At 54.8% G+C, this 51149-nt stretch carries 40 protein-coding genes, 4 tRNA genes and 1 rRNA gene; 14 read left to right on the forward strand and 31 right to left on the reverse strand.

The genetic code is table 11. The features are described 5' to 3' along the window. Positions 1-3: 3 nt before the first annotated feature. The 16 genes from HOY33_RS17345 to trxA all read right to left on the reverse strand — a co-directional run bounded on the left by HOY33_RS17345 (position 4) and on the right by trxA (position 16503). Positions 4-79 (reverse strand) — tRNA-His (locus tag HOY33_RS17345). Positions 80-172: 93 nt separating this feature from the next. Continuing rightward, positions 173-249, reverse strand: a tRNA-Arg gene (locus HOY33_RS17350). A 139-nt stretch (positions 250-388) separates the two neighbouring features. Beyond that, positions 389-1780, reverse strand: a complete 1392-nt coding sequence (locus tag HOY33_RS17355; protein ID WP_172291394.1) for an amino acid permease — start codon at positions 1778-1780, stop codon at positions 389-391. A gap of 278 nt (positions 1781-2058) precedes the next feature. Continuing rightward, positions 2059-2799: a lipopolysaccharide N-acetylmannosaminouronosyltransferase gene (wecG, locus tag HOY33_RS17360; RefSeq protein ID WP_172291395.1), complete on the reverse strand. Its 741-nt coding sequence runs from the start codon at positions 2797-2799 to the stop codon at positions 2059-2061. A gap of 10 nt (positions 2800-2809) precedes the next feature. Continuing rightward, on the reverse strand, positions 2810-4195 hold the full coding sequence (gene wzyE / locus HOY33_RS17365; RefSeq protein WP_172291396.1) for an ECA oligosaccharide polymerase: 1386 nt from the start codon (positions 4193-4195) through the stop codon (positions 2810-2812). After that, on the reverse strand, positions 4192-5277 hold the full coding sequence (locus HOY33_RS17370; protein ID WP_172291397.1) for a TDP-N-acetylfucosamine:lipid II N-acetylfucosaminyltransferase: 1086 nt from the start codon (positions 5275-5277) through the stop codon (positions 4192-4194). Before HOY33_RS17370 ends, wzyE begins: the two co-directional genes overlap by 4 nt. After that, on the reverse strand, positions 5274-6524 hold the full coding sequence (wzxE, locus tag HOY33_RS17375; protein ID WP_172291398.1) for a lipid III flippase WzxE: 1251 nt from the start codon (positions 6522-6524) through the stop codon (positions 5274-5276). The genes HOY33_RS17370 and wzxE overlap by 4 nt, the downstream gene beginning before the upstream one ends. A 1-nt stretch (position 6525) precedes the next feature. Continuing rightward, positions 6526-7656 (reverse strand): dTDP-4-amino-4,6-dideoxygalactose transaminase, encoded by a 1131-nt coding sequence (gene rffA / locus HOY33_RS17380; RefSeq protein WP_172291399.1) that lies wholly within the window; start codon positions 7654-7656, stop codon positions 6526-6528. A 4-nt stretch (positions 7657-7660) separates the two neighbouring features. Continuing rightward, on the reverse strand, positions 7661-8419 hold the full coding sequence (rffC, locus tag HOY33_RS17385; protein ID WP_172291400.1) for a dTDP-4-amino-4,6-dideoxy-D-galactose acyltransferase: 759 nt from the start codon (positions 8417-8419) through the stop codon (positions 7661-7663). A gap of 33 nt (positions 8420-8452) precedes the next feature. Beyond that, the gene (gene rffG / locus HOY33_RS17390) at positions 8453-9526 is read right to left on the reverse strand and encodes a dTDP-glucose 4,6-dehydratase (RefSeq protein ID WP_172291401.1); all 1074 of its coding nucleotides are present in this window, start codon (positions 9524-9526) and stop codon (positions 8453-8455) included. Then, positions 9517-10779: a UDP-N-acetyl-D-mannosamine dehydrogenase gene (wecC, locus tag HOY33_RS17395; RefSeq protein ID WP_172291402.1), complete on the reverse strand. Its 1263-nt coding sequence runs from the start codon at positions 10777-10779 to the stop codon at positions 9517-9519. The genes rffG and wecC overlap by 10 nt, the downstream gene beginning before the upstream one ends. A gap of 58 nt (positions 10780-10837) precedes the next feature. Beyond that, on the reverse strand, positions 10838-11971 hold the full coding sequence (gene wecB / locus HOY33_RS17400) for a non-hydrolyzing UDP-N-acetylglucosamine 2-epimerase (RefSeq protein WP_172291403.1): 1134 nt from the start codon (positions 11969-11971) through the stop codon (positions 10838-10840). A gap of 67 nt (positions 11972-12038) precedes the next feature. Beyond that, entirely contained in the window at positions 12039-13085 is a 1047-nt protein-coding gene (gene wzzE / locus HOY33_RS17405) for an ECA polysaccharide chain length modulation protein (RefSeq protein ID WP_172291404.1), read from the reverse strand. 21 nt (positions 13086-13106) lie between these two features. Continuing rightward, positions 13107-14204 (reverse strand): UDP-N-acetylglucosamine--undecaprenyl-phosphate N-acetylglucosaminephosphotransferase, encoded by a 1098-nt coding sequence (gene wecA, locus HOY33_RS17410; RefSeq protein ID WP_172291405.1) that lies wholly within the window; start codon positions 14202-14204, stop codon positions 13107-13109. 301 nt (positions 14205-14505) lie between these two features. Continuing rightward, positions 14506-15765, reverse strand: a complete 1260-nt coding sequence (gene rho / locus HOY33_RS17415) for a transcription termination factor Rho (RefSeq protein ID WP_172291406.1) — start codon at positions 15763-15765, stop codon at positions 14506-14508. Between the two features lie 411 nt (positions 15766-16176). Next, entirely contained in the window at positions 16177-16503 is a 327-nt protein-coding gene (trxA, locus tag HOY33_RS17420) for a thioredoxin TrxA (protein WP_172291407.1), read from the reverse strand. Between the two features lie 119 nt (positions 16504-16622). Here trxA and rhlB point away from each other — a divergent pair, with 119 nt between their 5' ends. The 3 genes from rhlB to HOY33_RS17435 all read left to right on the forward strand — a co-directional run bounded on the left by rhlB (position 16623) and on the right by HOY33_RS17435 (position 21436). Further along, the gene (rhlB, locus tag HOY33_RS17425) at positions 16623-17912 is read left to right on the forward strand and encodes an ATP-dependent RNA helicase RhlB (RefSeq protein WP_172291408.1); all 1290 of its coding nucleotides are present in this window, start codon (positions 16623-16625) and stop codon (positions 17910-17912) included. Positions 17913-17918: 6 nt separating this feature from the next. Then, a complete protein-coding gene (gene ppx, locus HOY33_RS17430; RefSeq protein ID WP_172291409.1) occupies positions 17919-19415 on the forward strand; it encodes an exopolyphosphatase in 1497 nt (498 codons plus the stop codon). Between the two features lie 206 nt (positions 19416-19621). Then, entirely contained in the window at positions 19622-21436 is a 1815-nt protein-coding gene (locus tag HOY33_RS17435; protein ID WP_172291410.1) for a glycoside hydrolase family 28 protein, read from the forward strand. Between the two features lie 31 nt (positions 21437-21467). Here HOY33_RS17435 and rep read toward each other — a convergent pair whose 3' ends face one another. Further along, entirely contained in the window at positions 21468-23495 is a 2028-nt protein-coding gene (gene rep / locus HOY33_RS17440; protein ID WP_172291411.1) for a DNA helicase Rep, read from the reverse strand. Between the two features lie 148 nt (positions 23496-23643). Between rep and ppiC the strand changes: the two genes are divergently transcribed. After that, on the forward strand, positions 23644-23925 hold the full coding sequence (gene ppiC / locus HOY33_RS17445) for a peptidylprolyl isomerase PpiC (protein ID WP_172291412.1): 282 nt from the start codon (positions 23644-23646) through the stop codon (positions 23923-23925). A 52-nt stretch (positions 23926-23977) separates the two neighbouring features. On the opposite strand, the gene putA is transcribed toward ppiC, so the two are convergent. Further along, positions 23978-27949 (reverse strand): trifunctional transcriptional regulator/proline dehydrogenase/L-glutamate gamma-semialdehyde dehydrogenase, encoded by a 3972-nt coding sequence (gene putA, locus HOY33_RS17450; RefSeq protein WP_172291413.1) that lies wholly within the window; start codon positions 27947-27949, stop codon positions 23978-23980. 468 nt (positions 27950-28417) lie between these two features. On the opposite strand from putA, the gene putP reads away from it, so the two are divergent. After that, positions 28418-29908: a sodium/proline symporter PutP gene (gene putP / locus HOY33_RS17455; RefSeq protein WP_172291414.1), complete on the forward strand. Its 1491-nt coding sequence runs from the start codon at positions 28418-28420 to the stop codon at positions 29906-29908. Positions 29909-30174: 266 nt separating this feature from the next. Here putP and ilvC read toward each other — a convergent pair whose 3' ends face one another. Beyond that, positions 30175-31653, reverse strand: coding sequence for a ketol-acid reductoisomerase (ilvC, locus tag HOY33_RS17460; protein WP_172291415.1), 1479 nt, complete (start codon positions 31651-31653; stop codon positions 30175-30177). Positions 31654-31820: 167 nt separating this feature from the next. On the opposite strand from ilvC, the gene ilvY reads away from it, so the two are divergent. Next, positions 31821-32711, forward strand: a complete 891-nt coding sequence (ilvY, locus tag HOY33_RS17465) for an HTH-type transcriptional activator IlvY (RefSeq protein WP_172291416.1) — start codon at positions 31821-31823, stop codon at positions 32709-32711. Positions 32712-32766: 55 nt separating this feature from the next. Here the strand turns inward: ilvY and rpiB are convergent, their stop codons facing one another. Further along, entirely contained in the window at positions 32767-33228 is a 462-nt protein-coding gene (gene rpiB, locus HOY33_RS17470; protein ID WP_172291417.1) for a bifunctional allose-6-phosphate isomerase/ribose-5-phosphate isomerase RpiB, read from the reverse strand. Positions 33229-33601: 373 nt separating this feature from the next. Here rpiB and alsR point away from each other — a divergent pair, with 373 nt between their 5' ends. From alsR to alsK, 6 genes are all read left to right on the forward strand, one after another. Then, positions 33602-34486: a D-allose utilization transcriptional regulator AlsR gene (alsR, locus tag HOY33_RS17475; RefSeq protein ID WP_172291418.1), complete on the forward strand. Its 885-nt coding sequence runs from the start codon at positions 33602-33604 to the stop codon at positions 34484-34486. 36 nt (positions 34487-34522) lie between these two features. Continuing rightward, entirely contained in the window at positions 34523-35458 is a 936-nt protein-coding gene (gene alsB / locus HOY33_RS17480) for a D-allose transporter substrate-binding protein (protein WP_172291419.1), read from the forward strand. Positions 35459-35694: 236 nt separating this feature from the next. Next, positions 35695-37227: a D-allose ABC transporter ATP-binding protein AlsA gene (gene alsA / locus HOY33_RS17485; protein WP_172291420.1), complete on the forward strand. Its 1533-nt coding sequence runs from the start codon at positions 35695-35697 to the stop codon at positions 37225-37227. Beyond that, positions 37206-38186: a D-allose ABC transporter permease gene (gene alsC, locus HOY33_RS17490; protein WP_172291421.1), complete on the forward strand. Its 981-nt coding sequence runs from the start codon at positions 37206-37208 to the stop codon at positions 38184-38186. Before alsA ends, alsC begins: the two co-directional genes overlap by 22 nt. A gap of 10 nt (positions 38187-38196) precedes the next feature. Further along, on the forward strand, positions 38197-38883 hold the full coding sequence (gene alsE, locus HOY33_RS17495) for a D-allulose 6-phosphate 3-epimerase (protein WP_172291422.1): 687 nt from the start codon (positions 38197-38199) through the stop codon (positions 38881-38883). Continuing rightward, positions 38876-39784, forward strand: coding sequence for an allose kinase (alsK, locus tag HOY33_RS17500; RefSeq protein WP_172291423.1), 909 nt, complete (start codon positions 38876-38878; stop codon positions 39782-39784). The genes alsE and alsK overlap by 8 nt, the downstream gene beginning before the upstream one ends. A 15-nt stretch (positions 39785-39799) precedes the next feature. Here alsK and HOY33_RS17505 read toward each other — a convergent pair whose 3' ends face one another. The 7 genes from HOY33_RS17505 to ilvL form a co-directional block, all read right to left on the reverse strand. Next, positions 39800-40528, reverse strand: coding sequence for a DUF2461 domain-containing protein (locus HOY33_RS17505; protein ID WP_172291424.1), 729 nt, complete (start codon positions 40526-40528; stop codon positions 39800-39802). Between the two features lie 102 nt (positions 40529-40630). Beyond that, the gene (ilvA, locus tag HOY33_RS17510; protein WP_172291425.1) at positions 40631-42175 is read right to left on the reverse strand and encodes a threonine ammonia-lyase, biosynthetic; all 1545 of its coding nucleotides are present in this window, start codon (positions 42173-42175) and stop codon (positions 40631-40633) included. Between the two features lie 5 nt (positions 42176-42180). Then, positions 42181-44031, reverse strand: a complete 1851-nt coding sequence (gene ilvD, locus HOY33_RS17515; RefSeq protein ID WP_172291426.1) for a dihydroxy-acid dehydratase — start codon at positions 44029-44031, stop codon at positions 42181-42183. Positions 44032-44111: 80 nt separating this feature from the next. Next, the gene (locus HOY33_RS17520; RefSeq protein WP_172291427.1) at positions 44112-45038 is read right to left on the reverse strand and encodes a branched-chain amino acid transaminase; all 927 of its coding nucleotides are present in this window, start codon (positions 45036-45038) and stop codon (positions 44112-44114) included. A gap of 24 nt (positions 45039-45062) precedes the next feature. Continuing rightward, positions 45063-45326 carry an acetolactate synthase 2 small subunit gene (gene ilvM / locus HOY33_RS17525; protein ID WP_172291428.1) on the reverse strand — a complete coding sequence of 88 codons (264 nt, stop codon included), beginning with the start codon at positions 45324-45326 and terminating at the stop codon, positions 45063-45065. 18 nt (positions 45327-45344) lie between these two features. Beyond that, on the reverse strand, positions 45345-46991 hold the full coding sequence (gene ilvG, locus HOY33_RS17530; RefSeq protein WP_172291429.1) for an acetolactate synthase 2 catalytic subunit: 1647 nt from the start codon (positions 46989-46991) through the stop codon (positions 45345-45347). Positions 46992-47139: 148 nt separating this feature from the next. Continuing rightward, the gene (ilvL, locus tag HOY33_RS17535; protein ID WP_071778504.1) at positions 47140-47238 is read right to left on the reverse strand and encodes an ilv operon leader peptide; all 99 of its coding nucleotides are present in this window, start codon (positions 47236-47238) and stop codon (positions 47140-47142) included. 493 nt (positions 47239-47731) lie between these two features. Between ilvL and HOY33_RS17540 the strand changes: the two genes are divergently transcribed. Then, positions 47732-49258 (forward strand): YifB family Mg chelatase-like AAA ATPase, encoded by a 1527-nt coding sequence (locus HOY33_RS17540; RefSeq protein WP_172291430.1) that lies wholly within the window; start codon positions 47732-47734, stop codon positions 49256-49258. Positions 49259-49298: 40 nt separating this feature from the next. Here the strand turns inward: HOY33_RS17540 and HOY33_RS17545 are convergent, their stop codons facing one another. Further along, positions 49299-49637, reverse strand: coding sequence for a DUF413 domain-containing protein (locus HOY33_RS17545; protein ID WP_172291431.1), 339 nt, complete (start codon positions 49635-49637; stop codon positions 49299-49301). Between the two features lie 119 nt (positions 49638-49756). Between HOY33_RS17545 and hdfR the strand changes: the two genes are divergently transcribed. Further along, complete coding sequence (hdfR, locus tag HOY33_RS17550) at positions 49757-50584, forward strand: HTH-type transcriptional regulator HdfR (RefSeq protein WP_172291432.1); 828 nt, start codon at positions 49757-49759, stop codon at positions 50582-50584. A 166-nt stretch (positions 50585-50750) separates the two neighbouring features. Here hdfR and HOY33_RS17555 read toward each other — a convergent pair. The 3 genes from HOY33_RS17555 to rrf all read right to left on the reverse strand — a co-directional run bounded on the left by HOY33_RS17555 (position 50751) and on the right by rrf (position 51146). Further along, positions 50751-50826 (reverse strand) — tRNA-Trp (locus tag HOY33_RS17555). An 8-nt stretch (positions 50827-50834) separates the two neighbouring features. Further along, positions 50835-50911, reverse strand: a tRNA-Asp gene (locus HOY33_RS17560). Between the two features lie 119 nt (positions 50912-51030). After that, positions 51031-51146, reverse strand: a 5S ribosomal RNA gene (gene rrf / locus HOY33_RS17565). Positions 51147-51149 lie beyond the last annotated feature (3 nt).

Below are 51149 nucleotides of genomic sequence, written 5' to 3' on the forward strand. Positions count from 1 at the left end.
ATCTGGGGTGGCTAATGGGACTCGAACCCACGACAACTGGAATCACAATCCAGGGCTCTACCAACTGAGCTATAGCCACCATACACCACGCTTTACTGCTTTCTACTATTTGACGCGGTACTTCCTTTACGGGGTAGTAAATGTACCACCGCAGCTCTTGCACACAACTTAGTGGTGCGCCCGACAGGATTCGAACCTGAGACCTCTGCCTCCGGAGGGCAGCGCTCTATCCAGCTGAGCTACGGGCGCATAGCGCCGTTGCGGGAGGGGATACTACGGATTTAACGGGTGCCTGTCTAGTGCTTTTTTATTGAAATGGCGCGTTTGCTTATGCTTTGCTCATTTCACGTTAAATAACGTACAAATCCGCTCTCCCCTCCCTTAAGAGCTACGATTTAGCCCTTATCATCGGCTGTTTTTTACCCAATCCCAGCACAAAATAGCAAAGACTGACAAAAGCTAAAAACACCATACCGACGATAAGCGACATCCGCGTATCGACATTGATGTACATGCCCACCAAAACACACAGTAAAAACGCCATTGTCAGATAATTCACCCACGGGAACAGCACCGATTTGAACGGATGCGCGGCCAGAGCGGCGCGATGATGTTCACGGAAACGCAGTTGGCTTATCAGCACCACAAACCACGGGATCATACCGGGCAATACGCTGGCGCTGTAGACATACACAAATACCTGCTCCGGATTGGGGATAATGTAGTTCAGCAGCGAACCCGCCATCAGGCAGAGAATCGAAATCGTGACGCCTGCCGCCGGAACGCCGCCGGCGGTCACTTTTCCCAGCCAGGCGGGAAGCTGACGGTTGTTCGCCAGTGAATAGAGCATACGCCCGCAGCTGTACATTCCGCTGTTGCAGCCGGATAGCGCCGCCGTCAGCACAACAAAGTTAATAATCCCCGCGGCGGCGGTAATGCCGATTTTCGCGAAGGTCAGCACAAACGGGCTGCCGGAGGTGCCGATTTCATTCCACGGAAAAATCGTCACGATAACGAATATCGCCCCCACGTAAAAAATCAGAATACGCCACAAAATATTATTGATGGCGCGCTTCAGCGTTACCTGCGGGTTTTTCGCTTCTCCCGCGGTGATCCCGACCAACTCAACGCCCTGATAAGACGCCACCACCAGACAGAGCGCGAACAGCAATCCTTTCCAGCCCCCGGCGAAAAAGCCGCCGTGCGCGGTCAGATTGGTAAAACCGGTGGCTTGACCGTGGTTGCCGAAGCCAAAGAAAATCACCCCCAGCCCGACCACGATCATCACAATAATGGTGGTGATTTTTATCATTGCGAACCAGAACTCGATTTCACCGTACAGCCGCACCGCCGCCAGATTTGCCCCCGCGACGAGCGCCACCGCCGCGATGGCCGGGATCCATTGCGGCAAGTCGGGAAACCAGAACTGGACATAGACGCCGATCGCCGTAATTTCTGAAATCCCGACCGCCATCCACATAAACCAATACCCCCACGCGGTGAGGTAGCCAAAAAAGGGATTCATGTATTTATGGGCATACACGGCAAAAGAACCGGCGACAGGCTCTAGAAACAGCATTTCTCCCATTGAACGCATAATAAAGAAAACGAATATTCCCGCGGTAATGTAGGCCAGCAGGACCGACGGGCCGGCCCACTTCAACGCGCTGGCCGCGCCCATAAACAACCCGACGCCAATGGTGCCGCCGAGCGCAATCAGCTCGATATGCCGGGCTTCTAAACCCCGGTGTAGCTTCTCCTGTTTTACATCTTCTGCCATAAATCCTCTGTCTTCATCTGTTGTGTTTATCCGGGCGGCAACCGGTTATTGTTGTTATCAACCACCCACAGCATCCCTACTCGTAGTAGGCCTTTTAGTAAATTAGCGGTCGTGAAGATACCGCAATGCGCATTGGAATGCACACCGTTCGCTCTGACAAGGGGGGAATAAGGTTCAGCATTGATTAACAATTTGCGAATGGGTAATGAAATAACCCGCGAATCTGATTGGCTTGGAAAGGAAACAAGAGCGCGCGACAGGCGCTCCCGTGAAGAAAACTACAGACGTCCGCTGTAATGATAAGCAACATACTTCAATAATTTTAGCTGGCGGAAAATACGACTCGGCTGCGACAGCAAACGATAGAGCCATTCCAGCCCCAGATTTTGCCAGGCCAGCGGCGCGCGCTTGACGTGTCCGGTAAAGACATCATAGGTTCCCCCCACGCCCATATATAAAGCATCAGGGTGGTGACTGCGGCAATCACGCATCAGAATTTCCTGCCGTGGCGATCCCATCGCCACGGTGACAATCTGCGCGCCGCTGGCGCGAATACGCTCAAACAGCGCATCGCGCTCCGCCGGCGCGAAATAGCCATCCTGGCTGCCGACGATATTGACGTTCCACTGCGCCCGTAGCTTGGCGGCCGTTTGTGCCAACACCTCCGGCTTACCGCCGATCAAAAAAACCGGCGTTCCCTCCTGACCGGCACGCAGCATCAGCGCTTCCCACAGGTCGGCGCCGGCGATACGGCTCACCTCGGCCTGCGGATATTTGCGGCGAATCGAGCGAACAATACTGATCCCGTCCGCATATTTGTATTCGGCCTTATCCAGCAATGTGCGCAATGCCACATCTTTCTCCGCCGTTAATACTTTCTCGGCGTTAATTGCCACCAACGTTCCGGTGACGACCCGCGGTCCGGCGAAAAGATAATCGACAAACTGCGCCATGTGGCGAAAGCCGTGGATAGATAGACCACGAATCGAATATTGCGGGATAACTGCTTTTTCTTCCATTTTCAATCCTTTACAGCACGCTTCGCGTGGTCGGCGCCGGCGGCGCGATTGACGGCGCCGACGATGGCCGGGAACGCAGCAGACGCTGCCTGATCAATCCGGCGCTTTCCAGCAGCCAATACATCAATTTGGCGGCCAGCAAGCACAGACCAAACACCAGGCAGAAAAACACCACGCGGGAAACAAACGCATCAACGCCTTCACGCGCCAGTACAATGATGTTGAACACCGCCCCAAAACAGAATGCCTGCAAAACCGCCGCCTTGTATCGATTACCGTCGTTTTTGCCCAATTCATACACCCAGTCGAACCATTTGATAATCAATCCAACGGCGATCGCCCCCAGCGGAATGAACAGCACCCCGCCCATCACCACCAGCGAACCTAATAACGTCGGAGAGATTGCCAGCCCGGAATGGTTATTCAACACTTCCCAGGTAAAATAGTTGGCGCTGTTCAACACCAGATTCGGGCGGTCAGGCCACAGCCAGGAAGGAATAAAGACGTAGAAATCGCGCGCGATGGGCGCCAGCCCCTGAAAGTCGATTTTATCGTAGTTCTGCCACAGCAGCGCCAGATTCTCCCACGGCGAGAACGTGTCGCGGGTCAGATACAGAAAAGTATAGAACGCCTCATCGCCGCTGACATCCATGCCGTATCGCTTAAGCGCCAGCCAGAACATGCCCACCACGCCGAACACCCCGGCAGCCGCCAGCATCCACAGCGTTATCCAGCCGCGCACAATGCCGATAAACAGAAACAGCGCGAAAGCGATGATCACATTCGCCCGCGTCCCGCCGACGATCACATAAGTCAGCATGCCAAACGCCACCGTCCCGATAAGAAACAGCAGCCAGGCTCGCTGCGTCTGACGCAGGAAATACACCACCAGCATGGCCGGAATAAAGAAATAGAAAAAGCGCTTCAACGCCACGCCGGAGACTTCACTGGAAAAGATCTGGCTGTAAGAGCGTAATTTGAAGAGCAGAAAACCGTTGTTGAGGAAAAACATGCCAACCGTCGCTATCGCAATCAGCGCCAGCAATATCCATGTCAGATGGGCTTCGACCCGGCTCATGGTGAAAACCGGCGGACGGGCCGCGGCGGTCTTCCCGCGCAGGCGGGTTTTATAGCTAACATAGTAAATGGCGTAAAACGCCGTGGCGGAAAGCAGCGCCTGTAGCAAATACGGCACCGGCACCACTTCAACGCCAAAACGGAAGGCCAAAACGCAGGTAAACGGAAAACCGAAATAGAAGGTCAGTAGATAAAGCAGCGAAAACAGCACATTGAAGTTAAAACGAACACGACGGAACTCCTGCCAGGTTAGTGTCAGGATAAAAATGACCGAAATAAGGTAAACCACAAACAGCCCACCAAATTGCCCCAGCGTCATGTTGGTTCTCCCGCTGCCAGCGCCAGAGCCTGCCGCCAGCCGTGCAGATAATTAGGGTTAAAGAACGCGATCTGATGCTTATCCACGGATGCCAACTGGCGCTGGGCTTCACGCACCAGCGCCTCATCCAGATTATCGCCATAGAACAACACCGGAAGATGCTGTTCGGTAAGATCCTGCCAGAAAGGATTCTGTCGGCTGATAACAAAGGGAACGCCAAACTGAATCAATAGGCACAGCGTGCCGATGCCCTGCTGACGATCGAAAATAAAATAACCTAAATCACAGCTGCGCAACATATTCAGATAATCATCAAACGCCAGTTGCTCTTTCAGCAACTGAAAATTTTTAATTCCAAACAGCGCCAGCCCTTCTTTCTCTACCTGCTCGATATAATGCCGGTTATTGGCCGGGTAACCCATCGGCACAATCACCCGCACATTGGCGCCGAACCGTTTATGGATGGCGCGCAACGCTTCCTGATGACGATTGGTGCGGTCGCCGGAGTTGCCGACCAGAATAGTCAACGGCCCCGCCAGCGGCTTATCCGCTTTAACGTCGGTTAACGCCGGATCCATCCGCGTCGGGAAGTAAAGCAACGACGTCGGCACCCGGGGATGCCGCGCTTGATACCAACTCAAATCGCCCCGCGTGGCGAACACATGCCCGACCCGATTTTGGGCGAGACGCCGTAACAGATAAAACAGACGATACTTCAGGCTGCTTGATTCTTCGTACAGATCCGCCCCCCAGATATGCCAGTAAACCTGCGCAGGCTTGATCTTACCGCTCAGCAATGCCAGCCATAACAGGGGATTAAACTGCCCGTGCAGAAAGAAGCGCGTACTGCGATCGGCGCAGGCCCGCGCAATCACCGCCTGCGCCAGCGTCTTTTTATCCGCATAGGTTTCAATGTGCAGCGCCGGAAAATCAGCCTGCGGCAACGGATCGCGCGCGGCCACCATAAAATGCCCGACCTGCCGCGCCGGCAATTCGGCCGCCAGCACATTATTAAAGAAACGCAAAACCGTCTGGTTATGGTGCGGGATATCAGATCCCAGGACATGGATCAGTGTCGTCATGCTCGCCTACGGTAAATAATGAATACGCTACAACAAAGCAAAAAATAGACCAGATAGGTCGCCATATACGCCTGCGCCGCGCCTAATGCGCCATTAACCGGGATCAGCCAGTGCGCAAACCCGGTGAGAAGCAGAAACTGGCTGACTTCGGTGAGCAGATAAAAGCGCAGCGCGGCTTTGGCGATCACCAGATAACCAAATACGTAAGCGCCCACTTTCATCACATCGCCCACCAGTTGCCAGGCGAACAGGTCTCTCATTGCGGTAAACTGGCTGGAGAACAGCAGCCAGATAGCAAAATCGCGCAACAGCCAGACGCAAAAGCTGACGCCCGCCACCACCGGGAGGACAAACGTTAATGACTGGACGATTTCCCGGGCCAGTGCGGTTTTATCCGTCAGGCGCGAGAGCGTCGGCAACAGATAAACCGTGAACGAGGCGGTAATGAATTGCAAATAGGCATCGGAAATCGTGCTGACGCCCTGCCAGATACCGACCTCGTCCCAGCTATAGTGCTCCGCCAACAGGTTACGCATCATGATATAGGCCACCGGCAGCGTGACGGCGGTCATCAGCGCCATCAGGGTGAACTTGCCGAGCTGTCCGGCGATAGCCCGATCCCAGGCGGGCTTTAACGCGCCCCACGATAACGGCGTTCTGCGCAACATAAGCCACCCGGCAGGCAGCGCCGCCAGCGCAGGCACCAGCGCCAGCCCGGCCAGCGCGCCGCGGTATCCGCCCAGAGTGAAGCACAGCCAATAGGCGGCCAGCCCAATCAGGCTGCCGCTAATAACCGCCAGCGCATTTCCGACGGCATCACGATAGCCTTTCAGTATCGCCAGAAACAGATTGGCGTAGGCGATGCCCATCTGGATAAAAGCCAGCGCCCGCACGACATCCCGATACTCATCGTGCCCAAACAGCGCATTGGCGATGGGCGTCGCGGCGAACAGAAAGACCGCCGCCAGCAGCGTGGAAAATCCCAGCACCAGTGCGACGGCGGTGCCAAGCAAGGGCGTTAATCGCTCCGGCCGCTGCTGATATTCCGCAACATACTTGGTGACGCCATTGAAAATACCGGCGCCCGACAACACGCCCAGCACGGTAATAAGCTGGCGGAAATTACCCGCCTGCCCAACCCCGCTCGGCCCGAACGCCACCGCCAGCAGCTTGATGACAACCAGCCCCGCGCCGATTTTTATCAGCGTGGAGCCAGCGGTCCAGATTGACGCTTTCGCCAACGACATATCAGGAGAAGAAGCTCAGAATGGTGTTGATTACCGTACGCTGATTGACGTCAGGCAGGTTATAGAACAGCGGCAAACGCACCAGACGCTCACTTTCCCGCGTGGTGTAGTTATCCTCGCCGGAAAAATGACCGAAGTTGATCCCGGCAGGGCAACCATGCAGCGGAATGTAATGAAAGACCGTCATGATCTCGGCTTCTTTCATATAGTTGATAAACCGCGTGCGCTCTTGCTCATCGCTTAATTTGATATAAAACATATGCGCATTGTGCACGCAGTGGGCCGGCACAACCGGCAGGGCGATGCGTCCTGCGTCAGCCAGCGGTTTGAACGCGGCGTAATAGTTCTGCCACAGGTGTAAACGGCGTTGGTTAATCTGCGCGGCGGCTTCCAATTGCGCCCACAGGTAGGCGGCCTGAATATCCGCCATCAGGTAGCTGGAGCCGATATCGCGCCAGGTGTACTTATCCACCTGTCCGCGGAAAAACTGGCTGCGGTTGGTGCCTTTTTCACGCACGATTTCCGCCCGGTCGATAAGCCTGGGGTCGTTAATCAGCGTCGCGCCGCCCTCGCCGCCGGAGGTATAGTTTTTGGTTTCATGAAAGCTGAAACAACCGATATGGCCGATGGATCCCAACGCCCGGCCCTTGTAGCTGGACATCATGCCCTGCGCGGCGTCTTCCACCACAAACAGGTCATATTTCTTCGCCAGCGCCATGATCACGTCCATCTCACAAGCTACGCCCGCGTAGTGAACCGGCACAATGATCCGCGTTTTATCGGTAATCGCCGCTTCGATTTTCGTCTCATCGATATTCAGGGTATCCGGACGGATATCGACAAACACAATCCTTGCGCCGCGCAATACAAAGGCGTTGGCGGTGGAAACAAAGGTATAACTCGGCATGATGACTTCATCGCCGGGTTTGATATCCAGCAAGATGGCCGCCATTTCCAGTGAAGCGGTGCAGGACGGCGTCAATAACACCTTTTTACTGCCGGAATAGTGCTCTAGCCACTGCTGACAGCGGCGGGTAAAACCACCGTCGCCGCACAGTTTGCCGCTGCTCATGGCGGCCTGCATATAATCGAGTTCGGTACCCACAATCGGGGGCGCATTAAACGGAATCATGTGATCACCTGTATAGCCAATATGCCGTGCTCTCAACTCGGGCACCGCGACGAAGATAAAGACGAAGCGCCGCCACATTACTGACCTGTGTTGCGACCCATAAACGTTGTATCCCTTGTTGCCGACACCACCTTTCTGCGACAGCCATCAGCTGCGTTCCCACTCCCTGGGCGGCGATTCCCGGAAAAACGCCGAGTAACCCGAGGCGCGCTTCCCCGCCGCCAAGTTGACGGATCGTCACCCAGCCCTGCGGCTGTCCGGCCTGGTTTTCAACCAACAGACACAGGTTATCAAAAGTGCCAAGCACCGCGTTTTCTATCCATTGGGCATAAAAACGGCCGCTGTCCGCCGGCTGATACCAGGGGGAACGAAAACGGCTGAGAGCGAAAACCTGTGAGGCCGCCTGCCGCAACAGCGGGATATCGGCGCGGCCGGCCTCGCGCGGATGAAGCGACTCAGCCGTCGCCGCGGCATCATCCAGCGACAGGCAGAGATCGACTTCGCCCTCCACCAGACGAAAACCGAACGCCGCCAACGCATCCGCCAGCGCCAGATTGTCCGCCGGTATTTTAGCCTGCGTCAGCGCATAGCGATCCAACGCGGCCGACGTCAACACCGGCGCGGAGGAGGAGAAATTCAGTTTGCCGCTGGTCAGAGTGAAAAACTCGCTTTCCCAACTCAGCGGCTCAATCGTGGCACGGATCGCCGACGCATCGGCGGGCGTTTGCCTCTCTTTGGTCGGAATAAGGCCAGAACTTTTCATCTCCGCTCCTTATCTTGCATGCGACGGCGCCGCTCAGCCGTTCAGCCCCAGGCGCTCGCCGGTGTAAGAGCCGTCCTGCACGCTGCGCCACCATTTTTCGTTGGTCAGATACCAGCTAACGGTTTTCCGCATACCGCTCTCAAACGTTTCCTGCGGACGCCAGCCCAGTTCACGTTCAATTTTACCGGCGTCAATGGCGTAGCGCATATCATGGCCGGGGCGATCTTTCACATAGGTGATTAAATCGCGGTAGTGCCGCACGCTGGCAGGTTTATGCGGCGCCAGCTCTTCCAGCAGGTCACAGATGGTCTGAACGACGTCAAGGTTCTTACGCTCGTTGTGACCGCCGATGTTATAAGTTTCGCCGACGATGCCTTCCGTCACCACTTTATAGAGCGCGCGGGCGTGATCTTCGACGAACAGCCAGTCGCGAACCTGGGCGCCGTCGCCATAAACCGGCAGCGGTTTCCCGGCCACCGCATTCAGGATCACCAGCGGGATCAGTTTTTCAGGAAAATGGTAAGGGCCGTAGTTATTGGAACAGTTGGTGATAATGGTCGGCAGGCCGTAGGTACGCAGCCAGGCGCGCACCAGATGGTCGCTTGACGCTTTGGAAGCCGAATAAGGGCTGCTCGGCGCATACGGCGTCGTTTCCGTAAACAGGTCGTCCGTGCCGTGCAAATCGCCAAACACTTCATCGGTGGAGATGTGGTGAAAACGGAACGCCGTTTTCGCGGCGGCTTCCAGGCTTTGCCAATAGTGGCGAGCCGCTTCCAGCAGGTTGTAAGTGCCCACTATGTTGGTTTCAATGAACGCCGCCGGGCCATCAATCGAGCGATCGACATGACTTTCCGCCGCCAGATGCATCACCACGGCGGGCTGATAATCGGCGAATACCCGATCCAACGCCGCCCGATCGCAAATATCCGTCTGCTCGAAAGCAAAACGGTTGCTGTCCGCCACCGGCGCCAGAGAGGACAGGTTGCCGGCGTAGGTAAGTTTATCCACCACCACCACGCTGTCCGGTGTCTCGGTCAGAATATGTCTTACCAAAGCCGAACCAATAAATCCGGCGCCGCCGGTGATTAAAATACGCTTCAACGCCATACTCCTTTTGTATCAATAACCCAATTTTGTGCAACGTCCCCGGGATTAACCGCCTTGAACTGGCGGTGATCAACCAGCATGACCAGCACATCGGCATCGCGTAACGCCGCGGCGGTATCGACCAACTGGACGTGCCCGGCCAGCGCGGCGGGCAATTGTTTTACGTTTGGCTCGACCGCCAGCGTCGTTCCCGCATGCCACTGCGCGATCATGTCGGTAATCTCTACCGCCGGGCTTTCGCGCAGGTCATCGATATCCGGCTTAAACGCCAGGCCAAAACAGGCCACCGTGACTTCGCTGGCGCGTTTGTCGCTTTGGGCCAGATAATCGGCCACCGCCGCTTTCACCCGATCGACGACCCACAGCGGTTTGCCGTCATTCACCAGCCTGGCCGTGTGGATCAGTCTCGCCTGCTGCGGGTTCTGCGCCACGATAAACCACGGGTCTACCGCAATACAGTGCCCGCCCACGCCGGGGCCGGGTTGCAGAATATTGACGCGGGGATGGCGGTTTGCCAATCGGATAAGCTCCCATACGTTAATATTTTGTTCAGCGCAGATCAGCGACAGCTCATTGGCGAAGGCGATGTTGACATCACGGAAGCTATTTTCCGTCAGCTTGCACATCTCGGCGGTGCGGGAGTTAGTAACCACACACTCACCTTCAAGGAAGATTTTGTACAGTTCACTGGCGCGGGCGGAACACGCGGGCGTCATCCCGCCGATCACCCGATCGTTTTTAATCAATTCGACCACCACCTGCCCCGGCAACACGCGCTCCGGGCAGTAGGCGATATTAATGTCGGCGGCGTTGCCCGCCTGCTGCGGGAAAGTCAGATCGGAACGCGCCTGCGCCAGCCACTCGGCCATCTGCTCAGTTGCGCCGACGGGCGAGGTGGATTCCAGAATCACCAAATCGCCTTTTTTCAACACCGGCGCAATCGACTCGGCCGCCGCCCGCACATAGGCCATGTCCGGTTCATGATCGCCTTTGAACGGGGTAGGAACCGCAATCAGAAAGGCATCCGCCGCCACCGGTTTGTTGGCGGCGCGCAGGTAGCCGTTTTCAACCGCCGCTTTTACCAGCGTATCCAGATCCGGCTCGACGATGTGGATTTCTCCCCGGTTAATGGTCTCCACCGCGTGTTTATTTACATCAATACCCACCACATTCTTTTTGCGCGATGCGAAAGCCGCCGCGGTCGGTAAACCGATATAACCCAGTCCGATAACGGAAATTGTGTCAAAACTCATAGTGTCACCTGATATTTTTATCGCGAACTCATCCGTTCGCCCCCTGCGGGACGCTTAATTATGCCTTGGCGATGCGTGAGCTTTTTAACGCTTCAATAATGCGCTGACAGGCCTGGCCATTCCCATAAGGGTTATGCGCCCGGCTCATTGTCTGGTATTCGTTTTCATCGGTCAGCAGCAGCGAAACCGCATCGACGATTTTCGCCACGTCGGTGCCGACCAGCCTCACCGTTCCGGCTTCCACCGCCTCGGGGCGCTCGGTGGTTTCACGCATCACCAGCACCGGCTTGCCTAACGACGGCGCCTCTTCCTGAATGCCGCCGGAATCCGTCAGGATCATATAAGAACGATTCATCAGATAAACAAAAGGCAGATAATCCTGCGGCGCGATAAGCATTACGTTGTTGATGCCGCTCAGGATGCGGTTTACCGGCTCGCTGACGTTAGGATTCAAATGGACGGGATAAACAATCTGCGCTTCCGGATGCCGCCGGGCGATATCCGCCAACGCGCTGCATATGCGTTCGAAACCGCCGCCAAAACTTTCACGCCGATGCCCGGTAACCAGAATCAATTTTTTCGTCGCATCCAGAAACGCATACTTTTCATCCAGGCTGCGGCGCAGCGCCACATCGTTAATGATGCGATCCCTCACCCAGAACAGGGCGTCTATCACCGTGTTCCCGGTGACGAAAATATGCCGGTCCGACAAGCGCTCCCGCAGCAGGTTTTGGCGCGAATTCTCGGTAGGCGCGAAATGATACATCGCCAGATGTCCGGTCAGTTGACGATTGGCTTCTTCCGGCCAGGGCGAATACAGATTGCCGGTACGCAACCCGGCCTCGACGTGCCCGACCGGAATACGTTGATAGAAAGCCGCCAGACTGGCCGTCAGGGTGGTGGTGGTATCACCATGCACCAGCACCATATCGGGTTTGAATTCCGCCATCACCGGCTCCAACCCTGCCAGAATGCGGCAAGATATTTCACTGAGGCTCTGGCCCGGTTGCATAATGTTCAGATCGTAATCTGGCGTAATATCGAACAGACGCAGCACCTGATCCAGCATCTCCCGATGCTGGGCTGTCACGCAAATTCTCGATTCAAAGGCTCCATCCTGAGCCAGGGCATGAACCAACGGGGCCATTTTGATGGCCTCCGGCCGGGTGCCGAAAACAGTCAACACTTTCACAGTGAATCTCTTTAATCAGGTTAGACGCAGACTTTTACTGCGAATCGGACGCTCATCAACGGACTGATCAGCGTGTACGGCGAACCAAAGCAACCCCCGCGCCCACCAAGGCGCCGATCGCGCCCCACATCACCATCAGGAAAGCACGGCGCGGGCTGTCGCGTTTAACAGGCTCTTCCGGCGTACGCAAATATCGGTAGGTCTGGAAATTGGCGTCAAGCGTCGGTCCTACATCCAACGTCGTCAGCATGGCGCGATTTTGATCGTAATCGAGATCATAATGCGGCCCGCTGGTCTGTAGCGACTCCAGACGCGCTTGCAGCATCGGCCTGCCCAGTAAAAACATTTCCGACGCCGGCAGTTCATCCGCCGGCGTATCGGTCTGGCTACGGCTGATGCCTTGCTGCTGGGCGATTTTCAGCGCCAGTTCGACGCTGCGAACCTCACGTTCATAAATCGCCTTCGCCACGGCTTCCTGACGCTTAATCTGCGATTTCATAAAGATGGTTCTGGCCGCCCATGCACCGTTAATCTCTTCGTTGAGATGGGTCGCCGCATGCTGGCTGGCGAACGTAACATACTGACGCAGCAATGTATTGGCATCGGCGGCCGTTTCCGCCGTCAGCTTCACGCTGTCGTTGGTCTTTTTGGCGTCGTCATGCGGGATAAACTGAATATTATTCACCAGCTCGTCAAGCAAAGCGGCATCGGCTTTGGCATCCCCTTCCTGACGTTGTTTATAGTAGTCGGTCTGCAACCAGAAATCGCGGCGGGTATCGTAAGCCGCTAATTGCATGATGAATTCGTCATACGCGCTCGAAGAGATGGAGGGTTGCTCAGGCTGTGGCGCGGAGAAAGATTTAGCATCCAGGTTACGCAGGAACTGCTGCTGCGAATAGTATCCTCCCAACATGTTTACCGTCGGCTTATCGGTAATCGCCGTCGCGCTCCATTCCTGTTTGACCAGATAGGAATAGAACAACGCGGTAATGCTAAACAGCAACGCAATCACGATGATCCAAGGTTTTCCACGCCACAACGTGTGAACTAAGCCGCGAATGTCCAGTTCGTTATCAACCAACGCATTCCCGGTAGACAGGTTCTCTGATTTCATTACTTCCCCAACGTTATTTAGTCAAGACGACTGCTTTTGCTCATCAACATGCCGCATACGGCGTTTGATGCGCTTAATGAAACGCGCTACTCGCCATGCGCGTTTAACGCAGTAGCCATACAACAAGAATGTGAGCAAGAATAATGCCAACATAACCCATTCTGGAACAAAAAAGAGAGATTCTCCGAGTACTCCGATCGCCGCCAACAACGCCGCCGCCAGCGTGATCAGGACAAAAGCCTGCCGGGAAGTGAACCCCGCGCGCATCATGAGATGGTGGATATGCTGACGATCGGGTGAAAACGGGCTCATCCCTTTACGCAAACGGCGATACATGATCGCAATCATATCAATCAGCGGAATGGCGATAATCCATAACGCCGTGACGGGGTTGATCGGATGATGAACGCCCTGCGTGGTTTGGATCAGGAGCCAGATCGCGGTAAAACCGATCATGGTGCTCCCGGCATCCCCCATGAAAACCTTATACCGTTTGCCGAAAACGCCAAGGTTAAGCAGGATGTAAGGCAGGGTGGCGGCGATCATGGCGAAACACCAAAGCGCCAGATTTACATGACCGCTCAGATACAGCAGTATGCCCATCGCGCCAAATGAGACGCTGGACAATCCGCCCAGCAGCCCGTCAATGCCGTCAACCATATTAAAGGCATTGATCGCCGCCCAAACGGAGAACAGCGTCACCAGATAGCCAAACGGCCCCAGCCCCATTTGCCACGGGCCGAAAATATGCCCGAGATTATGTAAAGAGAGACCGGCGAATGCCATCATGACGACCGCGACGCAGGCCTGCACGATGGCGCGGATTTTCACGCTGATGTCAAAGCGGTCGTCCAGCGCGCCAACAAACACCAGCACACCGGCGCAAGCCAGATAAAGCCGGAAATTGGGGATGTATTGATCGGTGATCAGGAAGGTAAAACAGATCCCGGCGTATACGGAGATACCGCCTACAAGCGGAACCAGTCCACGATGCCGTTTGCGGTAGTTGGGGCGATCGACAAGCCCTATCTTTCTCGCCACCTTACGGGCAAGAAACAGGAAGCCCAGAGAAAACAGAAAAATGGTTAATAATTCGGTACTCATAATGAGTAAGTTCACCGTTCACAGCTCCGCTGTGGCTGCTCAATATATGCTCGGTTTACGCCTTGAATGCTATTGTCCGTCTGTCTTGATTGGCGCAGGTTCGCGACGTAACCGACACGAGCTGTCCGTCAGGCGGGCATAGTATAAAAGAAACGCGATTTAAGATTAACGTCTGGGACAAGCATTTTATACCCGTCATCTTTCAGGTTGCAGGTGTGTCGCCGCCTGCCTGCATCTTGATATCAACGGACTATATTAAGCACAGATATAAAAAACGCCACGACCCAGCGTGGCGTTCCCCGAGTTCATCCGTGATTTATGAACGCTTCATCATATCGAAGAATTCGTCGTTGGTCTTGGTCATCGCCAACTTATTAATCAGGAATTCCATCGCGTCAATCTCACCCATTGGGTGGATAATCTTACGTAAAATCCACATTTTTTGCAGTTCTTCAGACGTGGTAAGCAATTCTTCTTTACGCGTACCCGAACGATTATAGTCGATCGCCGGGAAAACACGTTTTTCAGCAATTTTACGCGCGAGGTGCAGCTCCATGTTACCGGTGCCTTTAAACTCTTCGTAAATCACTTCATCCATCTTGGAGCCGGTATCCACCAACGCAGTGGCGATGATCGTCAGACTACCGCCTTCTTCAACGTTACGCGCCGCGCCGAAGAAACGTTTGGGACGATGCAGGGCGTTGGCGTCCACACCGCCGGTCAACACTTTACCCGAGGAGGGAACAACGGTGTTGTAGGCACGGGCCAGACGGGTAATGGAGTCCAGCAGAATGATCACGTCTTTCTTATGTTCAACCAGGCGCTTGGCCTTTTCGATCACCATCTCGGCGACCTGAACGTGACGGGAAGCCGGTTCATCAAAGGTGGAAGCGATCACTTCGCCTTTAACCAGACGCTGCATTTCGGTCACTTCTTCAGGACGTTCGTCAATCAGCAGCACCATCAGCACGCAGTCGGGATGATTGTAAGCAATGCTTTGCGCGATGTTCTGCAACAGCATGGTTTTACCCGCTTTCGGCGGCGCTACAATCAGACCGCGCTGACCGCGGCCGATCGGCGAGGCCAGATCCAGTACGCGGGCGGTTAAATCCTCAGTCGAACCATTACCACGCTCCATACGCAAACGGGAGTTGGCATGCAGCGGCGTCAGGTTTTCAAACAGGATTTTGCTGCGGGCGTTTTCGGGTTTGTCGTAATTGACTTCATTAACTTTCAGCAGCGCAAAATAACGTTCACCTTCTTTTGGCGGCCGGATCTTGCCGGAAATGGTGTCGCCGGTACGAAGGTTAAAACGGCGGATTTGGCTGGGGGAAACATAGATATCATCAGGGCCGGCGAGGTAGGAGCTGTCTGCGGAACGGAGGAAGCCAAAACCATCCTGCAATATTTCCAGCACGCCATCGCCGAAAATGTCTTCGCCACTTTTAGCATGCTGCTTCAGAATCGCGAAGATAATATCCTGTTTGCGCATGCGGGCCAGATTTTCCAGCCCCATATTTTCGCCAAGAGTAATTAACTCGGAAACTGGCGTATTCTTTAATTCGGTAAGATTCATAATGGTGGGTTCTTTTAAACTCGGGGTAAATCTCGAACTATTAACGTGAATGGTATGGCAGGGTCATCCATGCCTCTATAACGGCCTTCAACCATCAGGTATCTGTTTTGTTTCACACTTAAGGCGCGCAGAATCTGCACAAAACGACGGCAAGAGATCGAAGACACATAAAACCAATTATTTTAAAACTATTAGATTGCCCAAACCAGAGAACGAACATTTTTGTAAATCAATGACTTTCCGATTTCGACACAGAGTAATGCTTTAGATTCAAACTTTCAGGCTTAAGCTCAAACGCTTAAACATAGGTAAGTACGATATGCAGTAGGGAAGAATCTAGCACGCTTCCTGACGGGCGGCAAGCGGTCAATATGAGAATTGTGCATTGTCCGATTTGCCGCCCGCGGAGATTTACAGATTAGACGTCAGGAACTCTTTTAATTGCCCTTTGGACAGGGCGCCCACTTTGGTTGCCACGACTTCGCCATTCTTGAACAATAACAGCGTAGGAATACCGCGAATGCCGTATTTCGGCGCGGTCGCCGGGTTTTCATCGATGTTCAGCTTGGCGACGGTCAATTTACCGTCAAATTCTTCAGCGATTTCATTCAGAATAGGAGCGATCATTTTACAGGGACCGCACCACTCAGCCCAGAAATCAACCAGGGTAACGCCCTCAGCCTGCAATACGTCCGTATCGAAACTGTCGTCAGTCAGGTGAATAATTTTATCGCTCATGTTTTACTCCACAGGATTATGTCTGTCTTGCTGGTGTAGCATTAATCAACAACAAGGTTGACTTTATTTCACCGGATACGCTTTCGTAAAGCAATAGTTAGCTGATATTCTACCACACTATGAGCAAAACACACTTAACCGAACAGAAGTTTTCCGACTTCGCCCTGCACCCGCAGGTTATTGAAGCCCTTGAAAGTAAAGGGTTTCATAACTGTACGCCGATCCAGGCGTTAGCATTGCCACTGGCTTTGTCAGGGCGTGATGTAGCAGGTCAGGCGCAAACCGGTACCGGCAAGACGCTGGCTTTTCTCGCGTCTACTTTCCATTATTTACTTTCACACCCTGCGAATGCAGAGCGTCAGATCAATCAGCCGCGCGCCTTAATCATGGCGCCGACCCGTGAATTAGCCGTGCAAATTCACTCTGATGCAGAAGCGCTTTCCCGCCTGACCGGCTTAAAACTCGGCCTTGCCTATGGCGGCGATGGTTATGACAAACAACTCAAGGTGCTGGAAAGCGGCGTCGATATTCTGGTCGGCACCACCGGCCGCCTGATCGACTACGTCAAACAGAACCACATTAATCTAGGCGCGATCCAGGTAGTTATTCTGGATGAAGCCGACCGCATGTACGACCTCGGTTTTATCAAAGATATCCGCTGGCTGTTCCGCCGCATGCCGCCGGTGACGCAGCGCCTGAATATGCTCTTTTCCGCAACGCTTTCCTACCGCGTGCGCGAGCTTGCCTTTGAGCAAATGAATAATGCGGAATACGTGGAAGTCGAACCGGAACAAAAAACCGGCCACCGTATTAAAGAAGAGCTGTTCTATCCCTCTAATGAAGAAAAAATGCGTCTGTTGCAGACACTTCTTGAGGAAGAGTGGCCGGATCGCTGCATTATTTTCGCCAATACCAAGCACCGCTGTGAAGATATCTGGGGCCATTTAGCCGCCGACGGTCATCGCGTCGGTCTGTTGACCGGCGACGTGGCGCAGAAGAAACGGCTGCGCATTCTCGACGATTTCACCAACGGCAATCTGGACATTCTGGTTGCGACGGATGTCGCGGCGCGCGGCCTGCATATCCCGTTGGTCACTCACGTATTCAACTACGATCTGCCGGATGACTGCGAAGATTACGTTCACCGTATCGGCCGTACCGGCCGCGCGGGCGAAAGCGGTTTCTCCATCAGCCTTGCCTGCGAAGAGTATGCGCTGAACCTGCCGGCCATTGAAACCTATATTGGTCATGGTATTCCGGTCAGCAAATACAATAGCGACGCGCTGCTGAACGATTTACCGGCGCCGAAACGTATAACGCGTCCACCGCGTTCCAACAGCGGCCCGCGCCGGCATAACGCGCCGCGCCGCAGTGGAGCGCCGCGTAATAATCGTAAACGGCCGGGTTGATCGCCAATGCTGAGCTCTTCTTCACTGTATGCCGCCATCGATCTTGGCTCCAACAGTTTTCATATGTTGGTGGTACGGGAAAGCGCAGGCAGCATTCAGACGCTGGCAAAAATAAAGCGTAAAGTCCGCCTGGCGGCGGGGCTGGATAAGCAAAATCGGTTATCGCCGGAAGCGATGCAGCGAGGCTGGCACTGCCTGCAACTTTTTTCCGAACGGTTGCAGGATATCCCCCGGGAACAGGTGCGCGTGGTTGCCACGGCCACTCTGCGGCTGGCCGTCAACGCCGACGAATTTCTGCAACAAGCCCGGCAGATACTGGGCTTACCGGTTCAGGTTATCAGCGGCGAAGAAGAAGCCCGGCTTATCTACCAGGGGGTTGCCCATACGACGGGCGGCCCGGAAAAGCGTCTGGTGGTCGATATTGGCGGGGGCAGCACCGAGCTGGCGACCGGTATCGGCGCACAGGCCACCCGGTTGATCAGCCTGCCCATGGGCTGCGTAACCTGGCTGGAGCGCTATTTTAGCGATCGCAATCTGGAAACCGGCAATTTTGAGCGCGCCGAACAGGCGGCCCGCGAAATGGTGCGTCCGGTTGCGGCCTCCCTGCGCGAACAGGGCTGGCAAATCTGCGTCGGCGCATCCGGTACGGTACAGGCCTTGCAGGAGATCATGGTCGCGCAGGGGATGGACGAATACATCACGCTGACCAAACTCCGGCAGCTAAAACAGCATGCGATCCAGTGCGATAAGCTGGAAGAGTTGGAAATCGAAGGCCTGACGCTGGAACGGGCGCTGGTGTTCCCCAGCGGGTTGGCCATTCTGCTGGCGATTTTTCAGGAACTCGACATTAAAACCATGACGCTGGCCGGCGGCGCGCTACGCGAAGGGTTAGTGTACGGCATGCTGCACTTGCCGATTGAACAGGATATTCGTCAACGTACGCTGCACAACCTGCAACGCCGTTATTTGCTGGATGTGGAACAAGCCAGGCGGGTCAGCTCGCTGGCCGATAATTTCCTGCAACAGGTCGCCCGGGACTGGCAGTTGGACAACCGATGTCGTGAACTTCTGCAATATGCCTGTCTGGTTCATGAAATTGGTCTGAGCATCGATTTTCGCCAATCCCCGCAACATGCAGCCTATCTGATCCGCCATAGCGATCTTCCCGGCTTTACCCCGGCACAAAAGAAACTGCTGGCTACGTTATTGCAAAATCAAAGCAATCCCGTCGACCTGATGCCGCTCAGTCAGCAAAACGCGCTGCCGGTGATACAGGCCCAGCGTCTGTGCCGCCTGCTGCGTCTGGCGGTTATTTTCGCCAGCCGCCGCCGTGACGACACCCTCCCCGCCGTGCGTCTGCGCGCCGAGGGCGACAGTCTGAACGTTATTCTGCCCGCGGGCTGGATGACGCAGCATCCGTTACGGGCGGAAGCATTGGAACAGGAAAGCCGCTGGCAAAGCTACGTTCATTGGCCGCTGATGCTGGAAGAAAATATCACTTAGCGCCTATTCCTGTAGGCGCCCTCTCCCGTACGTATTATCCCGTCGTTTTCAAGACCGTCTTTTGTTCTGTGATCGCCTTCCATTTAAAAAAGAAACGATGGATGTATTTTTATAAAACATCGTTTCCATTATAACCAAAAAGGCTTTGATAGCCGCTTGCCCTGTAACGTTAAGTTAACCCGACACTCTGAGGACTAAGGATAACCATGCGACCTTCTCTTCGTTACCGTACCCGTCTGTTTGCCGTAATGCTAAGCCTGACGGCCGCCGCCCCTCTTTTCGCCGCCGATGCGCCGTCCGCGCCACAGAATTTGCAGGTTCCCACGCTGGCCTATGACGATCACAGTATCGTTCTGGTATGGGAATCTCCGGAAGACACCGGCAATATCATCGATTATCAGGTTTATCAGGACGGGAAATCCCTGGGGCTGGCCAGTCAAAACAACGATAAATACTCTCCGGCCAAAGCGTATATCAATGCGTTTTATGCCGGCGATAAAGCCGGTTTTCATCATAAAATCGTGATACACAATTTTAAGGTTGAGGGGCTGCAACCCGACGCGCAGCACCATTTCACCGTCAAAGCGGTCTATGCCGACGGCTCGCTTTCCGGCGACAGCAACCGCGTGAGCGCCAAAACCGCGGCATTCACCCAGATTCTTGATATTAATGCGTTTGGCGCCAAGGCCGATGGTAAAACGCTTAACACCGCCGCCATTCAGCGGGCCATTGACGCCTGTAAACCCGGTTGCCGCCTCGACATTCCGGCAGGAACCTATAAAACCGGCGCGATTTGGTTAAAAAGCGATATGACGTTGAACCTGACGGAAGGCGCAGTGCTGCTGGGATCGGACGATCCCGCCGACTATCCGGCGGGTTATCATCTTTACGCTTACTCCACCAGCGAGCGTCCGGCATCGTTGATTAATGCGATTGACGCCAACAGCTCGCACCCCGGCACGTTTCGCAATATCCGTATCGTCGGTAAAGGCATGATTGACGGCAACGGCTGGCTGCGCACCCAGCAAGGCGAAATCAAAGACGAATTAGGCAATGTGTTGCCGCAGTATATCGCCAGTAAAAATAGCAAGGTGCATGAAGACGGCATTCTGGCTAAAAATCAGGTCGCGCAGGCCGTCGCCGGCGGAATGGATCTCAAAACCGCCTACGGACAACGGCGCTCCAGCCTGATCACTTTACGCGGGGTGGAAAATGTCTATCTGGCCGACTTCACCGTGCGTAACCCGGCGTTTCACGGCATCATGAATCTGGAAAATCACAACGTGGTGGCAAACGGTTTGATCCATCAGACCTATGACGCCAACAACGGTGACGGCATAGAATTCGGCAACAGCAAGAACGTTATGGTATTCAATAACTTTTTTGATACCGGCGATGACAGCATCAACTTCGCCGCCGGGACGGGGGAAAAAGCCCGCCAGCAAGAACCGATGAGCGGCGCCTGGCTTTTCAATAACTACTTTCGTATGGGGCATGGCGCGATCGTGACAGGCAGCCATACCGGCGCCTGGATTGAAAATATCGTCGCGGAAAACAACGTTATGTACCTGACCGATGTAGGTTTGCGGGCTAAAAGCACCACCGATATCGGCGGCGGCGCCCGCAACATCCTGTTTCGTAACAACGCCATGAAGGATATCGCCAAACAGGCGGTGGTGATTACGCTGAGCTACTCCGATGCCAATGCGAAAATCGATTATCCAGCGGCAAAAACCCCTGCTCAGTTTCATGACTTCCTGGTAAAAAATGTCACGGTGCAGGGGACGACCGGTAAATCGCCGTCTATTGAAATCAAAGGAGATAGCGCGAAAGACGCCTGGCACAGCAAAATCCGCTTCGACAACGTCAAGCTGGATAACGTTGCGCCCGCGGCTATCAGCGACCTGCGCGACAGCCAGTTCAATCACATCCTGTTTAGCCGATTACGCGACGGCGAAACACCGTGGAATTTCACCGCAACGGAAAATGTGAGCGTCGACGGAAAAATCATCACGCCGTAACTGGGAACAGGGCGGGTTTCCCGCCCTGAGGTTACTTGCCGTTTTCCTTGGCCTTGGCCAACTGCGCCCGAATACTCGCCAGGTGATTCTGCCCTTTCTGCATCCGTTCCTGCGCGTTGACCACTTTACGCTCGGTTTCCCAGTTCAGATCGTCCTGCGGCAGCTCAAGCAGGAAACGGCTGGGTTCCGGGCGCACCAGCTCGCCATACTGCCGCCGCTCTTTGCACAGGGTAAATATCAGCTCGCGCTGGGCGCGGGTGATGCCGACATAGGCCAGACGACGCTCCTCGTCGACGTTGTCTTCATCAATGCTGCTTTGATGCGGCAGCAGCCCTTCTTCCATGCCGACCAGAAACACATAGGGGAATTCCAGACCTTTCGAGGCGTGCAGCGTCATTAACTGCACCTGATCCAGCTCTTCCTCACTTTCCCCGCGCTCCATCATATCCCGCAGGGTGAAGCGCGTGACCACCTGGGTCAGCGTCATCGGCTCATCCAGATCCGATCCTTCCAGCATTTCCGTCATCCAGCTAAACAGCTGATTGACGTTTTTCATGCGCATTTCCGCCGCTTTCGGGCTGGGAGAGGTTTCGTATAGCCAGCTTTCATAATCCAGCCCGTGGATCAGATCGCGCACCGCCGCCACCGGCTCACGCTCCGCCAGACGGGCCACTTCGGCCATCCATTGGGTAAACCGTTGTAAAAACTCCAGCCCGCGACCGGTCAAAGACTGGCTTAATCCCAAATCAAAGCTGGCGCTGAACAGACTTTTATTGCGCTGATTGGCCCATTCGCCCAGCTTCTTCAGCGTCGCCGGGCCGATCTCGCGTCTTGGCGTGTTGACGATACGCAAAAAGGCGCTGTCATCATCCGGATTGGTCAATACGCGCAGATAGGCCAGCAGATCCTTGATTTCGGGACGTGAGAAAAACGAGGTGCCGCCGGAAATCCGATAAGGAATGCGGTTCTGCATCAACATTTTTTCAAACAGCCGGGACTGATGATTACCGCGATACAGGATGGCATAGTCGCCATACTGGGTTTTTTTAATAAAGTGATGGGCAATCAGCTCGCCCACCACCCGTTCGGCTTCGTGATCTTCGTTGTTGGCGGTAATCACCTTCAATTCATCGCCATAGCCCAGCTCCGAGAACAGGCGTTTTTCAAACACATGCGGATTATTGGCGATCAGGATGTTCGCCGCTTTCAGAATCCGGCCGGAAGAGCGGTAGTTTTGCTCCAGCTTGATGACTTCCAGCCTGGGGAAATCCTGCTGCAACAGCACCAGATTCTGCGGCCGCGCGCCGCGCCAGGAATAAATCGACTGATCGTCATCCCCCACCACCGTGAAGCGGGCGCGGCTGCCCACCAGCAATTTAACCAGCTCATACTGGCTGGTGTTGGTGTCCTGATATTCATCCACCAACAGATAGCGCAAGCGGTTCTGCCAGCGCTCGCGCACCTCGTCATTGCGTTTGAGCAACAGCGTCGGCAGCAGAATAAGATCGTCGAAATCCAGTACGTTACAGGCCCGAAGATGGTCGTGGTACAGCGCATAGCAATGCACAAACAGCTTGTCCCGTTCAGAACGCGCCGTGGCGGCGGCCCCGGCGGGATCGATAAGATCGTTTTTCCAGTTTGAGATCGCCGCGGTTAACTGTTGCAACAGCGTTTTGTCATTTTCCAGCCACTGCTCGGTTAATTCCTTTAGCAGAGCCATCTGATCCTGATCGTCAAACAGAGAGAAATTGGCTTTCATCCCTAGCGCCGCGTACTCCCGCTTAATGATCTCCAGCCCCAGCGTATGGAAGGTGGCGATGGTCAACCCACGGGTTTCCTTGCGCCCCAGCGTTTGCGCGACACGTTCTTTCATCTCCCGCGCGGCCTTGTTGGTAAAGGTCACCGCGGCGATATGCCGGGCCTGGTACTCGCACTGGCGGATCAGATGAGCAATTTTATTGGTGATGACGCGCGTCTTTCCCGAACCGGCTCCCGCCAGCACCAGACAAGGGCCGGTAACAAATTCGACAGCATGTTGTTGGCTGGGATTTAGACGCATAACGTAAGTGCTCAGTCATAAAACGGGAGGAGATTGTAGCAGAAAGGCGAACCGATCCCGATCGGGGATTTCTCATCGCCGCAGTCCACATCCTGCGTGGCAAATGCTACATTGCGTAGGTCAATCCCTATCATCAAAAGGTAATAAAATGGCAAATACCGCGGCAGCATTGCACATTCTGGTGGATACCGAACAGCAGGCCAATGATATTCTGACCCAGTTGCAACAGGGCGCGGACTTTCAAAAACTGGCGCGGCAATATTCAACCTGCCCGTCAAAACGTAACGGCGGCGATTTAGGCGAGTTCCGTAAAGGCGACATGGTGCCCGCCTTTGACAAGGCGGTGTTCTCCTGCGAACTGCTAACGCCCTTTGGCCCGGTAAAAACCCAGTTCGGTTATCACCTGATTAAAGTGCTATACCGTAACTAATCCCATCCCCCGACTCATAACGAAGAGACGGGGGATGAGTCTGATGATCCGGTTAGCCGATGGTCATCAGGCTGGCGTTCCCCCCCGCGGCGGCGGTATTGATGCTCAGCGAACGCTCATTCAGCAAACGCTCCAGCAACAGGTTGGTTTCACCGCGGGAAAAACCCTGTACCGAAATAATCGGCCCCTGAAGCTTGGCAACCTGCTCGCTCAGCAAGCGTAGCTGATCCGCATCGCCATGATAGATAACGGCATCAAAAGTCTGGCTATCCTGCCGCCAGTCCGCGCTGAAGCGGATGCGGGCCTGAACGCCGTCAGGCAGACGCCGATACAGATCGCGCAGCAGGTCCGTTTCTTGCCACAGCACGCCGCCGCCCACCGCCAACACCGCAGCCACCTGCGTTAAGGCATCATCTTCGTTATCCGCGCAGCACAGCACGCGTTCGCGGGGCAGCAGCGTATAGGTATTACGCTCGCCGGTCGGCCCCGGCAGCAGGCGCGTGGTTCCGCCTAATCCCAGTTCGCCGTAGCGCTGACAGAGCACCGCAAGGCCGTGGTGATGTTCCGTCGTCGCCCATTTTTCCAGCGCCTGCAAAGCAGGCAGCAGGGTGGCGCGAATCGAAGCATCCACCGTCTCGCCATCCTGTCGCGTCAATCCCTGTAACGGCGCATCATCCGGGCGATAGGTCAGTAAACGGTACAGATAGAGCGGCCCGCCCGCTTTCGGGCCGGTGCCGGACAATCCCTCGCCGCCAAAGGGTTGCACCCCGACCACCGCGCCGACCATATTGCGGTTAACGTACTGATTGCCCACGTTGGCATTGCGGGTGACGCGCGCGATGGTCTCATCAATACGGGAATGAATACCCAACGTCAGGCCATACCCCGCCGCATTAATCCGATCGATAAGCGCATTCAGGTTTTGGCTTTGATAGCGCACCACGTGCAAGACCGGGCCGAACACCTCTTTTTGCAGTTCATCAACGCTGTCCAGTTCGATCAGGGTCGGCATCACGAAATTGCCGCGCGCCCACGCCTGTTCATCCTGCACGTGATGTTGAGCGGCCTGGAAGATGTTGCGTCCTTTCGCCCGCATCGCCTGAATATGGCGCTCAATGGTATTTTTCGCCTCCGCGTCAATCAGCGGGCCGATATCGGTAGCCAGACGCTCCGGGTTCCCCATCCGGCATTCCGCCATCGCGCCGCGCAGCATTTGCAGCGTGTGATCCGCCACATCCTCCTGAACGCACAGGATCCGCAGCGCCGAACAACGCTGTCCGGCGCTGTCGAACGCCGAGGCAATCACATCGGTCACCACCTGTTCGGTCAGCGCGGAAGAGTCGACAATCATCGCATTCAGCCCGCCCGTTTCGGCAATCAGCGGGATAAGACGCCCCTGCGCATCAAGCCGCCCGGCGATGCTGCGTTGCAACAGGCTGGCGACCTCGGTTGATCCGGTAAACATCACGCCACGGATCCGGCGGTCATTGACCAGCGCGGCGCCGACGCTTTCCCCCCGCCCCGGCAACAGTTGCAATACGCCCGCGGGAACGCCGGCTTCCAACAGGATACGCACTGCCTGCGCGGCAATCAGCGGCGTTTGTTCGGCGGGTTTGGCCAGCACGCTGTTACCCGCCGCCAGCGCAGCCGCAATCTGTCCGGTAAAAATAGCCAGCGGGAAATTCCACGGGCTGATGCACACCACCGGCCCTAATGGACGATGTGAATCATTGGCAAACGCGTCACGCACCTGACAGGCGTAATAGCGCAAAAAGTCGACCGCCTCGCGAACTTCGGCAATGCCGTTGCCGAATGTCTTACCGGCTTCGCGCACCAGCAATCCCAGCAAATGCTGCAACTGACTTTCCATTATTTCAGCCGCTTTATCCAGCACGGCCGCGCGCTCTGCCGGCGGGGTGGCGAACCAGATGGCGCCGCCGTTGACCGCCGCCTCAAGCGCCCGGCCGACATCCGCTTCGCCGGCCTCACGAACATAGCCGACAATATCGCGGGAGTCCGCCGGGTTGACGACCGGTTGCGCCTCGCCGGGTTGCGGTTCTCCGACCATGATCGGCCCGGCCTGCCATAATTGCGTCGCGCTGGTCAGCAACGCGCTGGATAAGGAGGCGAGACGGTGCTCATTCGACAAATCCAGTCCGCTGGAGTTGGGGCGCACATCGCCATACAGACGGCGCGGCAACGGAATTCGCGGATGCGGCAGGCCGATCCGGCTTTCGCTCGCCGCCAGCGCTTCAACCTCGCCGACCGGGTCGGCCACCAGTTTCTCCAGCGGCAGGGTCGTATCGGCAATGCGGTTCACAAACGAGGTATTGGCGCCATTCTCCAGTAGACGGCGAACCAGATAGGCCAGCAGGGTTTCGTGCGTTCCGACCGGCGCATAAATGCGGCAGGGCCGATTCAGCTTGCCATCGGCCACTTTCCCCACCACCTGTTCATACAAGGGTTCGCCCATGCCGTGCAGGCATTGAAACTCATACTGTCCGGGGTAATAGTTATTGCCAGCCAGGTGATAAATCGCGCTTAACGTATGCGCATTATGGGTGGCGAACTGGGGATAAATCAGGTTCGGCACCGCCAGCAATTTACGCGCGCAGGCCAGATAGGACACATCGGTATAGACCTTGCGCGTGTAGACCGGGTAGCCCTCCAGCCCGTCCACCTGCGCGCGCTTGATTTCACTGTCCCAATAGGCGCCTTTCACCAGACGGACCATCAACCGCCGATGGCTGCGCTGAGCCAGGTCGATAAGGGCGTCGATGACGAACGGACAACGTTTCTGATACGCCTGAATGACGAACCCAATCCCGTTCCAGCCCGCCAACTGCGGCTCGAAACAGAGCTTTTCCAGCAGATCGAGCGAGATCTCCAGCCGATCGGCCTCTTCCGCATCGATATTGATGCCGATATCGTACTGACGAGCCTGTAAGGTGAGCGACAGCAGACGCGGATACAGTTCTTCCATCACTCGCTCATACTGCGCCCGATTATAGCGGGGATGCAGGGCCGACAGCTTGATGGAAATCCCCGGCCCTTCATAGATACCGCGCCCGTTGGATGCTTTGCCAATGGCATGAATGGCCTGTTGGTAAGACACCAGATAAGCGGCGGCGTCTTTCTCCGTCAGCGCCGCTTCCCCCAGCATATCGTAAGAATAGCGGAACCCCTGCTCTTCCAGCTTGCCGGCATTCGCCAGCGCCTCGGCGATGGTTTCGCCGGTGACAAACTGCTCCCCCATCAGACGCATCGCCATATCCACGCCTTTGCGGATCAGCGGCTCGCCGCTTTTGCCAATAATACGATTAAGCGAATTCGACAGTTTGGCTTCGTTATGGGTGGCGACCAGCTTGCCGGTAAACAGCAATCCCCAGGTGGCGGCATTAACAAACAGCGACGGACTGTTGCCAAGGTGGGCATGCCAGTCTCCGGCGCTGATTTTGTCGCGGATCAACGCATCGCGGGTCGGTTTGTCCGGAATGCGCAGCAACGCTTCGGCCAGACACATCAACGCCACCCCTTCCTGTGAGGAAAGTGAAAATTCTTGCAGCAGCCCCTGAACCATACCGGCACGGCCGGTGGCCCCTTTTTGCCCCCGCAGCTTCCCGGCCAGATCGTAGGCCATTTTATGGGTAGATAGCGCAATTTCATCGGATAATCTCGCCCGTTCAAGCAACATCGGCACCAGTTCGGTTTCGGGCCGACGATAGGCCGATGTGATGGCGGCGCGGATAACCGACTGAGGCAATATCTGTTCGGCAAAATCCAGAAAAGGCTGATGGGTTTCTTCTTCCTGAGATTGCGGCATAATCTCTTCCGCTTCAATGTGGCTGGACGTAGCCGATTGTGGTATCTCAGGAGTATCGGCGCCGCTTTCGAGGCGTTCCAGATAATTGTAAATGGCCTGCTTGATAAGCCAGTGCGGCGTGCGATCGATCCGCTGCGCGGCGGCCTTGATCCGGTCGCGTGTTGCCTCGTCGAGTTTTACACCCATCGTGGTAGAACCCATTTACTCCACTCCTGTGATTAAAGTACATATCGTCAACGTCAATATCGATCATGTTGCAACTTTGTGCAACCTTGTTAAATCAGGGGCGTGCGCGAGGCAATATTTTTTGCTTTTTTTAACATTTAGCCACGGCGAAAACGCCTTATCAGCGCCGGGAGGAAAAGGGGAATTCGCTATAAGATCCGCTTATCCATATTATTATCATGGGATTATACCATGCGCCGCAGCCCGATTTTCGGCCAGGCCGATTATGGTTAATGTGACGCAGAGTGAGAAATATGTAATTCATATGTTAAAAATATTGTTGACAACGCATGCACTCAACTAGGATAACCAACTGCCCCCATAAGGTGGCGCTTATCGCAACCGGCACTATTTTCACTCCGCGCCCCGTTCCGGCCGGCGTGAAAAGCCAGGGTTTATCGCAACCAAAACGGTGCGCGAATAATAATGAAAATGGAGAGTTAAATGACAATGAGCACACCTATGCTGGTGACTTTTTTGGTGTACATCTTCGGGATGGTACTCATCGGCCTGTTCGCCTATCGCGCCACCAACAACTTCGGCGATTACATTCTGGGCGGTCGCAGGATGGGGAGCGTGGTCACCGCGCTCTCCGCCGGCGCATCCGACATGAGCGGCTGGCTGCTGATGGGATTGCCGGGCGCCATCTTCATTTCCGGTATCTCTGAAAGCTGGATCGCCATCGGCCTGACGATCGGCGCCTATCTCAACTGGAAATGGGTCGCCGGTCGTTTACGCGTACACACGGAAGTCAATCACAACGCGCTGACGTTGCCGGACTATTTCACCCACCGCTTTGAAGACACCAGTAAACTGCTCCGGGTGATTTCCGCACTGGTGATTCTGATCTTTTTCACCATCTACTGCGCCTCCGGCGTGGTGGCGGGCGCCCGCCTGTTCGAAAGCACCTTTGACATGAGCTACGGCACCGCCCTGTGGGCGGGCGCGGCGGCGACCATCGCCTATACGTTTATCGGCGGGTATCTGGCGGTAAGCTGGACGGACACCGTCCAGGCCAGCCTGATGATTTTCGCGCTGATCCTGACGCCGGTGATGGTGATCCTGTCGCTCGGCGGCATTGACACCTCGCTGATGGTGATCGAAGCGCAGAACCCGGCCAATCTGGATATGTTCAAAGGGATGAGTTTCGTGGCCATCATCTCCCTGATGGGCTGGGGACTGGGCTATTTCGGCCAGCCGCATATTCTGGTGCGCTTTATGGCGGCGGATTCTCACCATACCATTCACAATGCGCGCCGCATCAGTATGACCTGGATGATCCTGTGTCTGGCTGGGGCGGTGACCGTGGGCTTCTTCGGCATCGCCTACTTTACCAATCACCCCGAGCAAGCCGGTAACGTCTCGGCAAACAGCGAACGGGTATTTATTGAACTGTCCATACTGCTGTTCAATCCGTGGATTGCCGGGGTGCTGTTGTCGGCGATTCTGGCGGCGGTGATGAGCACCCTGAGCTGCCAGTTGCTGGTGTGCTCCAGCGCGATTACCGAAGATTTGTATAAGCCTTTCCTGCGCAAGAATGCCAGCCAGAAAGAGCTGGTATGGGTCGGTCGGGCTATGGTGTTATTAGTGGCGGTGATTGCCATCGCCCTGTCGGCCAATCCGGAAAACCGGGTGCTGGGGCTGGTCAGCTATGCCTGGGCCGGTTTCGGCGCCGCATTCGGCCCGGTTATTCTGCTCTCCCTGCTATGGCCGCGCATGACCCGCAACGGCGCGCTGTTCGGCATGATTGTCGGCGCGGCCACTGTACTGCTCTGGAAACAGTACGCCTGGCTGGGACTGTATGAAATCATCCCCGGTTTCCTGTTCAACTGCCTGACCATCGTTGTCGTCAGCCTGCTGGGCCGGGCGCCATCCAAGGTGATTACCGAGCGTTTCAGCAAAGCGGAAGCGGAATTTAAATCGGTCAAGGTTTAATCTTTCCGGGCACAAGGCGCGGCTCGCTGCGCCAGTCGCTTTTAGCGTCGTTTTCCCCAAAAAACAAAAGGCACAGCGAAATGCTGTGCCTGAGGTTGCTGACAAAGTCGTTTGTAAGCCTGAGATACCCGGGCCTAGCGTACCGAGGGGCGCTCCGGCGGCTTACGCCGCTACGGCCCCTCGCCACGCTCTCCCTAATAACGGGCTTTGTCAACGGTCTGGGCACCGCGAATGCTGTGCCTTTTGAGCTTTATGACCGAATGGGATTAACCCGCAACGGCGATACGTTTCATATCCGTCATATAGCCGCGCAGTTTACGACCGACGCTTTCGATCGGGTGGTTGCGAATCGCTTCGTTAACGTCACGCAGCTGTGCGTTGTCCACCTCTGTCGCCGCCACGGTTTTACCTAAATCGCCCGGTTGCAGCGACGCCATGAATTTCTCTTTCAGCAACGGCACGGCGGCGTTGGCGAACAGATAGTTGCCGTATTCCGCCGTATCGGAGATCACCACGTTCATTTCGTACAGACGCTTACGGGCAATGGTATTGGCAATCAGCGGCAGCTCATGCAGCGATTCGTAGTAAGCCGACTCTTCGATAATGCCCGAGCTCACCATGGTTTCAAACGCCAGTTCCACCCCGGCTTTCACCATCGCAATCATCAGCACGCCGTGATCAAAATATTCCTGCTCGGAGATTTTACCGTCAAACTGCGGCGCGTTTTCAAACGCCGTTTTACCGGTTTCTTCACGCCAGGTCAGCAGCTTGAGGTCATCGTTCGCCCAGTCGGCCATCATGCCGCTGGAGAACTCGCCGGAAATAATGTCGTCCATATGTTTCTGGAACAAGGGCGCCATAATCTCTTTCAGTTGCTCAGACAGCGCAAAGGCGCGCAGCTTGGCCGGATTGGACAATCTGTCCATCATCAGCGTAATGCCGCCCTGCTTCAGCGCTTCGGTAATGGTTTCCCAACCGAACTGCACCAGTTTTTCCGCGTAGGCCGCATCAGCGCCGTCGGCCACCAGCTTATCAAAGCTCAGTAAAGACCCTGCCTGCAACATACCGCACAGGATCGTCTGCTCGCCCATCAGGTCGGACTTCACTTCGGCGACGAAAGAGGATTGCAGTACGCCGGCGCGATGACCGCCGGTTGCCGCCGCCCAGGCTTTGGCGATCGCCATGCCTTCGCCTTGCGGATCGTTTTCCGGATGAACCGCGATCAGCGTCGGCACGCCGAAACCACGTTTGTATTCTTCACGCACTTCCGTACCCGGGCACTTCGGCGCCACCATCACCACGGTGATGTCTTTACGGATCTGCTCGCCTACTTCAACGATGTTGAAACCGTGGGAATAACCCAGTGCCGCGCCCTGCTTCATCAGCGGCTGAACAGCCTGAACCACGGCGGAGTGCTGTTTGTCCGGCGTCAGGTTAACCACCAAATCCGCCTGCGGGATCAGTTCTTCATAGGTGCCGACGGTGAAACCATTTTCAGTGGCTTTACGCCATGAGGCGCGTTTCTCGGTAATCGCTTCCTGACGCAGCGCGTAAGCGATATCCAGACCGGAGTCACGCATATTCAGCCCCTGGTTCAAGCCCTGTGCGCCACAGCCGACGATCACCACTTTTTTACCTTTCAGGAAGCCCGCTTCATCGGCGAATTCGTCACGTCCCATAAAACGGCACTGGCCCAATTGCGCCAGCTGCTGACGCAGGTTCAATGTGTTGAAATAGTTAGCCATGTAGTACTCCGTATGATGTTTTGTTTATCTGTTATTCAGAAAAGCTTTCCCGCGAGATAGGAAAACCGCTATGCCCCCATCATATGACAGGAAATGCGTTGCTCAAATTGATATATTAACAACGTCATATTGCAAAATCTGCAAGATAAACGCGAGGCTCGCAGCGCATGGATTTACGTGATCTCAAATTATTTCTGCATTTGGCGGAAAGCCGGCACTTCGGCCGCACCGCAAAGGCGATGCATATCAGTCCTTCCACGCTATCGCGGCAAATTCAACGGCTGGAGGAAAATGTCGGCCAAACCCTGTTTCAGCGCGATAACCGCACCGTGCAGCTCACCGATGCCGGGGAACAACTAAAGCGGTTCGCCCAGCAAACGCTGCTGCAATATCAGCAGCTTCGACACGCTATCAGCCAACGCGGGCCATCGCTTAGCGGCGAACTGCGTATTTTTTGCTCCGTCACCGCCGCTTACAGCCATTTACCGCCAATTTTGGATCGTTTCCGGGCGGAACATCCCCTGGTAGAGATCAAGCTGACCACCGGTGACGCCGCGGACGCCGTCGACAAAGTCCACTCCAACGACGCCGACCTCGGGATCGCCGGCCACCCGGAAAGCCTGCCCGCCAGCGTGGAATTCATGCCGATAGGCAAGATCCCGCTGTCGCTTATCATCCCGGCGCTGCCTTGTCCGGTGCAGGCTCAGGTAAAACACGCCAACCCGGACTGGTCGGAAATACCGTTCATTCTGCCGGAGCACGGGCCGGTGCGTAAACGCATCGAACTGTGGTTTCGCCGCCACCGCATCGCCACGCCGCAGATCTATGCCACCGTATCGGGCCACGAGGCGATGGTGTCGATGGTGGCGCTGGGCTGCGGCATTGCCTTAATCCCGGATATCGTGCTGGAAAACAGTCCGGAGCCGGTACGCAATCGTGTCTCCGTTTTTGCCGAACAGGCGATGGAACCTTTGGAACTGGGCGTTTGCGTGCAGAAAAAGCGGCTCAGCGAACCGCTGATTGCCGCCTTCTGGGGGACGCTTCCCAATCCATCTTAAGAATAATGCGTGACGGCAACACACGCCGGCGAACATGGAAAACCCATGCTGAGGGTCAAGGCGCGGCGCAACCAAAACGCGACTCTACCTCGCCAATGGCATCGATGCGCGCCTGATGACGCCCCCCCTCGAACTGCGCATCCAGCCAGGCATCAACGATCATTTTCGCCAGTTCCGACCCGACGACTCGCGAACCGAACGCCAGCACATTGGTATTGTTGTGCTGGCGGGAAAGCTGCGCCGAGTACGGTTCGCTGCAAACCACGGCACGGATGCCGGGAAATTTATTGGCGGTAATGGCGATCCCCACCCCCGTGCCGCAAATCAATATTCCTCCTTCCGCATCACCAGCCACAACCGCTTCCGCCACCGCGACGGCATAGCGCGGATAATCGGTACGTTCGCTGGACCATGTGCCTTTATCCATCACCGTTACGCCACGCCGCTGTATGTGGGCGACGATTTCCGCTTTCAGTTCAAACCCGACATGATCGCACCCAAGAACAATCTTCCTCATCGCGACAACCTCTTAATTAAGTAACGTTGCAAACTTTACAAATTTCATTTATTTGTGACTAAAAAACGCATTTAACAGTAAAATCAATATGTATCAGTTAGTTGATATTGATTAATTGCCTTTTACCTCACAAGAAGATAATTTTTTATTAATTTTATTGTTCCTCCCGTGTTGTCCGCCAAAAACCGGAATTAATGTAACTATCTGTATATTAAATAAAATAAATCAATATAGTCATAATGGTCGATCATAGAATAACTTCACAAACACATTAACTTTATAAATTTATATTTTTTGTGAAGTTGGTTGCATATTTCGTCTGCACGTTGTGGTGATATAGTGCTGTCTCCAGCTTACAAACGTGAAAAACGAGATGAGTCAATCAGAGTTTGATCAGGGTATTCCCCACGGCATCGGCATTGCGCCTTACTTGCGCATGAAGCAGGAAGGCATGACGGAGAATGAAAGCCGTATCGTGGAATGGTTTTTATCGCCGGGTAATTTAAGCGAGGCTTCGTCGATTAAAGATGTCGCCGAGGCGCTGATGGTATCGGAAGCGATGATCGTCAAAGTGTCCAAGCTGCTGGGCTTCAGCGGCTTTCGCAGCCTGCGCAGTACGCTGATCGACTACTTTTCGCAATCCGAACAGGTGTTGCCGGCAGAACTCTCGTTCGATGAAGCCCCGCAGGACGTGGTGAATAAAGTCTTCAATATCACCCTGCGCACCATTATGGAAGGGCAGTCGATTGTTAATGTGGACGAGATCCACCGCGCGGCTCGTTACTTTCACCGGGCGAAGCAGCGCGATCTTTACGGCGTAGGCGGATCAAACGCGATCTGTGCCGATATCGAACACAAAATGCTGCGTATCGGCGTACGCTGCCACGCCTACCAGGACGCGCACATCATGATGATGTCCGCCGCGCTGCTGCAAGAGGGGGACGTGGTACTGGTGGTTTCCCACTCGGGGCGCACCAGCGATGTTAAAGCCGCGGTAGAGCTGGCGAAAAAGAATGGCGCCAAAATAATATGTATTACGCATAGTTACCATTCGCCCATCGCCAAATTAGCCGATTTTATTATTTGTTCGCCAGCGCCAGAAACACCTTTATTAGGGCGCAATGCATCCGCACGTATCTTACAACTCACATTATTAGATGCTTTTTTTGTTTCCGTAGCACAACAGAATATTGAGCAGGCAACATTAAATATGGAAAAGACCGGCGCCATCGTCGATTTTTTCCGCCGGGATAAATAATAAACCGTACTCTTACCCTACAGTGAGAATAGAGCGATGAATAAACTTCTGAAATTATTCAGTGGCGCGGCTGTTGGCGTGATGTTATCCGCCAGTGCTTTTGCCGCCGCCGATTATGCCGTGGTATTAAAAACACTTTCCAATCCGTTCTGGGTCGATATGAAAAAAGGGATTGAAGACGAGGCGAAAAAATCAGGCATCAGCGTGGATATATTTGCTTCGCCATCGGAAGGAGATTTTCAATCACAGCTACAGTTATTTGAAGATCTGAGTAATAAAAATTATAAAGGCATCGCCTTTGCTCCGCTCTCATCGGTAAACCTGGTGATGCCGGTGGCGCGAGCCTGGAAAAAAGGCATTTATCTGGTCAATCTCGATGAAAAAATCGATATGGACAACCTGAAAAAAGCGGGCGGCAACGTCGAAGCCTTTGTCACCACCGATAACGCGGCGGTAGGCGCCAAAGCAGCCGACTTTATTATCCAGCGGTTGGGTGCCGAAGGCGGGGAAGTCGCCATTATCGAAGGGAAAGCCGGCAATGCCTCCGGCGAAGCGCGCCGTCAGGGTGCGACCGGCGCCTTTCAGAAAGCCGATGCCATCAAGCTGGTCGCCAGTCAGCCCGCGGACTGGGACCGGATCAAAGCGTTGGACGTAGCCACCAATGTGCTACAGCGCAACCCAAACCTGAAAGCCTTCTACTGCGCTAACGACACCATGGCCATGGGCGTGGCGCAAGCGGTAACCAATGCGGGTAAAACCGGCAAGGTGCTGGTTATCGGCACCGACGGTATTCCGGAAGCGCGCAAGATGGTGGAAAGCGGGCAAATGACCGCCACCGTGGCGCAGAGCCCGGCGGATATCGGCGCCACCGGCCTGCGGCTACTGGTGGAAGCGGAGAAATCCGGCAAGGTTATTCCACTGGATAAACAACCGGAGTTTAAGCTGGTTGATTCGGTATTGATTACCCAATAAACCTCCGTCCCCTTTTCGGCAAGGAGAGGGGAGTCGTTTCTCTCCACCTGCGCCCGCTAACAACAAGACAGAGGCGTTGAGGCAAGCTGACGCCGCTATCCGGGTGACTGACAACTCTGCCGGGAACAGATTTGAACGTCGATCGCCGCAGCCCGAAGGACGAGACCCATGGATGGGCCGAGTAACGCAGCCAGCGCACATGCAACTGAAATATAACGAGTATAAAAGGTAATCGTATGGTCACGCCTTATATCCGTATGGCGGGGATCGGCAAATCCTTTGGCCCGGTTCACGCATTGAAGTCGGTTGATTTAACTATTTACACCCATGAGATCCACGCATTATTAGGTGAAAATGGCGCCGGTAAATCAACCTTAATGAAAATATTGTCGGGAATATATGCGCCAACCGAAGGGAATATTACCATTAATAATGTGGTCTATAACAAACTGGATCATAAACTCGCGGCGCAATTAGGTATTGGCATAATTTATCAGGAATTAAGCGTTATTGATGAATTAACGGTGCTGGAAAATCTTTATATTGGCCGCCATCCCACCAAAAAAGTCTGTGGCGTAAAGATTATCGACTGGAAAGAAATGCGCGTTCGTGCCGCCATGATGTTATTACGCGTTGGCCTGAAAGTCGATCTCGATGAGAAAGTCGCCAATTTATCCATCAGCCATAAACAAATGCTGGAAATTGCCAGAACGCTGATGTTAAACGCCAACGTCATCATTATGGATGAACCGACCTCTTCGCTAACCAATAAAGAGGTGGATTATCTGTTTTTAATCATGAATCAGCTGCGTAAAGATGGTTGCTCGATCGTTTATATCTCACACAAGCTGAATGAAATCCGCCAGATCTGCGACCGCTACACGGTGATGAAAGACGGCGGCAGCGTCTATAGCGGCATGATGAACGAGGTGAGCAATGACGACATCGTGCGCCTGATGGTCGGACGCGAGCTGCAAAATCGCTTTATCGCCATGAAAGAGAACGCCGGCAACATCGAACACGATACGGTGTTCGAAGTAAAGCATGTCACCAGCCGGGATAAAAAAAAGGTTCGCGATATTTCTTTTTCGGTCAGCCGTGGGGAAATCCTCGGCTTCGCGGGGCTGGTCGGTTCCGGGCGAACAGAACTGATGAACTGCCTGTTTGGCGTCGACAAACGCAGCCAGGGCGAAATCCTGCTGCACGGCAAACCCATTACCCCACGCTCCCCGCTTGATGCGCTGAAAAAAGGAATGGGCTACATCACCGAAAGCCGGCGCGAAAACGGCTTTTTCGCCAACTTTTCCATCGTCGAAAATATAGCGATCGGCCGGAGCCTGAAGGACGGCGGCTATAAAGGCGTCATGGGATTGTTTAACCCGCGGCAGGAGCGCGAGATCGCCGAACAGCAGCGCAAGCTGCTGGCGCTGAAATGTCACTCGGTCGACCAGAATATTACCGAGCTGTCAGGGGGGAATCAGCAAAAGGTACTGATTTCCAAATGGTTATGCTGCAATCCGGAGGTAATCATCTTCGATGAGCCCACCCGCGGCATTGATGTGGGTGCCAAGGCCGAAATCTACAAAGTGATGCGCCTGCTGGCGGACGAGGGAAAAGTCATTCTGATGGTTTCCTCAGAGCTGCCTGAAATTATTACCGTCTGTGACCGCATCGCAGTGTTCTGCGCGGGACGGCTGACGCAAATCCTGACCAATCGCGACGATATAAGCGAAGAGGAGATTATGGCATGGGCATTACCACAAGAGTAAAAGGCGATCCGGCGCAGAAAAAACCGTTTAATTTCGCCATTTTCTGGGACAAATACGGGACGTTTTTCATCCTCGCGATTATCGTGGCGATCTTTGGCACGCTCTCGCCGGAATATTTCCTCAACACGAATAACATCACGCAGATTTTCGTCCAGAGTTCGGTAACCGTGTTGATCGGTATGGGTGAGTTTTTCGCCATCCTGGTGGCGGGTATCGATCTGTCCGTGGGGGCGATTCTGGCGCTGTCGGGGATGGTAACCGCCAAGCTGATGCTGGCGGGCGTTGACCCCCTGTCCGCCGCGCTGATTGGCGGCGTGCTGGTGGGCGGCGCACTCGGCGCGATTAACGGTTGCCTGGTCAACTGGACCGGTCTGCATCCGTTTATCATCACCTTGGGAACTAACGCTATCTTTCGCGGCATTACGCTGGTCATTTCCGACGCCAACTCCGTCTATGGCTTCTCGTTCGATTTCGTTAATTTCTTTGCCGCCAGCGTGATCGGCGTGCCCGTACCGGTCATTTTCTCGCTGTTGATCGCTCTGCTGCTGTGGTTCATCACCTCCCGTACCCGGCTTGGCCGCAATATCTATGCGCTGGGCGGCAATAAAAACTCCGCCTTCTACTCCGGTATTGATGTGAAGTTCCACATGCTGGTGGTCTTCATCATCTCCGGAATTTGCGCCGGGTTGGCCGGCGTGGTTTCCACCGCCCGACTGGGCGCGGCCGAGCCGTTAGCCGGCATGGGGTTTGAAACTTACGCCATCGCCAGCGCCATCATTGGCGGCACCAGTTTCTTCGGCGGCAAGGGCCGCATCTTTTCAGTGGTTATCGGCGGGTTGATTATCGGCACCATCAATAACGGCCTGAATATCCTGCAAGTACAAACCTACTACCAACTGGTGGTGATGGGCGGGCTGATTATCGCTGCTGTCGCGCTGGATCGGCTGATCAGCAAGTAAGGAGTCAATGATGAAAATATCCCCCTCTCTAATGTGTATGGATTTGTTGAAGTTCAAAGAGCAGATCGAGTTTATCGATCGCCACGCGGACTATTTTCATATCGACATCATGGACGGCCATTTTGTGCCGAACCTGACGCTGTCTCCCTTTTTCGTCAGCCAGGTCAGGCGGCTGGCGAGTAAGCCGCTTGACTGCCATCTGATGGTGACCAGGCCGCAAGATTACATTGCCTCACTGGCCTCGGCCGGCGCCGACTTCATTACCCTCCACCCGGAAACCATCAACGGTCAGGCCTTCCGCCTGATCGACGAGATCCGCCAGCGCGGGATGAAAGTCGGCCTGATCCTCAACCCGGAGACACCGGTCGACGCAATGAAGTATTACCTCCATAAAGCAGATAAGATCACCGTGATGACGGTCGACCCCGGCTTTGCCGGGCAGCCGTTCATCCCCGAAATGCTGGAAAAAATCGTGGAACTGAAAGCATGGCGCGCGCGCGAAGGATTGGCCTATGAAATTGAGATCGACGGCTCCTGCAATCAGGCCACGTATCAGCAACTGATTGAGGCGGGCGCCGATGTGCTGATTGTCGGTTCGTCCGGCCTGTTCGGTCATTCGCAGAATATCGATGAAGCATGGCGCGCCATGTCACAACAGATTATGCAGGCCAAACGCGAGGCGGTGCCCCATGTCTGAACGGCTTTCCGTGGTCGCCGGGGTGGATATGGGCGCCACCCATCTCCGCGTCTGCCTGCAAAACGCTCGGGGAGAGGTGATCCTGCGCGAGAAGTCCGCTACCGCGGAGGTGCTCACCCCCGATCTGGTTGAGGGGTTAAGCACGTGGTTGCATCAGTGGGTTAACCGCCATCAGGCGCGCTGCCTTGGTCTGGTTATGGGGTTCCCGGCGCTGGTCGGCAGCGATCGGCGCACCATCATCTCCACACCCAATCTGCCGCTCACGTCTGACGATCTGGCCAATCTGGCGGAGCGGCTGGAACAGGCCCTGCACTGCCCGGTACAGTTTGCTCGCGATGTGAACCTGCAACTCTCTTACGATGTGCATGCCAACGACCTGGAGGACAACGTGGTGCTGGCCGCCTATCTCGGCACCGGCATGGGCTTTGCCATCTGGCTGAACGGCGCGCCATGGACCGGAGCGCACGGCGTGGCGGGCGAACTCGGCCATATTCCCCAGGGCGACGGGCGGCTACAGTGCGGCTGCGGCAACTATGGCTGTCTGGAAACCGTCTGCTCAGGCATGGCGCTGCGTCGCTGGTACGAGCAAATGTCGCGGCCGTATGCGCTCGGCGATCTGTTTCTGCACACCGGTGATGACCTCTTTATTGGCGAATTCTTAGAGCATGCGGCGCGCGCCGTTGCCACCAGCGTCAACCTGTTTGACCCTCACGTCGTAATTCTGGGCGGCGGCGTGATGGATATGCCAGGCTTTCCGCTGGATACGCTGATAACGCGGATCCGGACATGCCTGCGCCGCCCGTTGCCCCATGATGCGGTGCGTTTTCTTCCCGCCTCTTCTTCGTCTTTTAACGGAGCCAGCGGCGCCGCCCGTCTTGCCGGACAACGCTGGTTTATATAATGCTTCGAATAGGCATTAGCCGGAGAACCGCGCATAAGGATCGATATTATGTGACTGCGTCGCCCGCTTCATGGTTTCGATTTTCATCAGGTAATGATAAAGCGGCTCCAACTGAGTGAACCCCTGCGCCAACGTCGTCGTCAGTTCGCCGGAGAACAGCGGCGCCATATCCTGACTGGTGCAAATGGCGGCAAAGGACTTGCGGTTATACCAGTCGGCCAGCGCGGGCGGCAGATCTTTGATCAACGGACGTTTATAGCTTTCACCTTCCAGCTTAAACCTGTCTTGCAGACAGTTGGCCACGTCAAGGAAGCCTTGCGGGTTGTCGCGCACCGTTTGCCGGAACAGCTCCATCGTATTACGCGTGGCGCTGTAGTACCCCAGACCATAGCGCCAGGTATCAGGCGTAATCTCAAAGAAATAGACCGGCGCGTCGGTCCAGTCTTTACGGGTTCGCTTGAACGTCAGCCACATCTGGCTGCGGTAGCGTGATTTATCGTGGGAAAAGCGCGTATCGCGGTGAATACGGGAAAGTGTCTTGCCGATGGCCGGACGGGTTTCAAACTGGTCGTCGATTTGCAACATGGTCAGGCTGAGCGCATCGACCAGCGCGCGAAAAGGCGACACCAATTGCTCATCGTAAATAGCGCGATGCTCATCAAACCAGTCTTTATCATTGTGCTGGCGCACCTGTTGCAGAAACGTCAATCCCTGCTGGGAAAAGCCATTGAAATGCGTTGCCATCGTGTTACATCATCTGAACGGGCCGTAGGATGATGTAAAGATAACGCTCCCGGCTGTGAAACACCACCGGGAGCGCTTATGCGGGTAATACGTCAGCCGCCGCTAACCCGCCAGAAAGAAGCGGAATGACGGATTACTGGTTTCGTCATGGCACTCGTAGCCCAGCGCCTGAAGATGTTGCTCGAACTCCGGATCGCGATCCTCCAGCTCAAACGCCGCCAGCACCCGGCCAAAGTCCATGCCGTGGCTGCGATAGTGGAACAGCGAAATATTCCAGTGCGTGCCCAACGTATGCAGAAATTTCAGCAGCGCCCCCGGCGATTCTGGAAATTCAAAGCTATACAGGCGTTCCTGCAAAGGTTTTGAAGGCCGCCCGCCGACCATATAGCGAACGTGCAGCTTCGCCATTTCATCATCGGATAAATCCACCACCTCATAACCGCCCTGAGACAGCTCGGCAATGATCTCCTCACGCTCGTCGTGACCACGCGTGAGGCGCACGCCGACAAAAATGCAGGCGTTTTTGGCATCCGCATAGCGGTAGTTAAACTCGGTCACGGCCCGCCCGCCCAGCAGTTGGCAGAACGTCAGGAAGCTGCCTTTCTTCTCCGGGATGGTGACCGCCAGCAAAGCTTCCCGCTGCTCGCCCAACTCACAACGCTCAGACACATAGCGCAAACCGTGGAAATTGACATTGGCGCCGGACAACACATGCGCCAGACGCTCGCCCTGAATCTGATGCTGCTGGATGTACTTCTTCATCCCCGCCAGCGCCAGCGCGCCGGACGGCTCGGCAACCGCGCGCACGTCTTCAAACAGGTCTTTTACCGCCGCACAGATGGCATCGCTGTCTACGGTGATCACATCGTCAAGATATTCCTGACACAGACGGAAAGTTTCATCACCAATGCGTTTTACCGCCACGCCTTCGGCAAACAGCCCCACGCGGGCCAGATCGACCGGATGCCCGGCGTCCAGCGCGGCGCGCAGACAGGCTGAATCTTCCGCTTCCACGCCAATCACTTTAATCTGCGGCATCAACTGTTTGATCAACACCGCCACGCCGGCCGCCAGACCGCCGCCGCCGACCGGCACGAATACCCGGTCCAGATGCGCGTCCTGCTGCAACAGCTCCATCGCCAGCGTGCCCTGTCCGGCAATGACCGCCGGGTGATCGAACGGCGGCAAAAAGGTCATTTTCTGCTGTTGCGACAGTTCGATGGCTTTGGCTTTGGCCTCGTCAAAGTTCGCGCCATGCAGCAATACCTCACCGCCAAAACCGCGTACCGCATCGACTTTGATATCCGCCGTAGCAACCGGCATGACAATCAATGAATGAATGCCAAGCTTGCTGGCGGAAAGCGCCACGCCCTGCGCATGGTTACCGGCGGATGCGGTCACCACGCCGTGCGATTTCTGTTCGTCGTTCAGACCGGCTATCATCGCGTAAGCGCCGCGCAGCTTAAAGCTGTGCACCACATGGCGATCTTCTCGCTTCACCAGAATGACATTACCCAACCGCGAAGAAAGCTTGTCCATTTTCTCCAACGGCGTGACCTGAGTAACTTCATAGACCGGCGAGCGTAGGATAGCCCGCAGGTACTCCGCGCCACAGGGCGCGGAAGGAAGGGGTTGTGACACAGCCATGATTATCAGCCTCCCAGCTTGCTCTTATCACGAACGGCGCCTTTATCGGCACTGGTCGCCAAACTGGCGTAAGCGCGCAGCGCAAAAGAAACCAGACGGTCACGATTGTGCGGCGTCCAGGCGGCATCGCCCCGCGCCAGTTCAGCTTCATGGCGGCTCGCTAATTCACTTTCCGCCACTTCCAGCGCAATGCTGCGGCCTGGAATATCAATGGCGATGATGTCGCCATCTTGCACCAGACCAATGGTGCCGCCATTCGCCGCTTCAGGAGAAGCATGGCCGATCGACAGACCCGATGTCCCACCGGAGAAACGTCCGTCGGTGATCAGCGCACAGCTTTTGCCCAGCCCCATCGATTTCAGGTATGTGGTCGGATACAGCATTTCCTGCATGCCCGGCCCGCCTTTCGGCCCTTCGTAACGAATAACCACTACGTCACCCGCCACGACCTTGCCCCCCAGGATCGCTTCTACCGCATCATCCTGACTCTCGTACACTTTGGCCGGGCCGCGGAACACCAGGCTACCTTTATCCACGCCGGCGGTCTTCACGATACAGCCGTTTTCCGCCAGATTACCGTACAGCACCGCCAGACCGCCGTCCTGACTATAGGCAAACTCACGGGAACGAATACATCCCTCCTGTCGGTCAATATCCAGCGAATCCCAGCGGCAGTTCTGCGAAAACGCCTGCGTGGTGCGGATACCGGCCGGGCCGGCGGAGTACATCTTTTTCACGTCGTCGTTGTCGGTCTGTACCACGTCGTATTCCGCCAGCGTTTCCGGCAGCGTTTTACCCAGCACGTTGTACACCTCGCGGTGCAGCAGACCGGCGCGATCCAGCTCGCCGAGGATGCCCATCACCCCACCGGCGCGATGCACGTCTTCCATATGATATTTCTGCGTGCTCGGCGCCACCTTGCACAGATGCGGAACCTTGCGCGACAGGCGGTCGATATCTTCCATCGTGAAATCGACCTCTCCTTCCTGCGCCGACGCCAGCAGGTGCAGTACGGTATTGGTCGAGCCGCCCATGGCAATATCCAGCGTCATGGCATTTTCAAACGCCGCTTTGGTGGCGATATTGCGCGGCAACGCGCGCGCGTCGTCCTGCTCGTAGTAGCGTTTCGCCAGCTCGACAATGCGTTTACCGGCATTCAGGAACAGATTCTTACGATCGGCATGCGTCGCCAGCAGCGAACCGTTGCCCGGCTGCGACAGCCCCAGCGCTTCGGTCAGACAGTTCATGGAGTTGGCGGTAAACATGCCGGAACAGGAACCGCAGGTCGGACAGGCCGAGCGCTCAATCTGCTCGCTGTCGGCGTCGCTGACGTTCGGGTTCGCGCCCTGAATCATGGCATCGACCAGATCCAGTTTGATTATCTGATTGGAAAGCTTGGTTTTTCCGGCTTCCATCGGCCCGCCGGAGACAAAGATGACCGGAATGTTGAGACGCAGCGCGGCCATCATCATTCCCGGGGTGATTTTGTCGCAGTTGGAAATACACACCATGGCATCGGCGCAGTGCGCATTAACCATGTATTCAACCGAATCGGCTATCAGCTCGCGTGAAGGCAGGGAATAGAGCATGCCGCCATGCCCCATGGCAATACCGTCATCGACCGCAATGGTGTTGAACTCTTTGGCCACGCCGCCGGACGCTTCGATTTGCTCGGCGACCAGTTTCCCCAGATCGCGCAAATGCACATGACCGGGAACGAACTGGGTGAATGAGTTGACCACCGCGATAATGGGCTTGCCAAAATCGTCGTCGGTCATTCCGGTGGCGCGCCACAGGGCCCGGGCGCCGGCCATGTTACGGCCGTGCGTGGTTGTGGCTGAACGGTACTTAGGCATACTCTTATTACTCCAATAATAACTAAATGGGCGATGACGGAACGGGCACCGCCTCTGATTCTGTCTGTAATGATAAATAATTAACGGTTAACGGGATCCAGCCAGCCCCATTTATCTTCGGTTTCACCGGTAAATAGGCCAAAGAATGCCTGTTGCAGCTTTTTCGTTACCGGGCCGCATTTACCGATGCCAACCTGGATGCCGTCAACGCTGCGAACCGGCGTAATTTCAGCGGCGGTGCCGGACATAAACACTTCGTCGGCCAGATATAATGATTCACGCGACAACACCTGTTCGCGGACTTCAAATCCTGACGCTTTCGCCAGTTTGATAATCGCGTCACGCGTAATGCCAGGCAGTGCGGAAGAGGTAAACGGCGGCGTAAAGATAATGCCGTCTTTGACTTCAAACAGGTTTTCACCCGCGCCTTCGGAAACGTAGCCATGCACATCCAGCGCAATCCCTTCCTGATAGCCATGACGACGGGCTTCACTCCCCACCAGCAGCGATGAAAGATAGTTCCCGCCGGCTTTCGCCGCCGTCGGAATGGTATTCGCCGCCACACGATGCCACGACGACACCATGGCATCAATGCCCTGTTCCAGCGCCTCTTCGCCTAAATACGCCCCCCACGGAAACGCCGCGATGATCACATCCGTTTCATAGCCGTCAGGCGGATTTACGCCCATGCCGACATCGCCGACAAACACCAACGGACGAATGTATGCGCTGGTCAGGTTATTCTTGCGCAGCGTCTCGCGACACGCTTCCATTAGTTCATCGACGCTTTGCCGCAATGGCATACGGTAGATTTTTGCCGAGTCATGCAGGCGCTGCATATGCTCGCGGTGACGGAACACCACCGGCCCCTGGTGCGAATTATAACAACGAACGCCTTCAAACACGGATGTCCCGTAATGCAAGGCGTGCGACATGACATGAACTTTAGCCTCTGCCCACGGAACCATTTCTCCGTTGAACCAAATGTAGTCAGCTTTCTTGGTCATTTCTTATTTCCCTTACTCTGTATGTTAGGCGCTGAACTGCTGCGATGTTGTCATTGGCTGAACGTCAACATAAGCAATATCCAGCAATTTACTCAATTGCGCCGACAGTAAATCTATCGGACGATGGCTGGCGACGGTCAGCTCAATATTAATATGATCGTCAGTATTGGTCGTGTGTACCATGTTCATGGCGCATATCTGAAAGCCTCGGTGTCGGACGACGCGTAACACACGCTCCAGAATCTCTGGACGGAAGCGGGCCTGAATCGAAAGCTGATGGCGTGTCATTCTGTTTTTCTCCAGCTATTATTCTGTTTTATCTAACATCGTTTCATTACCGGCGCCGGGTGGCACCAACGGCCAGACATTCTCGTATTCATCAATGGAGACATGCAGTAAGTATGGCCCGTCGCTGTTGAACAGGGCATCCAGTGCGGCATCAATCTGGTCTTTACGGGTGATGCGCTGGCCGGGAATATCAAAGGCGCTTGCCAGCGTCAGGAAATCAGGATTATCAGAGAGGTTGGTTTCACTATAGCGTTCATCAAAAAACAACTGCTGCCACTGCCGAACCATACCTAATCGTTGGTTATCCAGCAGAACAATCTTCAGCGGCAACCGTTTTCGCTTGATGGTGCTCAACTCTTGAACATTCATCATAAAAGAGCCGTCACCCGAAATACAGATGACCATATCGTCAGGTCGGGCAACCTGCGCGCCCACCGCTGCAGGTACGCCAAATCCCATGGTGCCGAGCCCGCTTGAGGTAATGAAATTTTCAGGACGGCTGAACGCCATGTGCTGAGCCGCCCACATTTGGTGCTGGCCGACATCCGTCGTTACAACGGTATCCGCGGCTTTACGGTCAGAGAGGGCTTTCAGTAACGCCGGCGCATAAATTGCCTGTCCCGGGTGATCATAACGCCACGGGTACTCGTTTTTCATCATCACGGCCTGCTGTTGCCATGCTTCAATGTTCAACGGCTGTTGCAAAGCCGGCAATAACGCCTTCAGATCGCCTTGCAGCGCCACATTCGCCTGACGCAGTTTACTCAATTCGGCCGGATCGATATCCATGTGGATAACATTGGCCTGCGGGGCAAACGTATTCAGCTTACCGGTCACCCTATCGTCAAAACGGGCGCCGACAGCGATCAGCAGATCGCATTCCTGAACCATCAGATTTGCAGACTTAGTACCGTGCATGCCAATCATGCCCAGATAGTAGGGGTGATTGGCATCCACGCTACCTAACCCTTTCAACGTCACCACGGACGGCATATCGGTAATGGCGATAAACTCACGCAAAACGGGAACCGCCCGTGCCATACCCACGCCGCCGCCAACGTACAACACCGGCTTCCGCGCGTTTGCCAGCATCTCACGGGCCCGTTCAATATCCTGTCTGGGGAAATCAAAACCATTATCAACCGGCGTAAAATAGGGGGTAAAGTCTCCTTCAGCCAATTGGATATCTTTAGGAATATCAACCAGCACCGGCCCCGGTCGCCCGCTGCTGGCGATAGCGAAAGCTTCAGACATCACCTCAGGCAACGACTCCAGCGATTCCACCAGAAAACTGTGCTTCGTACAGGCCAGAGACAACCCCAATACGTCGATCTCCTGGAACGCATCCGTACCAATAAGGGCGGAACCCACCTGCCCGGTGATCGCGACGATAGGAACAGAATCCAGCAGCGCATCCGCCAACCCGGTGATCAGGTTGGTCGCACCAGGCCCGGAAGTCGCGATACATACGCCAACCTTGCCGGTTGCGCGAGCATAGCCAATCGCGGCCATGGCGGCGCCTTGCTCATGCCGGCACAGCAGGTGTTCCACGCCGCCGTCATAAAGCGCATCATAGACCGGCATTATCGCGCCGCCAGGATAACCAAAAACCGTTTCCACTCCCTGCGTCTGCAACGCTTGCACCACCCACTGAGCCCCATTCATCGTTATTTCCCCAACATCTTGTGGGAATAACAGAATTCTGCATGACTAACCATCTTCTCTTCCGCTCCCTTACGTCATTATTTATTGCCCCAACAAAAAACCCCCGACCTTTCGGTGCGGGGGTTTTCTTGAATTCGGGCCTGATTTGCTAAGCCATTCTTCGTCCAAGTGCTGCCCCGCACGGTGGGATAATAATCACCACCACGCTAATCACGACTAGGCTAATCACTAGGGAGAAAGCTTTCATAAATAGAGTGTTCACTAATCTGCTGTCGAACGAATGTCTACAGAGTTATCACAATCTGTGATGATATGACAACAGTTTTTTCGGTGTTTTTCTATCACGCAGAATAACAATTACTAAAAAGTAGAATGTAATCATAAGGTAGCAGATATTCTGGTTAATATCGTCACAGCCGGGAATTTGAACCGTTCGACGGTTGATTAGCATACTAATGGTAACATTATCAGCGGGCGTCATTGTCCAACCCGCATTATGTCCGTTTATTATAGCCAGCGATCTCTGTTCAACGTAAGCGTCAGGAGCGAGTAAAAAGAAACGCATCGTTCGTCCTGTTGGCTCAAACGGGGCGACGTATCTGCGACAGGCTGCGCATACGGCAAGCAACACATTGAGAAAACCAGCTATTTTTCACTATCGCCGCACAAAATCATGATCATTTGATCCTTTCTTTATCCGGTATTACGCATCATGTCTTCCTTGGCGAAGGGAGAACAGTATGTCACTGGCAGTTACCTATACACGGGCAATGATAGGCGTGCAGGCGCCGGACGTATCCATTGAGGTACATATCAGCAGCGGATTACCGGCCCTCACGCTGGTAGGCTTGCCGGAAACTACCGTCAAAGAGGCTCGCGATCGCGTACGCAGCGCACTCATCAATTGCGGATTCTCATTCCCGGCCAAACGTATCACGGTCAATCTGGCGCCGGCCGACCTTCCCAAAGAAGGCGGCCGTTATGACCTCCCCATCGCCTTAGCCATTCTCGCGGCCTCAGAGCAAATCAAAGGGGAAAAGCTAAGCCACTATGAGTTTCTCGGCGAACTGGGCCTCTCCGGCGCGCTGAGACCCGTCAACGGCGCAATTCCGGCAGCGTTGGAAGCTATAAAATCAGGCCGCCAGTTAATCCTGCCGGAAGGCAATCAGTTGGAAATGGCGCTGATCCCTCAGGGAGAAGCGCTGATGGCAGGGCATCTGCTACAGGTTTGTGCATTTTTACAAGGTGAAGAAGAACTGATCCGGAGCTGCAATATTTCACAGGAACCATCGAGCGATAACGACGAACCCGACCTGAAAGACATTATTGGACAGGAACAAGCGAAGCGGGCGCTGGAAATCGCGGCCGCCGGTGGACATAACCTGCTCTTGCTGGGACCGCCAGGAACGGGGAAAACCATGTTAGCCAGCCGACTTGGCAACCTGATGCCGCCGTTGAGCGATGAAGAGGCGCTGGAAAGTGCGGCGATCAATAGCCTGATAAACATTGACGCCACCATGACACGGTGGCGAACCCGGCCGTTCAGGGCGCCGCATCACAGCGCATCCATGACGGCTTTGGTTGGCGGCGGCTCGTTGCCTAAACCGGGCGAGATCTCTCTGGCACACAACGGCGTCCTGTTTCTCGACGAGTTGCCGGAATTTGAGCGCCGCGTTTTAGATTCACTTCGCGAACCGTTAGAGTCGGGAGAAATCATTATCTCCCGCACCCGGGCAAAAGTCTGTTATCCGGCCAGAGTCCAGTTGGTTGCTGCAATGAATCCCAGCCCTTCCGGCCATTATCAAGGGATTCATAACCGCCTGCCGGCCCGACAGATCTTACGCTATCTCAGCAAGCTGTCCGGCCCATTTCTGGATCGCTTCGATATTTCCATTGAAGTTCCGTTGTTGCCACCCGGCATATTACGTCAGCAGATTTGTCAGGGCGAAAGCAGCGCAGTGGTCAGAGAACGTGTTCTGGCCGCACGCCAGAAACAACTTAAACGAGCCAATGCTATCAACGCACGGTTAAAACCCAGTGAAATAGAAAAATATTGCCGGCTCGAGTCGGATGACGCGGTCTATCTGGAAGACGTAATGAGCAAACTGGGGTTATCCGTACGCGCCTGGCACCGGATACTGAAAGTCGCCCGCACCATCGCCGACCTTAGCGGGCAGGAGAAAATACACAGGAAACACCTTGCAGAAGCGCTTAGCTACCGATGTATGGATCGCCTGCTCATACAGCTTCATAAAAATCTGGAATGAAAACCCAAACGGTAAAAAGGGGCTTACGCCCCGTTTTGTATTAATCGTCACTTTCGGTGTATTCTTCCACCGCATCCATTTGCGGCTTACCGCCGGATAGCGTGTGGAAGCGTTTAGGACGACGGATACGATCCATATACTTAGACCATATCTTTTCCATGTCTGTTTCAGCCTTACGTTCGCCACGACACATTGCAACAAACTGTACTTCTTCCTCAGTGGCCGGTTCGCGTTTACCCAGATCAAGTTCGTTAAAGGCATAACCATGGCGCTCCAACAGTTGCGCTTCTTTAATAGTAAAGTCGCCATGTCGGGAAAAACCACGTGGGTAAAACTTGTTATCAAAAAAACGATTATTGGTAGAGAAGCTTTCCGCCATCTTACACGCTCCTAATTCTCTTATGGTCGTGTTGTTTATGGCGCGGAGTATTAGATAGGCTTGACATTGTGTAAAACAAAACATTTAAATCATTACGACAAATTTTTTTGGAGATAGGCGTGGATACCGAATTACTGAAAACCTTTCTGGAAGTCAGCAGAACAAGACACTTTGGTCGCGCCGCAGAATCACTCTATCTGACACAGTCTGCGGTCAGTTTTCGCATTCGTCAGTTGGAAACTCAACTTGGTGCAAATTTATTCACTCGCCATCGTAACAATATCCGCTTGACACCAGCAGGAGAGCGCCTTTTGCCCTATGCGGAAAGCTTGATTGGCACCTGGCAGCTAGCTAAAAAAGAGGTTGTTCGATCGCAACAGCATAGCCTTCTTTCGATTGGCGCGACCGCTTCGCTGTGGGAGGCATATCTCACGCCATGGTTGCAATCGCTCTATCAGCAGCGGCCCTTGCTGCAATTGGAGGCGCGTATCGCGCTGCGTCACTCATTGGTAAAACAGCTGCATGAACGTCAGTTGGATCTGCTTATCACAACAGAACAGCCTAAAATGGACGAGTTGGCGAGCCAGCTTCTTGGGAACTTCTCTTTATCGCTGTTTACTTCGGGGGCACACGAAACCAATCAGCCGTTGCCTTACATTAAGTTGGAGTGGGGGGCTGATTTCCATCAGCAGGAAAACCGCTTGCTGGCCAGTGAACAGCATCCAATTCTTACCACAACCTCAGCCCATCTGACTCGTCAGTTACTGGCAACCATCGGCGGCTGTGCTTTTTTACCCAGCCACTGGGCACAACAGTATTCTCACCTAAGAGTATCGGAGGATATACCGGCGGTTGTTCGTCCGTTTTATGCCGTTTGGTTGCAAAACAGCGACCAACAAACGCTGATTCGGCAGTTACTAAAATGCCCTATTGAGATCGCGTTATAGCATTTGTTTTGTTTGAATTCGGCATTATCAAGTTGTTAAGTGTGCACGGGCTACCCAAAGAGCATGTTTGATTTTTTACCCACAAAAGGGCAATTGGAAAATGTGAATGGGACAGAAAAATCAAAGCGAAAAAAAACCCTTCACGATGAAGTGAAGGGTTTTTATCTGGCAGGGGCGGAGAGACTCGAACTCCCAACACCCGGTTTTGGAGACCGGTGCTCTACCAATTGAACTACGCCCCTAAATAGGGTGGCGGAACGGACGGGACTCGAACCCGCGACCCCCTGCGTGACAGGCAGGTATTCTAACCAACTGAACTACCGCTCCACCGATTCTTTTACGCGTATCGTCCTGATACCTGCCCTTAGGGCCAGCATTCCGCTGCTTAGACTCATCTCTTTGAGTCTGTCGATTATCAGATGTCACTCCGATAATCCGTGTTTGATGCCTGGCAGTTCCCTACTCTCACATGGGGAGACCCCACACTACCATCGGCGCTACGGCGTTTCACTGCTGAGTTCGGCATGGGGTCAGGTGGGACCACCGCGCTATCGCCGCCAGGCAA

The sequence above is a fragment of the Brenneria sp. hezel4-2-4 genome (assembly GCF_013155275.1).
Classification (GTDB): Bacteria; Pseudomonadota; Gammaproteobacteria; order Enterobacterales; family Enterobacteriaceae; genus Brenneria.

What these genes read in the sequence shown, in the direction of transcription:
- HOY33_RS17355 (WP_172291394.1), bottom strand. Translation starts at nt 1,780, where the DNA reads ATGGCAGAAGATGTAAAACAGGAGAAGCTACACCGGGGTTTAGAAGCC.
- wecG (WP_172291395.1), bottom strand. Translation starts at nt 2,799, where the DNA reads ATGGAAGAAAAAGCAGTTATCCCGCAATATTCGATTCGTGGTCTATCT.
- wzyE (WP_172291396.1), bottom strand. Translation starts at nt 4,195, where the DNA reads ATGACGCTGGGGCAATTTGGTGGGCTGTTTGTGGTTTACCTTATTTCG.
- HOY33_RS17370 (WP_172291397.1), bottom strand. Translation starts at nt 5,277, where the DNA reads ATGACGACACTGATCCATGTCCTGGGATCTGATATCCCGCACCATAAC.
- wzxE (WP_172291398.1), bottom strand. Translation starts at nt 6,524, where the DNA reads ATGTCGTTGGCGAAAGCGTCAATCTGGACCGCTGGCTCCACGCTGATA.
- rffA (WP_172291399.1), bottom strand. Translation starts at nt 7,656, where the DNA reads ATGATTCCGTTTAATGCGCCCCCGATTGTGGGTACCGAACTCGATTAT.
- rffC (WP_172291400.1), bottom strand. Translation starts at nt 8,419, where the DNA reads ATGAAAAGTTCTGGCCTTATTCCGACCAAAGAGAGGCAAACGCCCGCC.
- rffG (WP_172291401.1), bottom strand. Translation starts at nt 9,526, where the DNA reads ATGGCGTTGAAGCGTATTTTAATCACCGGCGGCGCCGGATTTATTGGT.
- wecC (WP_172291402.1), bottom strand. Translation starts at nt 10,779, where the DNA reads ATGAGTTTTGACACAATTTCCGTTATCGGACTGGGTTATATCGGTTTA.
- wzzE (WP_172291404.1), bottom strand. Translation starts at nt 13,085, where the DNA reads ATGAAATCAGAGAACCTGTCTACCGGGAATGCGTTGGTTGATAACGAA.
- rho (WP_172291406.1), bottom strand. Translation starts at nt 15,765, where the DNA reads ATGAATCTTACCGAATTAAAGAATACGCCAGTTTCCGAGTTAATTACT.
- trxA (WP_172291407.1), bottom strand. Translation starts at nt 16,503, where the DNA reads ATGAGCGATAAAATTATTCACCTGACTGACGACAGTTTCGATACGGAC.
- rhlB (WP_172291408.1), top strand. Translation starts at nt 16,623, where the DNA reads ATGAGCAAAACACACTTAACCGAACAGAAGTTTTCCGACTTCGCCCTG.
- ppx (WP_172291409.1), top strand. Translation starts at nt 17,919, where the DNA reads ATGCTGAGCTCTTCTTCACTGTATGCCGCCATCGATCTTGGCTCCAAC.
- HOY33_RS17435 (WP_172291410.1), top strand. Translation starts at nt 19,622, where the DNA reads ATGCGACCTTCTCTTCGTTACCGTACCCGTCTGTTTGCCGTAATGCTA.
- rep (WP_172291411.1), bottom strand. Translation starts at nt 23,495, where the DNA reads ATGCGTCTAAATCCCAGCCAACAACATGCTGTCGAATTTGTTACCGGC.
- ppiC (WP_172291412.1), top strand. Translation starts at nt 23,644, where the DNA reads ATGGCAAATACCGCGGCAGCATTGCACATTCTGGTGGATACCGAACAG.
- putA (WP_172291413.1), bottom strand. Translation starts at nt 27,949, where the DNA reads ATGGGTTCTACCACGATGGGTGTAAAACTCGACGAGGCAACACGCGAC.
- putP (WP_172291414.1), top strand. Translation starts at nt 28,418, where the DNA reads ATGACAATGAGCACACCTATGCTGGTGACTTTTTTGGTGTACATCTTC.
- ilvC (WP_172291415.1), bottom strand. Translation starts at nt 31,653, where the DNA reads ATGGCTAACTATTTCAACACATTGAACCTGCGTCAGCAGCTGGCGCAA.
- ilvY (WP_172291416.1), top strand. Translation starts at nt 31,821, where the DNA reads ATGGATTTACGTGATCTCAAATTATTTCTGCATTTGGCGGAAAGCCGG.
- rpiB (WP_172291417.1), bottom strand. Translation starts at nt 33,228, where the DNA reads ATGAGGAAGATTGTTCTTGGGTGCGATCATGTCGGGTTTGAACTGAAA.
- alsR (WP_172291418.1), top strand. Translation starts at nt 33,602, where the DNA reads ATGAGTCAATCAGAGTTTGATCAGGGTATTCCCCACGGCATCGGCATT.
- alsB (WP_172291419.1), top strand. Translation starts at nt 34,523, where the DNA reads ATGAATAAACTTCTGAAATTATTCAGTGGCGCGGCTGTTGGCGTGATG.
- alsA (WP_172291420.1), top strand. Translation starts at nt 35,695, where the DNA reads ATGGTCACGCCTTATATCCGTATGGCGGGGATCGGCAAATCCTTTGGC.
- alsC (WP_172291421.1), top strand. Translation starts at nt 37,206, where the DNA reads ATGGGCATTACCACAAGAGTAAAAGGCGATCCGGCGCAGAAAAAACCG.
- alsE (WP_172291422.1), top strand. Translation starts at nt 38,197, where the DNA reads ATGAAAATATCCCCCTCTCTAATGTGTATGGATTTGTTGAAGTTCAAA.
- alsK (WP_172291423.1), top strand. Translation starts at nt 38,876, where the DNA reads ATGTCTGAACGGCTTTCCGTGGTCGCCGGGGTGGATATGGGCGCCACC.
- HOY33_RS17505 (WP_172291424.1), bottom strand. Translation starts at nt 40,528, where the DNA reads ATGGCAACGCATTTCAATGGCTTTTCCCAGCAGGGATTGACGTTTCTG.
- ilvA (WP_172291425.1), bottom strand. Translation starts at nt 42,175, where the DNA reads ATGGCTGTGTCACAACCCCTTCCTTCCGCGCCCTGTGGCGCGGAGTAC.
- ilvD (WP_172291426.1), bottom strand. Translation starts at nt 44,031, where the DNA reads ATGCCTAAGTACCGTTCAGCCACAACCACGCACGGCCGTAACATGGCC.
- HOY33_RS17520 (WP_172291427.1), bottom strand. Translation starts at nt 45,038, where the DNA reads ATGACCAAGAAAGCTGACTACATTTGGTTCAACGGAGAAATGGTTCCG.
- ilvM (WP_172291428.1), bottom strand. Translation starts at nt 45,326, where the DNA reads ATGACACGCCATCAGCTTTCGATTCAGGCCCGCTTCCGTCCAGAGATT.
- ilvG (WP_172291429.1), bottom strand. Translation starts at nt 46,991, where the DNA reads ATGAATGGGGCTCAGTGGGTGGTGCAAGCGTTGCAGACGCAGGGAGTG.
- ilvL (WP_071778504.1), bottom strand. Translation starts at nt 47,238, where the DNA reads ATGAAAGCTTTCTCCCTAGTGATTAGCCTAGTCGTGATTAGCGTGGTG.
- HOY33_RS17540 (WP_172291430.1), top strand. Translation starts at nt 47,732, where the DNA reads ATGTCACTGGCAGTTACCTATACACGGGCAATGATAGGCGTGCAGGCG.
- HOY33_RS17545 (WP_172291431.1), bottom strand. Translation starts at nt 49,637, where the DNA reads ATGGCGGAAAGCTTCTCTACCAATAATCGTTTTTTTGATAACAAGTTT.